Source organism: Pseudomonas sp. DWP3-1-2 (assembly GCF_049896285.1).
In the GTDB taxonomy this organism is placed as follows: Bacteria; Pseudomonadota; Gammaproteobacteria; order Pseudomonadales; family Pseudomonadaceae; genus Aquipseudomonas.
Map to the genome: position 1 here is coordinate 111,102 of NZ_JAFCTZ010000001.1, position 57,069 is coordinate 168,170.

Annotated in this window: 52 protein-coding genes (1 of these 52 cut by a window edge); 29 read left to right on the plus strand and 23 right to left on the minus strand. The window is 59.9% G+C overall.

Annotated elements, in window-relative coordinates; translation table 11 throughout:
* Positions 1-44: 44 nt before the first annotated feature.
* From ACP7B0_RS00565 to ACP7B0_RS00595, 7 genes are all read right to left on the minus strand, one after another.
* A complete protein-coding gene (locus tag ACP7B0_RS00565) occupies positions 45-1,238 on the minus strand; it encodes a fumarylacetoacetate hydrolase family protein (protein ID WP_426138955.1) in 1,194 nt (397 codons plus the stop codon).
* 17 nt (positions 1,239-1,255) lie between these two features.
* A complete protein-coding gene (locus ACP7B0_RS00570) occupies positions 1,256-3,040 on the minus strand; it encodes an IlvD/Edd family dehydratase (RefSeq protein WP_426138956.1) in 1,785 nt (594 codons plus the stop codon).
* 16 nt (positions 3,041-3,056) lie between these two features.
* Entirely contained in the window at positions 3,057-3,941 is an 885-nt protein-coding gene (locus ACP7B0_RS00575) for an NAD(P)-dependent oxidoreductase (protein ID WP_426138957.1), read from the minus strand.
* Positions 3,938-5,305 carry an MFS transporter gene (locus ACP7B0_RS00580; RefSeq protein ID WP_426138958.1) on the minus strand — a complete coding sequence of 456 codons (1,368 nt, stop codon included), beginning with the start codon at positions 5,303-5,305 and terminating at the stop codon, positions 3,938-3,940. Before ACP7B0_RS00580 ends, ACP7B0_RS00575 begins: the two co-directional genes overlap by 4 nt.
* A 62-nt stretch (positions 5,306-5,367) precedes the next feature.
* Positions 5,368-6,351 (minus strand): D-erythronate dehydrogenase, encoded by a 984-nt coding sequence (denD, locus tag ACP7B0_RS00585; RefSeq protein ID WP_426138959.1) that lies wholly within the window; start codon positions 6,349-6,351, stop codon positions 5,368-5,370.
* Between the two features lie 247 nt (positions 6,352-6,598).
* The gene (locus ACP7B0_RS00590) at positions 6,599-7,447 is read right to left on the minus strand and encodes an ureidoglycolate lyase (RefSeq protein ID WP_426138960.1); all 849 of its coding nucleotides are present in this window, start codon (positions 7,445-7,447) and stop codon (positions 6,599-6,601) included.
* Positions 7,448-7,476: 29 nt separating this feature from the next.
* Complete coding sequence (locus ACP7B0_RS00595; RefSeq protein ID WP_426138961.1) at positions 7,477-8,217, minus strand: SDR family oxidoreductase; 741 nt, start codon at positions 8,215-8,217, stop codon at positions 7,477-7,479.
* A gap of 218 nt (positions 8,218-8,435) precedes the next feature.
* On the opposite strand from ACP7B0_RS00595, the gene ACP7B0_RS00600 reads away from it, so the two are divergent.
* Positions 8,436-9,392, plus strand: coding sequence for a LysR family transcriptional regulator (locus ACP7B0_RS00600; protein WP_426138962.1), 957 nt, complete (start codon positions 8,436-8,438; stop codon positions 9,390-9,392).
* A 115-nt stretch (positions 9,393-9,507) separates the two neighbouring features.
* Positions 9,508-10,794 carry an MFS transporter gene (locus ACP7B0_RS00605; protein WP_426138963.1) on the plus strand — a complete coding sequence of 429 codons (1,287 nt, stop codon included), beginning with the start codon at positions 9,508-9,510 and terminating at the stop codon, positions 10,792-10,794.
* Positions 10,795-10,808: 14 nt separating this feature from the next.
* On the opposite strand, the gene ACP7B0_RS00610 is transcribed toward ACP7B0_RS00605, so the two are convergent.
* A complete protein-coding gene (locus ACP7B0_RS00610; RefSeq protein WP_426138964.1) occupies positions 10,809-11,210 on the minus strand; it encodes a hypothetical protein in 402 nt (133 codons plus the stop codon).
* Between the two features lie 174 nt (positions 11,211-11,384).
* Here ACP7B0_RS00610 and ACP7B0_RS00615 point away from each other — a divergent pair, with 174 nt between their 5' ends.
* A complete protein-coding gene (locus tag ACP7B0_RS00615) occupies positions 11,385-11,954 on the plus strand; it encodes a GNAT family N-acetyltransferase (protein ID WP_426138965.1) in 570 nt (189 codons plus the stop codon).
* Positions 11,955-11,985: 31 nt separating this feature from the next.
* On the opposite strand, the gene ACP7B0_RS00620 is transcribed toward ACP7B0_RS00615, so the two are convergent.
* Complete coding sequence (locus ACP7B0_RS00620) at positions 11,986-12,699, minus strand: murein L,D-transpeptidase catalytic domain family protein (protein ID WP_426138966.1); 714 nt, start codon at positions 12,697-12,699, stop codon at positions 11,986-11,988.
* A gap of 84 nt (positions 12,700-12,783) precedes the next feature.
* Here ACP7B0_RS00620 and ACP7B0_RS00625 point away from each other — a divergent pair, with 84 nt between their 5' ends.
* The 4 genes from ACP7B0_RS00625 (at position 12,784) to ACP7B0_RS00640 (ending at position 18,667) form a co-directional block, all read left to right on the plus strand.
* Positions 12,784-14,355 carry a L,D-transpeptidase family protein gene (locus ACP7B0_RS00625; RefSeq protein ID WP_426140030.1) on the plus strand — a complete coding sequence of 524 codons (1,572 nt, stop codon included), beginning with the start codon at positions 12,784-12,786 and terminating at the stop codon, positions 14,353-14,355.
* 269 nt (positions 14,356-14,624) lie between these two features.
* Complete coding sequence (locus ACP7B0_RS00630; protein WP_426138967.1) at positions 14,625-15,980, plus strand: methyl-accepting chemotaxis protein; 1,356 nt, start codon at positions 14,625-14,627, stop codon at positions 15,978-15,980.
* Between the two features lie 258 nt (positions 15,981-16,238).
* The gene (locus tag ACP7B0_RS00635) at positions 16,239-17,690 is read left to right on the plus strand and encodes an iron-containing redox enzyme family protein (RefSeq protein ID WP_426138968.1); all 1,452 of its coding nucleotides are present in this window, start codon (positions 16,239-16,241) and stop codon (positions 17,688-17,690) included.
* Positions 17,687-18,667 carry a methyltransferase gene (locus ACP7B0_RS00640; RefSeq protein WP_426138969.1) on the plus strand — a complete coding sequence of 327 codons (981 nt, stop codon included), beginning with the start codon at positions 17,687-17,689 and terminating at the stop codon, positions 18,665-18,667. The genes ACP7B0_RS00635 and ACP7B0_RS00640 overlap by 4 nt, the downstream gene beginning before the upstream one ends.
* Before the next feature lie 60 nt (positions 18,668-18,727).
* Here the strand turns inward: ACP7B0_RS00640 and ACP7B0_RS00645 are convergent, their stop codons facing one another.
* A complete protein-coding gene (locus tag ACP7B0_RS00645; RefSeq protein WP_426138970.1) occupies positions 18,728-19,420 on the minus strand; it encodes a hypothetical protein in 693 nt (230 codons plus the stop codon).
* 271 nt (positions 19,421-19,691) lie between these two features.
* Here ACP7B0_RS00645 and ACP7B0_RS00650 point away from each other — a divergent pair, with 271 nt between their 5' ends.
* Positions 19,692-20,069 (plus strand): hypothetical protein, encoded by a 378-nt coding sequence (locus tag ACP7B0_RS00650; protein WP_426138971.1) that lies wholly within the window; start codon positions 19,692-19,694, stop codon positions 20,067-20,069.
* A gap of 110 nt (positions 20,070-20,179) precedes the next feature.
* On the opposite strand, the gene ACP7B0_RS00655 is transcribed toward ACP7B0_RS00650, so the two are convergent.
* Positions 20,180-20,743 (minus strand): type 1 glutamine amidotransferase domain-containing protein, encoded by a 564-nt coding sequence (locus ACP7B0_RS00655; RefSeq protein ID WP_426138972.1) that lies wholly within the window; start codon positions 20,741-20,743, stop codon positions 20,180-20,182.
* Positions 20,744-20,850: 107 nt separating this feature from the next.
* The gene (locus ACP7B0_RS00660) at positions 20,851-21,069 is read right to left on the minus strand and encodes a hypothetical protein (RefSeq protein WP_426138973.1); all 219 of its coding nucleotides are present in this window, start codon (positions 21,067-21,069) and stop codon (positions 20,851-20,853) included.
* A 169-nt stretch (positions 21,070-21,238) separates the two neighbouring features.
* On the opposite strand from ACP7B0_RS00660, the gene glsB reads away from it, so the two are divergent.
* Together glsB and ACP7B0_RS00670 are read left to right on the plus strand one after the other, a co-directional pair.
* Positions 21,239-22,147 carry a glutaminase B gene (gene glsB / locus ACP7B0_RS00665; protein ID WP_426138974.1) on the plus strand — a complete coding sequence of 303 codons (909 nt, stop codon included), beginning with the start codon at positions 21,239-21,241 and terminating at the stop codon, positions 22,145-22,147.
* Positions 22,148-22,340: 193 nt separating this feature from the next.
* Positions 22,341-23,417, plus strand: coding sequence for a DUF1615 domain-containing protein (locus ACP7B0_RS00670; RefSeq protein ID WP_426140032.1), 1,077 nt, complete (start codon positions 22,341-22,343; stop codon positions 23,415-23,417).
* Here the strand turns inward: ACP7B0_RS00670 and ACP7B0_RS00675 are convergent.
* Both ACP7B0_RS00675 and ACP7B0_RS00680 read right to left on the minus strand, forming a co-directional pair.
* Positions 23,414-23,644: a DUF6555 family protein gene (locus ACP7B0_RS00675; RefSeq protein WP_426138975.1), complete on the minus strand. Its 231-nt coding sequence runs from the start codon at positions 23,642-23,644 to the stop codon at positions 23,414-23,416. The genes ACP7B0_RS00670 and ACP7B0_RS00675 overlap by 4 nt on opposite strands.
* Positions 23,645-23,736: 92 nt before the next feature.
* Positions 23,737-24,162, minus strand: a complete 426-nt coding sequence (locus ACP7B0_RS00680; RefSeq protein ID WP_426138976.1) for a DUF1810 domain-containing protein — start codon at positions 24,160-24,162, stop codon at positions 23,737-23,739.
* Between the two features lie 145 nt (positions 24,163-24,307).
* On the opposite strand from ACP7B0_RS00680, the gene ACP7B0_RS00685 reads away from it, so the two are divergent.
* From ACP7B0_RS00685 to ACP7B0_RS00720, 8 genes are all read left to right on the plus strand, one after another.
* On the plus strand, positions 24,308-26,119 hold the full coding sequence (locus ACP7B0_RS00685) for an ABC transporter ATP-binding protein (RefSeq protein ID WP_426138977.1): 1,812 nt from the start codon (positions 24,308-24,310) through the stop codon (positions 26,117-26,119).
* 191 nt (positions 26,120-26,310) lie between these two features.
* Positions 26,311-27,348, plus strand: coding sequence for a zinc-dependent alcohol dehydrogenase family protein (locus tag ACP7B0_RS00690; RefSeq protein WP_426138978.1), 1,038 nt, complete (start codon positions 26,311-26,313; stop codon positions 27,346-27,348).
* 84 nt (positions 27,349-27,432) lie between these two features.
* A complete protein-coding gene (locus ACP7B0_RS00695; RefSeq protein ID WP_426138979.1) occupies positions 27,433-28,509 on the plus strand; it encodes an HlyD family secretion protein in 1,077 nt (358 codons plus the stop codon).
* Complete coding sequence (rbbA, locus tag ACP7B0_RS00700; RefSeq protein ID WP_426138980.1) at positions 28,506-31,244, plus strand: ribosome-associated ATPase/putative transporter RbbA; 2,739 nt, start codon at positions 28,506-28,508, stop codon at positions 31,242-31,244. Before ACP7B0_RS00695 ends, rbbA begins: the two co-directional genes overlap by 4 nt.
* 1 nt (position 31,245) lies before the next feature.
* Complete coding sequence (locus ACP7B0_RS00705; RefSeq protein ID WP_426138981.1) at positions 31,246-32,361, plus strand: ABC transporter permease; 1,116 nt, start codon at positions 31,246-31,248, stop codon at positions 32,359-32,361.
* A 123-nt stretch (positions 32,362-32,484) separates the two neighbouring features.
* Positions 32,485-34,983: a phosphoketolase family protein gene (locus ACP7B0_RS00710; RefSeq protein ID WP_426138982.1), complete on the plus strand. Its 2,499-nt coding sequence runs from the start codon at positions 32,485-32,487 to the stop codon at positions 34,981-34,983.
* Between the two features lie 15 nt (positions 34,984-34,998).
* The gene (glgP, locus tag ACP7B0_RS00715; RefSeq protein WP_426138983.1) at positions 34,999-37,512 is read left to right on the plus strand and encodes an alpha-glucan family phosphorylase; all 2,514 of its coding nucleotides are present in this window, start codon (positions 34,999-35,001) and stop codon (positions 37,510-37,512) included.
* A 159-nt stretch (positions 37,513-37,671) separates the two neighbouring features.
* On the plus strand, positions 37,672-38,679 hold the full coding sequence (locus ACP7B0_RS00720; RefSeq protein ID WP_426138984.1) for an alpha/beta fold hydrolase: 1,008 nt from the start codon (positions 37,672-37,674) through the stop codon (positions 38,677-38,679).
* Positions 38,680-38,973: 294 nt separating this feature from the next.
* On the opposite strand, the gene ACP7B0_RS00725 is transcribed toward ACP7B0_RS00720, so the two are convergent.
* Both ACP7B0_RS00725 and ACP7B0_RS00730 read right to left on the minus strand, forming a co-directional pair.
* Complete coding sequence (locus tag ACP7B0_RS00725; protein WP_426138985.1) at positions 38,974-40,173, minus strand: acetate/propionate family kinase; 1,200 nt, start codon at positions 40,171-40,173, stop codon at positions 38,974-38,976.
* Positions 40,170-41,597, minus strand: coding sequence for a bifunctional enoyl-CoA hydratase/phosphate acetyltransferase (locus tag ACP7B0_RS00730; protein ID WP_426138986.1), 1,428 nt, complete (start codon positions 41,595-41,597; stop codon positions 40,170-40,172). Before ACP7B0_RS00730 ends, ACP7B0_RS00725 begins: the two co-directional genes overlap by 4 nt.
* Before the next feature lie 15 nt (positions 41,598-41,612).
* Between ACP7B0_RS00730 and ACP7B0_RS00735 the strand changes: the two genes are divergently transcribed.
* The gene (locus tag ACP7B0_RS00735) at positions 41,613-41,891 is read left to right on the plus strand and encodes a hypothetical protein (protein ID WP_426138987.1); all 279 of its coding nucleotides are present in this window, start codon (positions 41,613-41,615) and stop codon (positions 41,889-41,891) included.
* A gap of 120 nt (positions 41,892-42,011) precedes the next feature.
* Positions 42,012-42,851, plus strand: a complete 840-nt coding sequence (locus ACP7B0_RS00740) for a TauD/TfdA dioxygenase family protein (protein WP_426138988.1) — start codon at positions 42,012-42,014, stop codon at positions 42,849-42,851.
* Positions 42,852-42,905: 54 nt separating this feature from the next.
* On the opposite strand, the gene ACP7B0_RS00745 is transcribed toward ACP7B0_RS00740, so the two are convergent.
* Entirely contained in the window at positions 42,906-43,523 is a 618-nt protein-coding gene (locus tag ACP7B0_RS00745) for a TetR/AcrR family transcriptional regulator C-terminal domain-containing protein (protein WP_426138989.1), read from the minus strand.
* A gap of 408 nt (positions 43,524-43,931) precedes the next feature.
* On the opposite strand from ACP7B0_RS00745, the gene ACP7B0_RS00750 reads away from it, so the two are divergent.
* A complete protein-coding gene (locus ACP7B0_RS00750) occupies positions 43,932-44,600 on the plus strand; it encodes a DUF3313 domain-containing protein (protein ID WP_426138990.1) in 669 nt (222 codons plus the stop codon).
* A gap of 378 nt (positions 44,601-44,978) precedes the next feature.
* On the opposite strand, the gene ACP7B0_RS00755 is transcribed toward ACP7B0_RS00750, so the two are convergent.
* From ACP7B0_RS00755 to ACP7B0_RS00770, 4 genes are all read right to left on the minus strand, one after another.
* Positions 44,979-45,296 (minus strand): DUF2388 domain-containing protein, encoded by a 318-nt coding sequence (locus tag ACP7B0_RS00755; protein WP_426138991.1) that lies wholly within the window; start codon positions 45,294-45,296, stop codon positions 44,979-44,981.
* A 143-nt stretch (positions 45,297-45,439) separates the two neighbouring features.
* Positions 45,440-45,874, minus strand: coding sequence for a GFA family protein (locus tag ACP7B0_RS00760; RefSeq protein WP_426138992.1), 435 nt, complete (start codon positions 45,872-45,874; stop codon positions 45,440-45,442).
* A gap of 63 nt (positions 45,875-45,937) precedes the next feature.
* Positions 45,938-47,134 carry a chromate efflux transporter gene (gene chrA / locus ACP7B0_RS00765; RefSeq protein ID WP_426138993.1) on the minus strand — a complete coding sequence of 399 codons (1,197 nt, stop codon included), beginning with the start codon at positions 47,132-47,134 and terminating at the stop codon, positions 45,938-45,940.
* Positions 47,135-47,199: 65 nt separating this feature from the next.
* On the minus strand, positions 47,200-47,769 hold the full coding sequence (locus ACP7B0_RS00770) for a cytochrome b (RefSeq protein WP_426138994.1): 570 nt from the start codon (positions 47,767-47,769) through the stop codon (positions 47,200-47,202).
* Between the two features lie 180 nt (positions 47,770-47,949).
* On the opposite strand from ACP7B0_RS00770, the gene ACP7B0_RS00775 reads away from it, so the two are divergent.
* Genes ACP7B0_RS00775 through ACP7B0_RS00805 form a run of 7 tightly spaced genes read left to right on the plus strand, consistent with a single transcriptional unit; the run spans position 47,950 to position 54,267 of the window.
* On the plus strand, positions 47,950-48,627 hold the full coding sequence (locus ACP7B0_RS00775; RefSeq protein WP_426138995.1) for a thermostable hemolysin: 678 nt from the start codon (positions 47,950-47,952) through the stop codon (positions 48,625-48,627).
* On the plus strand, positions 48,617-50,098 hold the full coding sequence (locus ACP7B0_RS00780; RefSeq protein ID WP_426138996.1) for an AMP-binding protein: 1,482 nt from the start codon (positions 48,617-48,619) through the stop codon (positions 50,096-50,098). The genes ACP7B0_RS00775 and ACP7B0_RS00780 overlap by 11 nt, the downstream gene beginning before the upstream one ends.
* Positions 50,095-50,787: a TenA family transcriptional regulator gene (locus ACP7B0_RS00785; protein ID WP_426138997.1), complete on the plus strand. Its 693-nt coding sequence runs from the start codon at positions 50,095-50,097 to the stop codon at positions 50,785-50,787. Before ACP7B0_RS00780 ends, ACP7B0_RS00785 begins: the two co-directional genes overlap by 4 nt.
* On the plus strand, positions 50,774-51,583 hold the full coding sequence (locus ACP7B0_RS00790) for an SDR family oxidoreductase (RefSeq protein WP_426138998.1): 810 nt from the start codon (positions 50,774-50,776) through the stop codon (positions 51,581-51,583). Before ACP7B0_RS00785 ends, ACP7B0_RS00790 begins: the two co-directional genes overlap by 14 nt.
* A gap of 2 nt (positions 51,584-51,585) precedes the next feature.
* The gene (locus ACP7B0_RS00795; RefSeq protein WP_426140033.1) at positions 51,586-52,230 is read left to right on the plus strand and encodes a tetratricopeptide repeat protein; all 645 of its coding nucleotides are present in this window, start codon (positions 51,586-51,588) and stop codon (positions 52,228-52,230) included.
* A gap of 10 nt (positions 52,231-52,240) precedes the next feature.
* Positions 52,241-52,903: a response regulator gene (locus tag ACP7B0_RS00800; protein WP_426138999.1), complete on the plus strand. Its 663-nt coding sequence runs from the start codon at positions 52,241-52,243 to the stop codon at positions 52,901-52,903.
* On the plus strand, positions 52,900-54,267 hold the full coding sequence (locus ACP7B0_RS00805; RefSeq protein ID WP_426139000.1) for an ATP-binding protein: 1,368 nt from the start codon (positions 52,900-52,902) through the stop codon (positions 54,265-54,267). Before ACP7B0_RS00800 ends, ACP7B0_RS00805 begins: the two co-directional genes overlap by 4 nt.
* Here ACP7B0_RS00805 and ACP7B0_RS00810 read toward each other — a convergent pair whose 3' ends face one another.
* Positions 54,268-55,698: a mechanosensitive ion channel domain-containing protein gene (locus ACP7B0_RS00810; protein ID WP_426139001.1), complete on the minus strand. Its 1,431-nt coding sequence runs from the start codon at positions 55,696-55,698 to the stop codon at positions 54,268-54,270.
* 105 nt (positions 55,699-55,803) lie between these two features.
* Between ACP7B0_RS00810 and ACP7B0_RS00815 the strand changes: the two genes are divergently transcribed.
* On the plus strand, positions 55,804-56,721 hold the full coding sequence (locus tag ACP7B0_RS00815) for a LysR family transcriptional regulator (RefSeq protein WP_426139002.1): 918 nt from the start codon (positions 55,804-55,806) through the stop codon (positions 56,719-56,721).
* A 27-nt stretch (positions 56,722-56,748) separates the two neighbouring features.
* On the opposite strand, the gene ACP7B0_RS00820 is transcribed toward ACP7B0_RS00815, so the two are convergent.
* Positions 56,749-57,069 carry the 3' portion of an MFS transporter gene (locus tag ACP7B0_RS00820; protein ID WP_426139003.1) on the minus strand. Its footprint extends 885 nt past the window's final position, so the window shows 321 of its 1,206 coding nt (coding positions 886-1,206); its start codon lies beyond the right edge, outside the window; the stop codon is at positions 56,749-56,751.

A 57,069-nucleotide genomic window follows, 5' to 3' on the forward strand; every position in this document is an offset into this window, starting at 1 on the left:
CGAGGCTGTCCAGAGGGCAGCGTGCTACATCGGCGGCCAGGGCGCTATCGAGGCGTTTGCCCCAACAATCCTCGCTGCGCCAGGTTGTTCATCAGCGCCCCGACCCCGAACACCCAGGGCGGTGCCTGATGGCTCCCGGTCACGCGGTTGTGCAAGCCGCCCAGGGACGCCGATGAAATGCTCACCACATCGCCTTCCTTGTGGGTAAAACCCTGGCCGTGCAGATCACGATCATCGGTAGGCGCAAAGAGTGTGCCCAAAAACAGCACGAAGCCGTCGGGGTATTGGTGATGGGCGTTCAGGGTCTGACGCGCCAGATCTTCCGGGTCGCGGCTGATCTGGCTCATGGAGCTGCTGCCGTTGAGCACATAGCCGTCTTTGCCTTCGACCCGCAGGGCCACTTCACAGCGACGCACGTCGTCCAGGCTGAAGTGTTCGTCAAACAGCCGAATGAACGGCCCCAGCGCGCAGGAGGCATTGTTGTCCTTGGCCTTGCTCAGCAACAACGCACTGCGCCCTTCGACGTCCCGCAGATTAACGTCGTTACCCAGGGTCGCACCGTGAATACGCCCCCGGCTGTCCACGGCCAACACCACTTCTGGTTCCGGGTTGTTCCAGCTGGAATCCGCGTGCACACCAATGGCTGCGCCGCTGCCGATGGCGGCCAGGACAGGGGCCTTGGTGAAGATTTCAGCATCCGGGCCGATGCCGACTTCCAGGTATTGCGACCACATGTTTTGCTCGATCAGCATCTGTTTAAGGCGCGAGGCTTGAGGCGAACCGGGGCGCAGATCGCGCAGGTTGTTGCCGATCACGTTGTGCACCAAGGCCCGGACGTGTTCGGCACGTTGAGCATCGCCGCCAGCCTTCTCCTCAATCACCCGCTCGATCATGCTGGCGGCGAACGTGACACCGGCCGCCTTGATGACTTGCAGGTCCGCAGGGGCGAGCAGGCTGGGCTTTGACGGATCACGTTGCTCGCCGCTGTTGGCCAGCAGGGCTTGTATCGTGCCCACCGAAACGCCGGAGGTCGTGCGAATGGCTTGAAGGGGGGCTTCGCTGTCCAGTAACAGGCTCAGGGTCGGGAAGCGGGCGGTGCAGTCGATGACTTCGCCTTCGCGCAGCACCACCACGGCCGGGCCGCCGCGCTCGCCGGGCAGCCAGACGCGACCCACCAGCGTGGCGCGTTGCCAGTCGTAGGGCAGGGTGTTTCCAATCGTCAATTGCAGCGTTTGCATAAGGCTCATCCTTGGGCTTAGTGAGAATGGCGAGGCGTGCCGTTTTCCGGGATGACGCGCCAGTACAAGGTCGCCGGTTCCAGACAGCCCCCTGTGGACAATTGGCCGACCAGTTGTCGGTACAATTCCTGCCACGGGGTTTGCGATGGGGCGAGGGCGGGCAGCGGCTCCTCGCGGCGCAGGTTCAGTTCCGCTTCGTCCACCAGCAGGTTGACGCTGCGCGCATTCAGGTCGACCCGCAGACGGTCGCCGGTGCGCAGCAGCGAAAGGCCGCCGCCGACTGCGGACTCCGGTGACATGTTGAGGATTGACGGGCTGGCCGACGTGCCGCTCTGGCGGCCATCACCCAGGCACGGCAGCGAGTCGATACCCGCCTTGATCAGCGCGGAGGGCGGCGCCATGTTCACCACTTCGGCGCTGCCGGGGTAACCGACCGTGCCGCAACCGCGAATCACCAGGATGCAGCGCTCGTCGATGTCCAGCGCCGGGTCGTTGATCCGTGCCTGATAGTCTTCCGGGCCCTCGAAAACAATGGCACGCGCCTCGAAACAATTGGGTTGCAAGGGGTCGCTCAGGTAAGTACTGCGGAAGGCTTCGCCCACCACCGACATCTTCATGATGGCGCTGTCGAAAAAATTGCCGCTGAGCACGATGAATCCGGCGCGATGCTTGAGCGGGTCTTCCCATGAGCGGATGACGTCCCGGTCGCCCGTTACGGCGCTTGCGACGATTTCGCCCATGCTGCGCCCGCTGACGGACAGGCAGTCACGGTGCAGGCGACCTGCCTTGTCCAGTTCATGCATCACCGCCGGCACGCCCCCGGCGCGGTGGAAGCCTTCACCCAGGTATTCACCGGCCGGCATGCAATTGACCAACAGCGGCACGTCTTCGCCCACGCGCTGCCAGTCTTCCAGCGACAGGTCAATGCCGCTGTGGCGGGCGATGGCGATCAGGTGCGGCGGGCAGTTGGTGGACGCGCCCAGCGCCGAGGCAACCGCGATGGCGTTTTCAAACGCGGCGTGGGTCATGATGTGCGAAGGGCGCACGTCTTCACGCACCAGATCGACGATGCGCAGCCCCGTGGCATAGGCCATTTGCCCGCGTTCGCGGTAGGGCGCAGGAATGCTTGCACAGCCAGGCAGCGACATGCCGAGGGCTTCGGCCAGGGCATTCATCGACAAGGCCGTGCCCATGGTGTTGCAGTGGCCCACCGAAGGGGACGCGGCGGTGGTCAGGGTCATGAAACCCTCGTAATCGATCTCACCGGCGCTGAGCAGGTTGCGAGCATGCCAGAGCACCGTACCCGAGCCGATGCGCTGGCCTTTGTGCCAGCCATCAAGCATCGGCCCGCCGGACAAGACGATTGACGGCAGATCGGTGGTGGCCGCCGCCATCAGGCAGGCCGGGGTGGTTTTGTCACAGCCGGTGGTGAGCACCACGCCGTCAAGCGGGTAGCCATGCAGCACTTCGACCAACCCCAGATAAGCAAGGTTGCGGTCCAGTGCGGCGGTAGGACGACGCGATTGCTCGGCGATGGGGTGGACCGGGAATTCCATCGGGATGCCACCGGCATCACGGATGCCATCCTTGACGCGTTTGGCCAACTCGATGTGATGGCGATTGCAGGGCGTCAGGTCGCTACCGGTCTGGGCAATGCCGATGATGGGTCGCCCTGATTGCAGTTCGGCGCGGGTCAGGCCCTGGTTCATGTAGCGTTCCACATACAACGCGGTCAGGTCGGCATGGCTGGGGTCGTCAAACCATTGCTGACTGCGCAGGCGGCGAGGGGTTGAATCGGTCATGGCAGGCTCCGGCAAGTTATTCAGGCAGTGAGTTGTGGCGGCGTAGCTGACGGATCAGTCCGGCATGGTCGAGCTCGCCGTCACCGGCATCGACCATGGCCTGGAACAGTCCGTCCACCAGGCTCGCCACCGGCAACTTCAAGCCCAGCACTTGTGCCTGGGCAAGGGCGGTATGAGTGTCCTTGAGTTGCCATTTGGCAGGGCCGCCCGGAGTGAAATCGTTGTCGAGCATGCGTCGACCGTGTTGCCGCCAGATCGGTGAGTCGACGAAACCGCCCAGCAGCGCTTCGTGGACCTTCTCCGGGTCCGCACCGCCGCGTTCGGCCAGCAGCAATCCTTCGGCGACGGTGGCAATCGTGCTGGCGACAATCAACTGGTTGACCAGCTTGGACAGTTGTCCGGTGCCGGTCGGGCCGACATTCACCGGGCGACCCAGGGCGGCTAGCACGTCTCGACCCTGATCGAACGACTCAGCATCGCCGCCCACCATGATTGCCAGGCTGGCCTCACGAGCGCCGCGTTCGCCGCCGGATACCGGTGCGTCGAGGTAGTGCAGGCTTTGTGCTGCGCACAATCGTGCCTGTTCGACGGCCGTATCGACCGGGATCGAACTCATCACAATCACCAGCGCCCCTTTCGCCAACGCCGATGTGGCTTCGCCTTCGCCAAACAGAATCCGGTCACAGGTGGGGCCGTCGCTGAGCATGCAGATCAGCACCTCGGCACCGGCCGCTGCCTGGGCGGGCGTTTCGAACACGTTGGCGCCGTCCGCCGCCAACTCTGCGGCCTTGGCCCGGGAGCGGTTCCAGACCTGCACCGGGTAACCGGCCCGCAGCAGGTTGCGGACCATGGGTTTGCCCATGATGCCGGTGCCGACAAAAGCCACGGTTTTCAGGGTCATGCTTTGCCTCCTACAGCGTCAGCGGTTGGCGCAGTTGCCGGCGCCACCGGATTGCGCGGCATCAACACCATGCCCAGGCCACCGGCACCCACCAGCGCGGCAATGATGAGAAAGCCCGGCGTGTAGCTGCCCGTCGCGTTGAACAGGAACCCGGTCAGGTAGGGGCCGGTGAAACCGCTGAGGTTACCGATGGAGTTGATCATGCCAATCCCGGCGGCGGCTCCGACACCGGTCAGTACCTGTCCGGGCACGGCCCAGAAGACGTTGATGGCGCTGTACACGCCCATGGCCAGGAGGATGAAGCCGATGACGATGATCCACGGCTGATTGATCAACAGCGCCAGGGCGATGGACGCGGCGGCCAGCATCGCTGCGCCGCCGGCGTGCCAGTGACGTTCCTGCAAGCGATCAGAGCGGCGGCTCCACCAGATCATCGCCACGGCGGCGACGGCGTAGGGGATGGCCGTGATCAACCCGTTCTGCATCAAGCCGATCTCTAGCCCGAACGAGGCGCGGAACGAGGCCAGTACCGTTGGCAGGAAGAAGTTCATGGCGTTGGAGCCCGAGGTGATGCCGAAGTACACCAGCGCCAACATCCATACCTGACGGCTCGCCAAGGCTTTGCGGATCATCTGGCCCTTGGTCGGTTGCACGCCGACCACCAACGGCTTGTTGCGCTCTTCCTGTTCGAGGGTCTTGATCAACCATTGCCGCTGTTCGGCGGTTAGCCAGTGGGCATCGGCTGGGCGGTCCGTGAGATAGAAATAACAGACGACACCCAGGATCAACGCAGGGACGGCTTCGACGACGTACATCACGCGCCAGCCGACAAAACCCCAGGCGTCTCCCAATTGCATCAAACCTACGGACAGCGGTGCGCCGACGATCTGTGCGATGGGCACGCCAAGGTAGAAGCTGGCAATCATGCGGGCGCGGTAGCGGCTGGGAAACCACAGGGACAGCAGGTAAATCACACCGGGGAAGAACCCGGCCTCGGCGATGCCCAGCAGCACACGCAAGGTGATGAAGTGCCCGGCGGTCTGCAGAAAACCCATGGCACCGGCAATGATGCCCCAGGTCACCATGATGCGAGCGATCCAGACCCGGGCACCGTAGCGGTGCAACAGGATGTTGCTCGGTACTTCAAAGAAGAAATAGCCAAGGAAGAAGATCCCCGCACCCAGGCCATAAATGGTCTGGCTGATGCCGATGTCCTCGTTCATGCGTAACGCTGCGAACCCGACGTTGTTGCGGTCAAGGAACGCCACGACGAACAGCAGAATGAGGAACGGAATCAAGCGTCGGGTGACGCGTTTGATGGTCTGTTTTTCGATGTCCGAAACATCGGTATGGGGTGTGATCATGTCGCGCGGCCTCGGGTTGTTTTTGTTGTTATCAGGGTGAGAAGCGTGAGTGGTGCGTTACGTCAATGCCGGTTGTCGCGGGTGGTGTCCTCGATATGCGCGAGGATGATGGCGTCGAAGTCGGCGTCGGCGCTAAACCCCAGAGCGCGGGCGCGGGGGGCGTTGACCCGGCTTGGCCAGCTTTCGACGATGCGCTGAATGGTGGCGTCCGGCTCCCAGCGAATCAGTTTGACCACCTCGGGACCCGCCACCCGTTGCAACGCCGCGACCATGTCGGCCACCGTGGTGGTCACACCCGGCAGCGGGATGATGCGTTCATCCCCCAGGGTTTCAGGTGACAGGGTCATGGCGTGGAGCATGGCTTCGATGACCCGGCGTGGCGAGGTGAGGTAAACCTGCGTGTCGGGCCGTACCGGGCATACGGCGGGCTGCCCAACCAACGGCTCGCGAATGATCGAGCTGAAGAATGTCGAGGCTGCCTTGTTTGGCTTGCCGGGACGCACGGCGACCGTGGGCAGGCGCAGGACACGCCCGTCGATGAAACCCTTGCGGGCGTAGTCGGCCACCAGCAGTTCACCCACCGCTTTTTGCATGCCATACGACGATTTCGGGGTGAGTGCGGTGTTGTCGTCGACCACCTCGGGCAGCGCGCCACCAAACACCGCGAAGCCACTGGCATAGACAAACCGTGGCGTATTGCCCTGTTTGCGCAGGGTTTCCAGCAGCGTCATCAAGCCTTGTAGATTGACCTGCATGCCCAGGTCGAAATCAGCCTCGGCCGCCGAACTCACCACCGCTGCCAGATGCCAGACCAGATCAACGCCATCGGTGACGCTGGCCACCACGTCGGGGTCAGCAATGTCGCCCGTCACCTGTTCGATGCGGGGGTCGCTGGGTACGTCTTCGCCCGCAAAGGTGTCGAACAACACAATGCGTTCAATGACTCGTGGCTTCTGGCCCTCAAAGGCCAGTCTCTCCAGACCGAGCAAGCGTTCGGCCAGTTGTTTGCCGATAAAACCGGTGCCGCCGGTGATGAGGATTCGCATGTGTCATTCCTTTTTTTATTGTCGTGAACGAAAAGCGCTAGGGGAGTGTCCCGCCCGGCACGCTGCAAACCGGGGTCTGCAGGCGACGATTCGTGGGACCGGATTTATCCGGGAAAAGGCCAATACATCCACAGCATTTTCATCGCCAGAAATGCCGCTTTCCCGTATAGATCCGGTCCCACAGGGTGAGTGTTTTCTCCGCAACAGCGCGGCGTATGGACGATGGGAAATCTCCTTCAGAACAAGGTCAGTCCGCCTGAACCGTGCGTTGGCGCTGTTCGCCCAGGCCGGTAATACCCAGACGCATTTCCTGACCCGCCCGCAGGAACACCGGCTCAGGCTTCACGCCCAGGCCTACGCCCGGCGGTGTGCCGGTGGAAATAACGTCGCCCGGCTGCAACGACATGCAGCGGCTGAGGTAGGCAATCAGCGCGGGAATCTGGAACACCAGCGTGCGTGTATTGCCGTTCTGGTAGCGGTGCCCATCGACTTCCAGCCAGAGATCGAGCTGATGGGGGTCGTCGATCTCGTCGCGGGTGACCAGCCATGGGCCGATAGGGCCAAACGTATCGAAGCCCTTGCCCTTGTCCCAAGTGCCGCCGCGCTCCAGTTGCCATTCGCGCTCGGACACATCGTTGATCACGCAGTAACCGGCCACGTGATCCATGGCGTTGCTTTCGTCGATGTAACGACCGCCCTTGCCGATCACCACCCCAAGCTCCACCTCCCAGTCCGTTTTGGTCGAGCCACGGGGGATTTGAATATCGTCGTCCGGACCGCAGATGGCGCTGGTCCATTTATTGAAAATCACCGGCTCACTGGGCACGGCCATGTTGGATTCGGCCGCATGATCGGCGTAATTGAGGCCAATGCAGATGAACTTGCCCACTTGGCCAACGCAGGCGCCAATGCGCGGCGCACCGCTGACCAGCGGCAGGCTGACGGGGTCGATTCTGCTCAAGGCTGCGAGGCTTGCGGGCTCCAGCGTCTTGCCCGTCAGATCAGGGATATGGGCCGATAAATCACGAATCTGTCCCTGAGCATCCAGCAAGCCGGGCTTTTCCTGACCTTTGTCGCCGTAACGCAACAGTTTCATAGGGAACTCCTGAATAGGAAAAAGGGGACTCAGACGCTCATGCCGCCATCGATGACGTGCACGGCTCCGGTCGTGTAAGCACTGGCATCACTGCCCAGGTACAGCGCCAGGCGAGCGATTTCTTCGGCAGTGCCCAGGCGGCCCATGGGTTGTCGATCAACGAACGCTTGATAAACCTCTGCCTCCGAGCGTCCCTGGGCGCGGGCTTGCTCCGCGATACGTTGGCGCAAAGAGGGCGAGTCCACCGTACCGGGGCAAATGGCGTTACAGCGAATCCCCTGGCTGACGTAGTCCGCTGCCACTGATTTGGTCAGGCCAATGACAGCCGCTTTGCTGGCGGTATAGGCAAAACGGTTGGGCACGCCTTTCACGCTGGAGGCCACTGAGGCCATGTTGACGATACTGCCGCCACCGGCCGCGAGCATGCCGGGCAGGAAGGCGCGGATCATGCGGTACATGGCCGTGACGTTAAGGTCGAAAGAGCAGTGCCAGGCCTGTTCATCGCAGTCGAGCAGCGCACCGTTGTGTACATAGCCGGCGCAGTTGAACAGCACATCCACGGTGCCCACCTGTTGGCAGATGGCATCGATGGCGGCGGGTTGGGTCACGTCCAGTTGCAAGGCCTGGATGCCGGGAATGTCGTGCAGCGCTTCAACGTGCAGGTCGGTGGCGATCACCTGTGCGCCCGCCTGCTTGAAGGCGATCACTGACGCACGTCCAATACCCTGAGCGGCGGCTGTGATCAGCACGCGTTTGTTGGCAAGGTTCATGATGGGTATTCCTTGTTATTGTTTGTCCCGACGTCGTTTACCCTGGGCTCTGTACGAAAAGTGGCTGCCCTCGGCAATGCCCCGTTAAAGACCGGCTCGGAAGGCTCATTACAGCCAGTAGACCCGCTTCCTCGCCTCCTTTTCGTACAGAGCCTAGTGCGGCTTGCCGATAATCACCAATGAGATATTCTCAGCGTTCAATAACTGGAGGTTATCGAATGGCGGACATCGGCTTCAAACAACTGTGCAATTGGCTTCGGTTCCGTCATCTGGTCCTAATCGATACCTTGGCCCGCACGCAGAACATGCACGCCACCGCCGAGGCGATGAATATCAGCCAGCCCGCGGTCAGCAAGATGCTGCGTGAAGTGGAGAAGCAGTTGGGGTTTGACGTGTTTCAGCGTCTGCCACGCAGCATGTCGCCCACGGATCTGGGCAGTCATGTGGCCCGCTACGCGCAGATTGCCCTGAACGATGCCCAGCATTTTGTGGGGCAGGTCAATCATTTGCGTCAGGGTGGGCACGGGTTGCTGAAGATCGGCACCATCTTCGCGCCCACGTCGGTGGCGCTCCCGGCGGCGATTGTCGGCATCAAGCAACGCTGGCCGCTGCTCACGCTGGACATACTGGAAGGCACCAGCGCCAATCTGTTGAGCATGCTTGAACACAAGCAGCTGGATCTGGTGATTGCCCGGTTCACCCTGGACAGCCATCGCAAGCTGTTCGACTTTCAGCCGTTGGCCCCTGAGCCGTTGTGTCTGGTCACGGGCAGCCAACACCCATTGGCCGGTGTGCGGGAGCTGCCTCTGGCCGACCTCGGCAGTTGGCCATGGATCGTTTACCCGGCGGGTACGCCCATGCGCGCCCGCCTGGAACGGGCCTTTGCCGAGGCGGGCATGCAGACGCCGGAAAACACCGTGGAAACCAGTTCGATGCAGACCACTTTGCAACTGTTGCAAACCGCGCCCATGGTCGCGATGCTCGCCGAATCCATGGTCGGGCCCGACATTCAGGCCGGTCGACTGACACGGCTGGCGCTGCCTTTTCCGCTGGTGCTGGCGGACTACGGCATTATTACCCGGCGCAACGAAACGCCCGGCTGGTCAGCGCAAGCCTTCATCGAAGAGCTGTTGTCCGGTGTGGATGTCTTGCGTGGCGCTCGCCAGGCACCATGATAACCCTTGGTTATCGTTTGATTGAATCTCGTCATTGGGCAGCCGCCAGATGGGCTACTAGAGTGACCGACGCCCGCCTCACCGGTCGGGTGACAACCGCTCAGTAGAGGCGCGCATGAGAACAATAAAAAGCTACAAGACGCTGACCATCGTGTTCCTGTTTTTGATTGGCGTGGTCAACTACCTGGACCGCAGTGCGTTGTCCATCGCCAACACCTCCATTCAGAAAGACCTGTCCATCAGCCCCATGCAAATGGGCATTATGCTCTCGGCTTTTTCCGTTGCTTATGCGTTTTCCCAGCTCCCTCTTGGCGCCTTGATCGATCGGTTGGGCAGCAAGCTTGCCCTGGGTGGCTCGCTCATCATCTGGTCCATTGCTCAAGCCGCTTTCGGCCTGTTCAGCAACTATGGCCATCTGGTCGGATTGCGGGTCCTGCTGGGTATAGGTGAAGCGCCGGTCTTTCCTTCGGCGGCCAAAGCACTGTCGGAGTGGTTCGACACCCAGGAGCGCGGCTCGGCCACCGGCTGGGTCTGGTCCTCGACCTGCATCGGGCCGTGCATTGCACCGCCGTTGCTGACGCTGTTCATGGTGCATCTGGGGTGGCGGGGCATGTTTGTGCTCACGGGTATCATGGGGCTGGCGCTGGCTGCCTGCTGGTTCGCGTTCTACAAGAGCAAGGCGCAGTACATGGCGGAAACCGGGCGCGCCGAACCGCAACCGACCCTTGCTCAGAAAACGACCCCTCCACGCATCCGCTGGACGGCCTTGTTCAAGGACCGTAATACCTGGGGGGCATTTCTCGGGTTTATGGGCGTGATCTACATGATCTGGCTCAACCTGACATGGTTGCCCGGCTACTTCGAACGCGAGCACGGCCTGGATCTGTATCGCACGGCCTGGGTCGTGTCACTGGCCTACCTGTTCGGCGCCGTGGGCACGATTGTGTCCGGCAAGGTATGTGACTGGCTGGTTGCACGCGGGATGAAGGTACTCGCCAGCCGCAAGCTGATGGTCATCATTGGACTGCTGGGTGGGGCGCTGTTTACCCTGATCGTAGCGTTCACCACCAACGTGGTGGCGTGTGTGGTATTGCTCTGCCTGACGATGTTTTTCATCAATATCTCCAGTGCAACGGCGTGGATGATCGTCAATACCATCGTGCCGTCGGAGCGGGTGGCATCCTTCGGCTCGATCCAGAACTTCGGCGGTTATCTGGCCGGTTCCATCGCGCCGATCCTCACCGGGTTCAGCGTTCAGCAAAGCGGCTCGTTCTCCTCGGCTTTCGTGATCAGCGCGGTGGTTGCAGCCTGTTCGGCCCTGGCTTACTTCATGCTTCTCAAGGAACCCGCTGCGAAAACCCCACCGATCGAGATCGTCGATGGCGTTCACTCGGCGGTATGAGCGCCGGAGTGCAATCAGGTATCGCGCAACAAGTCGTTGGCGTTGAGCAGTTGGTAGGCAATTTCGGGGTTTTTCTCCAGCCCGCGGCGAATGGCGGCCGGGATCGACTGCCGCACCTTGCGGCAAAGACCGGGTCGTTGTTCGAGGGTGATGCCGATGCCGCGCATGGTTCTGACTTCGTTGAAGCCCGGAACGATGTGCACGCGTATGCCCAGTTGCTCGTACATCCGGCCTTGAAGCCGTTCCAGATCGGCAAGGCTCTGGAGATTTTCCAGGCGTTCGAGCAGGCGTCGTTCCTCTGTGCGATTCAGAAACAGGACGCGCACGTCGCTGCCCGGTGTTTGCAGCAGCGAATCACGTCCGCAGTCGCAGGCGCCGGGCGGGCAGTGTTGGCGGATCGGCACAGTGGTCGTCATGGCGTCAATCATAGAGGCGCGGCGTCGGGTTGCCCATGGGCTTGTTCGCCCCTTGATCCGCCTGCCTGCTCGAGACACACCGGCGTGAGACGTGGCGCCAATCACCGGTTCACTTGCCAATCACGGACCGAATCACGAAGATTGCGCCTTCACTGACTGATCAAGGCTGTTCCCATGATCCAGATCCGCCCCATGAAAGCCGATGATTTCGAGGTTTTCTGGCCCACCTTTCACGCCATTGTCAGTGCGCAGGAAACCTACGCTTATGACCCCGAACTCACTCGGGATCAGGCTTTTCACCTCTGGCTGGAGCTGCCTTTGCGCACGTTCGTTGCCGAGGAAAATGGCGAGCTGCTGGGAAGTTATTACCTCAAGGCCAACGCGGCGGGTCCCGGTAACCATGTGTGCAATTGCGGCTACATGGTCACTCAGGCAGCTCGAGGGCGAGGCGTCGCCCGCCTGATGTGCGAACACTCTCAAGGGGTCGCGGCCAACGCGGGCTTTCTGGCGATGCAGTTCAATTCAGTGGTATCGAGCAACGAGGTGGCGGTGGCGCTCTGGCAAAAACTGGGCTTCGACGTCGTGGGGCGGTTGCCTCGGGCCTATCGTCATGCCCGTCTGGGGCTGGTGGATTGTCTGGTGATGTTCAAGTGGCTGGCGGACGAACAGCCCGAACCTGCCAGGCTGATCGGACGCAAGAACATCGAGTCCGTGGTGTCACGCCCTCGTCGCAGCAAGCCATAGCCGTGAAAGAGAGCGGGGTGCGAGCCCTCGTTTAGCCGCCCTTCGTCCCAGCCAGGCTCGCTATCTGGCGCGACTGGCAATTCAGGTAAGCCGAAGACTTGAGCCAGCGTTGGTCAGGGTACCAGGCGAACATGAACTGGCCGTCCTTGAGGTTGTCAATCACCTGGCGCGCTACTTGAGGTCTTACCGCCGGGCAACCCAGGCTGCGTCCGATGCGGCCCTGACGTTCGCTCCATTGTGGATTCACGTAGTCGGCGGCGTGAATCACGATAGCGCGGTCACGCGCGAGATCATTGAACCCGGGCTCCAGGCCGTCCATGCGCAGCGAGTAACCGTGAGTGCCTTCATAGCTTTCCTGGGTGCGAAACAATCCCAGACTGGACTGATAGCTGTTCATGCGATTGGAAAACCGGGTGGCAAAGTTCTCGCCGGATTGTTGCCCATGGGCGACCAGATCGCGCAGCACGAGGGTTTTTTTCGTCAGGTCGAAAATCCACAGGCGACGAGCGGTTGAGGGCTGGGAATAGTCAATGACGGCGAGGTGTCTGGATGGCCTGTCGCCGTTTCTGACGGCACATTGCACGGCATTCAGTGCGCTTTTCAGTACGGCGGGGTTGAGTTCCGGCGCGGCTTGAGTGAGCTTGCTGTAAAGAATTTGATTGTTGGGGCCAGCGGCGAGGGCTGGACCGCAGGTTGCACTTAGGGTAATAGCTGCCAGACAGAGTCGGCGCAAATAGGTCAGCATGTGCAGGGAATCCTCGCTGTGGTGGCGACTTTCGCTTGTTGTTGTTTTTTCGTCACTCGACGACCATGGATTGGAGTGAAGCAGTTGGTCAAAAAACGTGCATATTACTTGAGCCTTTGCCTGCTCGCTGTGCCATTGGTCGCGATGGCCGATAACGCGCCACTCGATCCGCAAAGCCAGGTGCAATTGGCGCTGACCCAATTGGCGGTGCAATGCCCGGTCCTGTCTTCACGGCTGGACATCCCTGGACACACGCTGTTGCAAAATTTTTATCAGCAGCAGGACTACGAAACGGTCTGGTCTGTTCACGGGCGGCTGTCGTTATTGCAGGCGGAAATCCGGCAACTGGCCGATGACGGGCTCAACCCGAGCGACTACAGTTCGCCAGACACCTCGGCCAACGCCAACGGGGTCTGTGACGATCTCGCTATCAGCCAACACTATCTGCAAGCCTTGCAGGACCTGCGATTTGGCCGATTGCTGCAATCGCGCTTCGAACCCCTCTGGCGTTCCCAGGAACCGCTGGTTGATCGCGATGCGCAGGTTCTGACGCTTGCCAGCTCTGGCTTGCAGGACATCGCAGGGGCATTCCGTCAGGCCCGCCCGAGCCTTGACCAGTATCAGAATCTGCGCCGCGTCTATGCCCGGCAGCGACAGTTGGCATTGCTGACCTGGCGACCTATCAGTAACGGCCCGTTGTTGCGTCCGGACATGCAAGATGCACGCGTGCCCGAATTGGCGCAGCGATTGTTCAGCGAGGGTTATCTGACCAGTCCCTTGATGGAGCCGGACAACGGTTACACCCCGGAATTGGTCAACGCGGTGAAAAGCTTTCAGCTCAGCCATTCGCTGCAGGCAGATGGCGTGATTGGTCCTGGCACGGTCAAGGAACTCAATATCAGCCCGGCCATGCGTCGCGAACAGTTGCGGGTCAATCTGGAGCGTTTCCGCTGGCTGGCACAGGACCTGGAGCCGGACAGCGTGTTGGTCAACGTTGCCGCTGCCCAGTTGAGCGTCTATCAGAACGGCGTTCCCGTCTGGCAAACCCGAACCCAGGTTGGCCGCGCCGAACGGCAGACGCCTCTGCTCAAGTCCGTGATCACTCGTTTTACCCTGAACCCCACCTGGACCATTCCGCCCACCATTCTTCGCGAAGACAAGCTTCCGGAGATTCGCCGGGATCCCGGGTTCCTCCTCAAGCACAATCTGCAAGTGCTGGACCTTGAGGGTAATCCTTTGATGGCGGAAGACATCGACTGGAGCAATCCGGGCAACATTCTTTTACGTCAGGAGGCGGGTCCGAAGAATCCTCTGGGCAGGATCGTTATCCGATTTCCTAATCCTTACTCGGTTTACCTGCACGATACGCCCAGCCAGGCCCTGTTCAGTAAAGGCCCGCGCGCCTTCAGCTCCGGGTGCGTGCGGGTCGAACAGCCGTTGATGTTGCGCGACCTGTTGTTGAGCCCGGCTGATCGCGCGCGTACCGAAACACTTTTGGCGACCGGCATCACCCATGAATTCAGGTTGACCAAGCCGGTGCCCATCCTGCTCACCTACTGGACCGCGCAAGTCGATAGCCACGGGCAGGTGCTTTATGTACCGGACGTGTATGGTCTTGACCCAGCCTTGGTAACCGCATTGGCGGGTCATCCCTGAAAGATTCCCAGGCGCCAGTGTGTGTTTCGAAAGACACACCATCGGCGGCTGCGGCGGGTCGGTTAATGGTGGGTGAGCGGTTATCCACATTGAAAAACTATATACACGCGCATACGCCCGCGTATTGCGCGTGTTCCCCAGGGTAATTGAAGCCTGATCAATAAAAGTTGACGTCAATATATAACGTTTAAATGCAGCTTCAGTTCGTCCAACTTCCGCCGATAGTTACGACACAGTCCAGATGTTTCTGGTATCGCAGAGGGTGCGTCATGTTCAATAACGCTTTAAAAAACGAACTGGCGGCCAAAACGGCCGAAGTTGCGGGTTTCAAAGGTTTGATCGCTGCACTGGAACGCTCAATGGCCGTGGTCGAATTCGACCTGGACGGCCGTGTTCTGCGTGCCAATGATAATTTCCTGAAAACCATGGGGTATCGCGCCGAAGAGATAGTGAGCAAGTCTCACAAGGACTTTTGCTCGCCAGCGTTGACCCGCAGCAAGGAATACAGCGAGTTCTGGGCACAGTTACGTGCCGGACGGTTTGTATCCGGCACGTTTAATCGTATCAACCGCGCGGGACAGAGTATTTGGCTCGAGGCCAGTTACAATCCGGTCATGGACGAGCAGGGCAAGGTATACAAGGTGGTCAAATACGCCCTGGATGTCTCGGCCAAAGTGAGCCAGGATGCCGAAATCCAAGGCAAGTTGGCTGCTCTGGACCGGGCCATGGCGGTGATCGAATTCGATCTGCAAGGCAATGTCCTTGTGGCCAATGACAATTTCCTGCGCGTCATGGGCTTTGGGATAAACGAACTCAAGGGCAAACAACACCGAATATTTTGCGAGTCCAGCCTGGTCAACAGTGCCGAGTACGCGGACTTCTGGCGGCGCCTGAACGCGGGCGAGTTTTTCAGCGGGCAATTCAAGCGCCTTGGGAAGAACAACCGCGTGGTCTGGCTGGAAGCAACGTATAACCCGGTCTATGACGCGGACGGCAAACTCTACAAAGTTGTGAAGTTTGCCAGTGACATTACCGAGCGTGTCGAGAAATTCGAGGCCGATTCCCGGGGCGCGTCACGTGCGTACCATATATCCGCGGAAACCGAAAAAGTCGCCGAGCAGGGCGCCGAAGTCATTCAGCAGACTGCCCGTGAAATGCGCCAGATTGCCGACAATATCGGCGCCTCTGCCCGACTGGTCGGGCAACTGGGCGACCGCTCAGAGCAGATCACGGCGATCGTCAACACCATTCGAGGGATTGCCGACCAGACCAACCTGCTCGCTCTCAACGCCGCCATTGAGGCCGCGCGTGCCGGGGACCAAGGCCGGGGATTTGCCGTGGTCGCCGATGAAGTCAGGCAACTGGCGGGGCGCACCAGCCGCTCGACCGCCGAGATCGCTGAAATGATCGGCATGATCCTCGCCGAGACCCGTGAAGCGGTTGCCAGCATGAACGCAACTCAGGAAGGCGCGCAGCGGGGCGTAAGCCTGGCCGATCAGGCCGGTACAGTGATCCTGCAGATCCGCACGGGCACCAGTGACGCCGTCGAGGCCGTCAGCATGTTCGCGTCCACCCTTGATGAGTCTGAAGTCATACCGAAATCGGCCGTCGGCTGGATGGGTTGACCGGGCAGTAACGTCAAGGTCTGAATGGAAATCACGCTTGGGTGATTTCCATTCGAACGAATAGAGCGGTTTCCCATAAAAACGCTTTTGGTTGCTAGGGGTAGCGGATAGCAACCATCCATCCGTTGCCCGACACCGAGGGATGAATTTTCCAAACGGCCAGTACTCCTTTTTATAACGACGAGAAAAAAGCGCTTTCGCGTGAACTCGCCCGCGTGAACATTTCTTGTTTGTATCAGGAACTGCCAGGAAGTATTTATGACCTCTCTTCAACTGCCGACAGAGACTGCTTTCTCACAGCCGCACCGAGCAGCGCATAGCGACTACAGGACAACCTACGACGCACTGATGCACAGCGCTACGCCGAGAGAAGACCCCGAGGCTGCGGTGTTCTTGCGCCAACAGTTGCAGCTCGCAGACCTGCAAGCCTGTGACCTCCCGGACCAACCTGAGCACCTTGAACAGTGGATTGCGGAGGGCGTCAGCAAGGTTGCCGAACAATACTCGGTGTATCTGGAGCAACGCCGTGAGGGTGCGCCGCGCCGCTTTTTTTCCAACAAGGCCCACGCGATGTACTTTCTGCAGCAGGTTGCGCCGACCAAACGGGTCGACGGCGCCTGGCTGTACGGGCTGCTGCCCCATTGGGCCGACTATCGGTTTCACGGTCTGATCCGTACCTATCTGGAAGAACTGGGCGATGGCGATCCTGCACTGAATCACGTTTCGCTGTACCAAAAGCTGCTGGCGGACATGGAGTGCGATGTCAGTGATGGCCTTGACGATGAAGCCTGGTTGCAAGGGGCCATTCAGTTGGCATTGGGCAACCAGGCCGGGCAGTTTTTGCCGGAAGTGATCGGCTACAACCTGGGTTATGAGCAATTGCCCCTCCACTTGTTGATCACCTCGTTCGAACTCAACGAGCTGGGCATCGATCCTTATTACTTCACACTGCACATCACCATCGACAACGCCAGCACCGGTCATGCCCGCAAGGCGGCGCAAAGCGTGCTGGCCCTGATGCCCATGGGCGAGCAGCGTGATGATTTCTACCGCCGGATTGCCCGTGGCTACCGCCTCAATGAATTAGGGCCTGGCTCTACCGCTGTAATCCAGTCCTTTGATCTTGAGCAAGAGCTGATCGCCATGCTGGAGCGCAAGCGCACCTTCGGTCAGCACATGCATTCGGACTACTGCCGTCTGGATGGCAAGACAATCAACCAGTGGCTTGCAACGCCGGATCAAATGGGCGAGTTTCTTGGCGTCCTGGAAAACCGTGGCTGGATCAAACGCCATCAGGACCCCACTGAAAGTCGTTTCTGGCAATTGATCGACGGTGCGGGTGCGGCCATGTTCGGCGTTTTCAATGCGTACGAAAAACAGGTTCTGCATGACTGGATCGCGGGCGACTGGTTGGCCACAGCGGCCCGATCCACTTCCAGCAAGCGGGCACCGGATGCATTCCGTGCCAGATTTCGATCGGTTCCCCGCAACGATGGCCTTCGCACCGCTGATCAACACACGCGCCTGGAAGATCTCGACCCGGATGTGCACGGCCTGCTGGCGGATCTCAAGGACGCTTCTCTCCCGCGCAAGATGCAGGTGTTGATCGAACGTATGTCGCCCGCCAGGCACTCGACGCCCGCCGGGTTGTTCGCCACCCGGCACTTCGTCCAGACCATGGCCGAGCGTCTGACGGGAGAGCACGCATGATGTCAGGTCAGGCTTTCGCGGTGCCGGCGCTGGACACGACGGACCTGCGCTCTTCCCACGACACGCTGGTGGCACTTGGGCAGCGGCTGGCGGCTGCTGATTACCGCTTTATCACGCCGACCCCGTTGACCCATCAGCGAGTCAATGAGCGCGAAGCCAATCAGACGGCGTTATCGCTGCGGGACGTGTTCGGCTGGAGTCGTCCGTTTCCTGCGACACTGCTACCGCCCGACGAACTCGACGCGCTTGTGGCCGCCGTTATTGTTGTGTCGCATGCACGAAGCTTCATCAGCCGCGTCAGGTGGTCGAGTCTGGGGGATCTGTCGCTGGTGCATTCGGCGTTTCCGACAACGGATGAGGATTCGGTCTTCTTCGGGCCTGACACCTACCGTTTTGCCCAGTCGATACGTGACCAGTTGAACAGGACGTTTACCCCCATTAAACGCGCCGTGGATATTGGTTGTGGCAGCGGTGCCGGCGCCCTGGTCATCGCCCGTGCTCATCCTCACGCCCAGGTGTTTGCGGTGGATATCAACCCGAAGGCATTGCACTTTGCCCGGGTCAATGCCGAGGTTGCCGGATGCCAGAACGTTGAATGCCTTGAGAGCGACATACTGCAGGGCGTGCAGGGCGATCTGGACCTGATCGTCGCCAATCCGCCTTACATGAAGGACGCACGGCAACGCGCGTACCGCCACGGGGGCGATGCACTGGGCGCTGACTTGTCGGTCAGAATTGTGCGTGAGTCCTTGCCGCGTCTGGCGGTGGGAGGCGCGTTGGTGCTGTACACAGGGGTGGCGATGGTGGGGGGCGATGACCCGTTTTTTGCCGCCGTGAAAGCAGACATTGCGGGGCCTTCCTGGGCCTGGACTTACCGGGAACTCGATCCGGATGTTTTCGGCGAAGAGTTACTGGAAGACGGCTATCAGGATGTGGAACGCATTGCGGCCGTGGAGTTGGTGGTGCGGCGCGTCTGATCCTGCAGTTGTATGCCTCAAAGCCCAGTCCAGCGACTGGGCTTTTGCGTTTCGGAGCACTCAGGCGATGCTGTAGCCTTCAAACGCCTTCTGTTGTTGTAACGCGGTAATGATGTTTTTACGTGTGGCGGGTAATTCATTGCCTTCGTGGTCCACGAAGGTGTCGCTCTGCAGTTCAGCGTCGTCGCCTTCGCCCGTGAAGGTGAAACCGAGAAACTCAAAGGCTTCGCGGTCCACGTTCGGCCTGGAGCGCGGCGTGCGCATGGGCAGGCTGACGGTGGCGCCGTCCTTGCTGATGGCGAACACTTCGACGTCCTTCTTGGCCCGGGCTGTTTTGCCCTTGCTGGCACCCGGATTGCTGATGGCCTGGTGAGTCTGATTCAGCACTTTGAGCGCCAGGCTATACACCAACTCCTGAAACGCCGGGTCATCCTTGTAGCTGAACAGGATGCGACTGATGGAGAACCGCGTGCTCAAATCCGCCAGTGCCGCGCTGTCGGAGGCCTCTGCATCCTTGAGCTGCTTGAGTTCACCCATGAGCTCGTAGGCCCGGTCGTCGTCGAAATCGTCCTGAGCCTGGCGAATCGCCGCGCGCAGTTGACGAATCTGATCGCTTTCCTTGGCGCTCTGGAACGTGTCCAGGACCATTTCGCTGATGGTCTTGGCCGCTGGCACGTGCTGGGACAGGCTCATGGCGTTTTCGTAAGCCAGCTTGGCGCAGGTAATGGCGTGTTCTGTTTGGGAGTCAGGCATTGAATTTCACTATTTCGTTAAGCGGTTTGAGGCGCGAAAGGCATCGAGCTTTTCGGGGCGCATAATCTAGAGGACGAGGGCGCCGTTGTCACGAAGCAATAACCCCGGGTCAGCGGCACACGGCGAGTCCGACCTGTCATCCGGGGAGTGGGGCAACCCGTTGAAGATGTATTTACACTTTAATGCCGTCACGGGTGATCCTTTGGCTTGTTTTCTTGGGCCGTCCTGTTGATCATCGCGCTCACGGCTATTTTGCAAAGAGATAAGTGACATGAGTATTGGACTGACTGAAGAAGACATGCGTCGGGCGCTGGGCCTGGATGAGCCGGCCAAACCCGCCGAGCAACCGGAGCCGGTCATCGAATTCGACCTTGAGCCGACCGCTGCGCCGGAGCCTGAGCCGGAGTTCATCATCGCGCCGCCCCCGCCCGAGGTGAAGCCTGAGGCTCCCCGTGCGAAACCCAAGCGTGTGTCGCCGGCGCTGAGAGTGACCCTGCGCTGCACCAAGGTGTTCGAGGGCGAGGAGACGATGTTTGTGTACGACGCCAAGACATTGAGCACATTCGATGCCGAGCAGGAAGCCAGGAAAGCGGCCGCCAAGGAAAAATTCAAGTATTTCGATGTGGTATCGGTGACCCGGGTGGAGTGATAGGTCCGCACCGTAGCCCGAGTGGGCAAACTCCCTTCAGGATCACGTCCGGTTCCGTTAACCCCGTTTTTTGTGTCAGAGGGTGCACGCAGCACCCTCTGATTTGCGTATCAGCGCTTTAGCAGCGCCGCCTCGATGGCTTCGTTGAACGCGGGAATGTCGTCCGGGTTACGAGACGTGATCAGGGTCCAGCCATTGGCACCGCATTCCTTGACCTCGGCGTCCACCCAGTCAGCCGCATCGGCGTTGATCAGGTCGGTGCGCAGGCTGGGATATGAAGTCAGCGTCTTGCCGGCAATCACACCGGCGTCAATCAGCAACCATGGCCCGTGGCAGATGGCGGCCACGATTTTTCCGGCTTTGGCGAACTCACGGACCAAACGCTGTGCATCCTTGTCCTGACGCAGGGTGTCGGCGTTCACGGTGCCGCCCGGAATGATCAACGCATCAAAATCACTGGCCGAAAGGCCTGTAAGCAGGGTGTCCGACGCTACGGTCTGATCTTTTTCGGTGTCCTGCAGGAACGTCTGCGCAGTGCCGCCTTCGATGCTCGCGTGGGTGGCGGTCGCGCCATTGTCACGTAACGCCTGCAGCGGCTTGAGCAACTCGTCACGCTCGATTCCAGTATTGGCCGTGATGAACAGAACGTTCTTGCCTTGCAGTTGGGCTGTCATTGTCGATTTTCCTCTACACGTAAATGTCAGGGCCGCCCGGTGTGCGCTGCGGCCTTGAGGATGTGAGGACCTGCCAACAATGAAGTTCAGACCAATTGCAATGAACCTCAGGACTCCACTGGAACGTAGTAACCGCCCACGGCCGGTGGCAGCACCAGCGTGGCGGTTTTCCCCGGCGTCATGGGTTCTCTGGTATCGCCTGAGATCATTCCGACCACCTCGCCACTTTCCAGCAACGCCCATGCCGCAACGGGATGGATGTAAAGCTTGCCGGAGTGCCCGTCCTTGTGAATGTAGTTCCAGCCCGTGCAGGGACTGATTTGCATGATTTTTGCAGTCACAACAATGCCCTCTCGATTGAATACAGACCGAGACTAGCAGGTGTTTGGGCCAAGGGGGAAAGGGCGGCGCAGTGGATTTTGTACGGGACACTTGTGTGATGCGCCGCGCCCGCTGATCGTCTAGCATGCGGTCCCAAAAACAATGAGCGCACCCATGCAAAAGCTGTTGAACGAGATACTCGATGAAGTACGGCCGCTGATCGGCCAGGGTAAAGTCGCCAACTACATCCCCGCGCTGGGTGAGGTTGAGCCGAATCAACTGGGTATCGCGGTCTACAGCAATGAAGGCGAGCTGCACTGTGCCGGGGATGCCGCGACGCGTTTCTCGATCCAGAGTATTTCCAAGGTGTTCAGCCTGGTGCAGGCCATCGGGCATTCCGGGGAGGACATCTGGCAGCGTCTGGGCCATGAGCCATCCGGTCAGCCATTCAATTCGCTGGTGCAACTGGAATTCGAGCGGGGCAGGCCCCGCAATCCTTTCATCAATGCCGGGGCACTGGTGATCTGCGACATCAACCAGGGGCGTTTTGCCGCCCCGTCCCTGTCATTGCGCGACTTTGTCAGGCGGTTGTGCGGTAACCCGGAAGTGATCTCTGACTCGAAAGTCGCTGAGTCCGAATACCAGCACCGCTCGCGTAACGCGGCAGCGGCCTATTTGATGAAGTCATTCGATAACTTTCACAACGATGTGGAAGACGTGCTGCGCAGTTATTTTCATCATTGCGCCCTGAGCATGAGCTGCATCGACCTGGCCCGCGCTTTCGGCTTTCTCGCCAACCAGGGGTTTTGCGTCCACAGCGGCCAGCAGATCCTCACGGCGCGGCAGACCAAACAACTCAATTCGATCATGGCCACCAGCGGGCTGTACGACGAAGCGGGTAACTTCGCTTACCGCGTCGGTCTGCCGGGCAAGAGCGGCGTGGGCGGCGGCATCGTCGCGGTCGTGCCGGGACGATTCTCGGTGTGCGTCTGGTCGCCGGAACTCAACCCGGCAGGCAATTCCCTGGCGGGAATGGCGGCGTTGGAAAAACTCAGTGAACGGATCGAGTGGTCGGTGTTTTGACGGCGCAGTGCAGTCGAACACGATATTCCCGAGCATTCCCGGCTTGGCGCTGGTCTACTGGGTTCACTTCAGTCAGTGATTTGCCTGAATGCCTTCTTAATACAACGCCAGGGAACGCATGTACCTGAATCGATCAATCCGGTTTTTTTTCGAATCGCCAGGGTTTGGCCTCAATGCGCTCAGGCCGCTGCTGATGGTGGCTGCGGCGCTGTTGCTCGGCGCTTGCGGCACCCAGCGCAGCCAGGAAGGACCGGAGCTGACGCCAGGGCAGATTCGCGCGCAGATTTTGCGATTGATGCCGGCCAAGGTGCCTGACCGCGAAGGGTGGGCGGCGGACATCCAGACGGCCTTTAGTGCGCAGGACATCGCCCCGACCACACAGAATTTGTGCTCGGTGCTGGCCGTGACTGAGCAGGAGTCGACATTTCAGGTTGATCCGCCAGTGCCGGGGCTGGGGAAAATCGCTCGCACCGAAATCGACCGCCGCGCGGCGCGCCTTCATATTCCCGCCGTGCTGATTCGGACCGCCTTGCAGATTCGTTCGCCTGACGGCAAGTCCTATGCCTCGCGTCTGGATTCGGCCCGTACCGAAAAGCAGCTAAGCGCTATTTTTGATGACTTCATCGGCATGGTGCCCTTGGGGCAAACCCTGTTCGGCAACTTCAACCCGGTCCACACCGGAGGGCCGATGCAGGTCAGTATCGAGTTTGCGCAAAAGCAGGCGCAGAATTATCCGTATCCGGTGGCCGGCACTATTCGTCAGGAAGTGTTCAGCCGTCGGGGTGGCATGTATTTTGGCATCGCCCATCTGCTGGGTTATCCCGCGAACTATCCGGCGCCGCTGTATCGTTTTGCCGACTTCAATGCCGGGTGGTACGCCAGCCGTAATGCGGCCTTTCAAAACGCAGTCAGTCAGGTCACGGGCATTCAACTGGCGCTGGACGGAGACTTGGTCCGCTATGACTCGACCTCGCCCAGCGCCACCGAGTTGGCGGTACGTGCGTTGAGCAAGCGTCTGGACATGAACAATTCAGCGATCTTCAGTCAGCTCAAGCGAGGCGATACCCTGGCGTTTGAAGACACAAAGCTCTATGAGCGGGTGTTTGCACTGGCAGACGCCACGACGGGCAAGCGCCTGCCCAGGGCAATCCTGCCGGGTATCAAACTGCAAAGCCCCAAGATCACTCGCAACCTCACTACCGCCTGGTTTGCCCAGCGCGTGGACGATCGGCGGGAGCGTTGCATGCAGCGTGTTGCGGCGGGCGGCTAGGGTAATTCTTCCCATTTGACGGAGTGGAGTTGGCCGCGCTCGGCGTGTTGCTGTAACGCTTCCAGCTCCGTACGCAGTTCGGACAGATTATGTTGCACACCGATTCGCGCGTGCAGGCAGGCGTAAAACCAGGCATCGGAATCGGACATCGTTGTGTCGGGTTGAACGAAGAGCTTGTGTTCTCCCTTGAAGATGTATCGAATTTCAAAATGTCGGCCGCTCGCCATCGCTATGCTATCTCTGTTCTGATAGCGCTATGACATTGGTGGCACACAGCCAGTTCCCCGGATTGCAGGTTTTTGACAGAAAGGGTTTGGAATCAGTGCCTTAGCCTGTCCAGCGTTGACGGGTCCGGGACGCCATCGAAGAACGTATCCAGCACCGTTTTGAACGTGCTGTGCTCGGGGCCTGCCACGGTGAACAAGGTCATGCTCGAGTGCAATTTCAGGTCGTCCGGTGAGCCCAGGATCTGGCGTACGGTCCATCGCCCATGAGACTCGATGAGTTGCGCGCACTGCTCAAGGCGTGGCCCCAATAACGGATGTCGCAGGTAAGCCTGCGCTTCCTCAAGACAGGTAATGGCGTAGAACCTGGCCGTCTCGCTGTGACCCAGCCCGCTGATCTGCGGAAAGACGAACCACATCCAGTGAGTTCTCTTGCGGCCTTCGCGAAGCTGGTCCAGTACCTGATCAAAAACAGGTTCTTGAGCGTCGACGAAGCGTTGCAGGTTGTAGGGATCGTTCATGGCTGACCTCCTGAACGACCGGCGAATGATCGAGTGGCATTCCCGGACCGCCTTATGATGTAAGAGTCTAGTCTCTGAACCTCTGCGCTGCGCCGGGTTCGATACAGCTTGATCCCACTGTCTTTGCCCGAGAGCCCATCTGCGCATGCCTGTTGTCCAGCGTTTCACCGCTTTTTTCGATCAGGCCCGCCGTGCGGCGGGGCTGGTCTGGAACACTTCCCGAGGCTTGTCCCTAGGGCTGGTGGCCGCCACCCTGATCGCGGGCGTGCTCCCTGCACTGGCCGCCTTTTTGGGTCAGCGCATCGTCGATGCGGTGGTTGCGGCCATGCAACTGCATGCCGACACAGGCAGCGCGCCGCTCTGGCCGGTGTTACGTTACGTGCTGATGGAGGCGGGCGTGCTGGCGCTGCTGGCGGGCACCCAAAGGGCGTTGTCGGTGCAGCAATCGTTGCTGCGGGTGCAGTTGGGGCAGAAGGTCAACACCTTGATTCTGGAAAAGGCACAAACCCTGTCGTTGATCCAGTTCGAGGACTCGGAACTCTACGACAAGCTGGTGCGGGTGCGCCGGGAAGCCTCGACCCGGCCGCTGGCGCTGGTGATCAAATCCCTGGGACTGACCCAGAACCTGATCTCCCTGATCAGCTTTGCCGTGTTGCTGGTGCATTTTTCGCCTTGGGCGTTGGTGATTCTGGTGCTGGGGGCGCTGCCGGTATTTTTCGCCGAAGCGCACTTTTCCGGCGACGCCTTCCGTTTGTTTACGCGCCGCGCCCCCGAAAGCCGCCAGCAGAATTACATCGAGACATTGCTCTCCCACGAGACCTATATCAAAGAGGTCAAGCTGTTCGGCTTCGGCCCCTTGCTGTTGCAGCGCTATCGCGACACGTTTGCCCGTTTGTACGCCGAAGACCGCCGTCTGACGTTGCGCAGGGACGGTTGGGGGTTCCTGTTGGGGCTCCTGGGCACCGCTGCCTTTTACCTTGCGTATGCCTGGGTCGTGGTGGATGCGGTGCACGGGCTGATCACCCTGGGTCAGATGACCATGTATCTGGTGCTGTTCAAGCAGGGGCAAAGCGCTGTGAGCAGCAGCCTGAGTGCCATTAGCGGGTTGTACGAAGACGGGCTTTATCTGGCCGACCTGTACGAATACCTCGCACTCCCGGTCAATCTGGACGCAGGCGGCGTCACCGAAGGCCCATTGCCCGGCGATGGATTGCGTTTCGAGGGCGTGAGCTTCACCTATCCGGGTTCGAGCCACGCCACGCTGGAAAACATCGACTTGCACCTCGCACCCGGCCGCAGCGTGGCGCTTGTGGGCGAAAACGGCTCGGGCAAAACCACACTGATCAAGCTGTTGACCCGCCTGTATCGGCCCAATCAAGGGCGCATCCTTCTTGATGGCAGCGATCTCAATGATTGGCATGAAGACGCGCTGCGGCGGCGTATCGGGGTGATTTTCCAGGATTACATCCGCTATCAGTTCACCGTCGGCGAGAACCTGGGCGTGGGTGACATTGATGCTTTCGGCGAAGAACAGCGCTGGCATGACGCGGCGAGCCAAGGCATGGCGGCGGGGTTTATCGAGCAGTTGGACAAGGGCTACGCCACGCAACTGGGCCGTTGGTTTGCCGGTGGCCAGGAACTGTCCGGGGGGCAATGGCAGAAGATCGCCCTGTCGCGAGCCTACATGCGCCGTAACGCCGACATCCTGATCCTCGATGAACCCACGGCAGCCCTTGATGCCGGGGCGGAAGCAGCCGTGTTCGAGCACTTTCGCGCGTACGCCAAAGGCCGCATGACGCTGTTGATTTCCCATCGCTTTTCCAGCGTGCGAAACGCTGATCACATCGTCGTGCTGGACAAGGGCCGGGTGCTGGAGCGGGGCAACCATGCCAGCCTGATGGCGGCTGGCGGACGCTATGCCACGCTGTTTGATGTTCAGGCGCGGGGGTATCGGTAGACGGCACCCGTGCGTTTGATCCAGATCAAGCGTTGAGTGGAACGACCCTGATATACATCAAGACGCTTTGATAGCTGGCTACCGGATTACCGGTTCGGTCGGTCCCGGTCATTTCAGGTTTGCCTGGCGGTCTGTGTGACCGTCAGTGAGCGAATCCGCAGATGTCCATCTTGATAGAAGGAGAGATCTTCGTGAAAGCGCTCGTATACCAAGGCCCCGGTGAGAAATCCTGGATCGATAAAACCGCTCCTGTCATTGAAAAACCTACCGACGCGGTCGTGCGAATCCTGCACACCACGATCTGCGGTACTGATTTGCATATCCTCAAGGGCGACGTACCTGCTGTGACTCAAGGGCGAACCCTGGGGCATGAAGGTGTCGGCGTGATCGAGGAAGTCGGCTCCGCCGTGCGAAATTTCAAGAAGGGCGATCACGTGTTGATCTCCTGTGTCACCTCCTGCGGCAGTTGCCCCAACTGCAAGCGCCAACTGTATTCCCATTGCGCTGATGGCGGCTGGATTCTCGGCCACTTGATCGACGGCACTCAGGCTGAACAGGTGCGTATCCCTCACGCCGATAACAGCCTGTACCCCATCCCCGCAGGTGCCGATGAGCAGGCGCTGGTGATGTTGAGTGACATCCTGCCCACCGGTTTCGAAATCGGCGTGCTGTCGGGCAAGGTCAAGCCCGGAGATTCAGTGGTCATTGTCGGTGCCGGTCCGATCGGCATGGCGACGCTGCTGACGGCGCAGTTTTACTCGCCCGGCAAGGTGATCATGGTGGATGTGGATGCCAATCGGCTCGCAGTGGCCATGCAGTTTGGCGCCACCCATACATTGAACCCCAGCCAGGACGATGTGGTTGCCCGGATCTTCGAGCTGACTGACGGCATCGGCGCGGACGTCGCCATCGAAGCCGTGGGTATCCCCGCATCGTTTGATACCTGTCAGCAAATCATTGCCCCCGGCGGCCACATTGCCAACGTTGGCGTGCATGGCAAGAGCGTCGAGCTGCATCTGGAAAAACTGTGGATCCAGAACATCAACATCTCCACCGGTCTGGTCAATACCAACACCACACCGATGCTGATGAAGACTGTCGAGGCGGGCAAGATCGAGCCGGGCAAACTCATTACCCATCGCTTCAAGCTTGGCGACATCATTGATGCGTACGAGGTGTTCGGCAATGCCGCCAAAGAGAAGGCGATGAAGGTCATTTTGTCTTCCTAGTGCAGGTTTCGACCTGGCTCTGCAAGAGGGAGGGCCCGCCGCGTCAGGCACATCCGATGTCAATCGAACACTAAGGAAAAGTGGATGCACGTCCAATTCAATAAGCAGTGGGCTAAGTATGTTTTGGGCAGCGTCATTGTTGTCGGTTTGGGAATCTGGATGTGGATGGCATTGCGTCCTGACGGGTTGGGGGAGGGCTTTGCCAGCGGCAACGGCCGGATCGAGGCGACCGAAATCGATGTGGCTACCAAACTGGCCGGACGCATCCTGACCATTGATGTGGACGAAGGTGACTTCGTGCAGCCTGGACAGGTCATCGCCACCATGGACGTGCAGGTGCTCAATGCCGAGCTCAAACAGGCCGAGGCTCAGGTACGGCAGGCTGACAACGCGGTATTGACTGCCGAGGCCGTGGTTGAGCAGCGGGAAAACGAAAAAAATGCGGCCGAGGCGCAAGTCAATCAGCGCGTCGCTGAGCTGACTGCGGCCCAGAAGCGTTACGGTCGTACCGATCAGTTGATCAAGTACAACGCCGTGCCTCGCCAGCAACTGGACGATGACCTGGCCGAACAGCAAAGCAAACAGGCCGCCGTAGCCTCGGCTCGTGCGCAGGTCTGGTCAGCCAAGGCGGCGATCATTGCGGCCAGGTCCCAGGTCATCGAAGCGCAATCCTCGGTAGAAGCGCTTCAGGCCGCCGTGGTTCGTTTGCAGGCCGACATTACCGACAGCCAACTCAAGACCGATCGTGTCGCCCGTGTTCAATATCGGGTGGCTCAACCCGGAGAGGTGCTGGCGGCCGGTGGCAAGGTGCTGAATCTGGTGGACCTCAATGATGTCTACCTCACGTTTTTCCTGCCTACGGCCCAGGCCGGGCGTGTTGCCCTGGGGTCGGATGTGCGGGTGGTTCTGGATGCAGCGCCGCAGTATGTCATCCCGGCCAAAGTCAGTTATGTCGCCAGCGTCGCGCAGTTCACGCCCAAATCCGTGGAAACCACCAGCGAGCGGGAAAAACTGATGTTTCGGGTCAAGGCCCGGATTGATCGCAAACTGCTGGAAAAACACCTCAATCAGGTCAAGACCGGATTGCCTGGCATGGCATGGCTCAAGCTGGATGCTGATGCGCAATGGCCCGACAACCTTCAGATCAACGTGCCTCAATGACGGCGCCGGCGCTTAACGTCGTTGAACTCGTCGGGATCGGTTTGCGCTATGGCAAGCAAGTCGCGCTGGATGACGTCACGCTGCAAATACCCGCTGACCGTATGATCGGGGTGATCGGCCCCGATGGTGTCGGTAAATCCAGCATGCTGGCCTTGATTTCCGGCGCTCGCAAGTTGCAGCAAGGTACGTTGCAGGTGTTGGGCGGCGACATGGCGAGCGCAAGTCACCGCCGGCAGGTTTGCCCGCGTATTGCCTATATGCCCCAAGGCTTGGGAAAAAATCTTTACCCGACCCTGACCGTGTTCGAAAACCTGGATTTTTTCGGACGACTGTTTGGTCAGGGGGAAGCAGAGCGTAAGCGCCGCATCGATGATCTGGTGCGCAGCACCGGGCTCGATGGCTTTACCGATCGGCCGGCGGGCAAGCTGTCTGGCGGCATGAAGCAGAAGCTTGGCCTGTGCTGCGCGCTGATTCACGACCCCGACCTGCTGATTCTGGATGAGCCCACCACCGGTGTCGACCCGTTGGCGCGCAACCAGTTCTGGGAGCTGATCGCGCGGATTCGCAGCAACCGACCGGGCATGAGTGTGCTGGTTTCCACCGCCTACATGGACGAAGCCCAGCGTTTTGACTGGCTGATCGCCATGGACGGGGGCAAGGTGCTGGACACCGGAGCGCCCGCTGAACTGTTGGCGCGCACCCACAGCGAAAACCTGGAACAGGCGTTCGTCGCCATGCTCCCGGAAGAGAAGCGACGGGGCCATCAGGCACTGGTTATTCCGCCACGCCAAACCGACGGTGCACAGGCAACAGTCGCCATTGAGGCTCACGGTCTGACCTGTCGCTTCGGGGACTTTGTCGCCGTCGATCATGTGGATTTTCGCATTGAGCGGGGCGAGATTTTCGGCTTCCTCGGCTCCAATGGCTGTGGAAAATCCACCACCATGAAAATGCTGACCGGCCTGCAGCCGGCCACGGAAGGCAAGGCGCTGCTGTTCGGGCAAGACGTTGACCCTAAAGACATCGAAACCCGTCGCCGGGTCGGCTATATGTCCCAAGGCTTTTCCCTTTACGGCGAACTGAGCGTCCTGCAGAACCTGGAACTGCACGCCCGGTTATTTCATTTGCCCAAAGAGCGCCAAGAGGGGCGCATCAAGGAAATGCTCGAGCGTTTCGACCTGGCTTCAGTCACCGACAGCCTGCCCAATGACCTGCCATTGGGCGTGCGCCAGCGTCTTTCTCTGGCGGTCGCCGTGATTCACAACCCCGAAGTGTTAATCCTCGACGAACCCACTTCCGGCGTGGACCCGGTGGCCCGGGATAACTTCTGGGCGCTGCTGATTCAGTTATCCCGGGAGGAGGGTGTGACGATCTTCATCTCCACCCACTTCATGAACGAAGCCCTGCGCTGCGACCGGATTTCGATGATGCATGCCGGCCGCGTGCTGGACAGCGGTACGCCTCAGGAATTGATGGCCAAACGCGGATTGCCAACGCTGGAAGAAACGTTTATCGCCTACCTGGAGGACGTTGCCGACACTCGGGCAGCCCCCGACACGCCGCAGGCTCTGCATCCAGAGGCGGACACGCCAAAAACCGCGCTGCGCGCAGGCTTCAGTTGGCAGCGCTTGCTCAGCTACAGCCGCCGTGAAGCCATGGAGCTGCGCCGTGACCCTTTTCGCGCGACCCTGGCCCTGCTGGGCACCGGGTTGCTGATGCTGATCATGGGCTATGGCATCAACCTGGACGTGGACAACCTGAGTTACGCGGTGCTTGACCGCGACCAGACCGGGTCGAGTCAGGAGTACGCGCTCAATCTTTCCGGCTCGCGCTACTTCATCGAAAAACGGGCGATTCATGACTACGACGAGCTGGATCAGCGTTTGCGCAGTGGTGATATCAGCCTTGCGGTAGAAATCCCCCCCGGTTTCGGTCGTGACCTGAAACGCGGCAGCCAGCCACAAGTGGGTTTTTGGGTGGACGGCGCCATGCCGACCCGTGCGGAAACCATCAAGGGCTACGTGACCGGCATTCATACCAGCTATTTACAACAACGATCGCTGGCAACCACCGGCACGGCACAAAGCAGCCCCGTGGATATTGCCTTGCGCTATCGCTACAACCCGGATGTGCAAAGCTTGCCCGCGATGGTGCCGGCCACGATTCCGATGTTGCTGATGTTGATCCCGGCCATGCTCACGGCGTTGGGCGTGGTGCGGGAAAAAGAGCTGGGCTCGATCACCAATCTCTATGTCACGCCGGTCACGCGCCTGGAGTTTTTGCTGGGCAAACAACTGACCTACGTGGTCCTGGGGATGATCAATTTCTTCATCATGGTGGTGTTGGCGCTGCTGGTCTTTGATATCCCGGTAAAAGGCAGCCTGATCACGCTCACTGTCGGGGCGTTGCTGTACATCATCTGCTCCACGGGGATGGGCCTGCTCATGTCGTCGATCCTGTCGAGTCAGATCGCAGCGATCTTCGGCACGGCAATCATTACCCTGTTGCCGGCGATTCAGTTTTCCGGGTTGCTGGACCCGGTTTCCTCCCTGGAGGGTGTTGGTGCACTGGTGGGGAATGTCTACCCGACCAGCCACTTCCTGACCATCAGCCGTGGGGTGTTTTCAAAGGGGTTGGGCCTGGCGGATTTGTACCTCTATTTCATTCCCCTGCTGATTGCCATCCCGCTGCTGACCTTCCTCAGCGCCGCTGGCCTCAAGAAGCAGGAGGTCTGAAATGGCGAGTTTGTCCAATATCCTGCAACTGGGCATCAAGGAACTGCGCAGCCTGTATCACGACCCTGCGTTGCTGTTATTGATTGTCTTCTCTTTCACCCTGGGGATTTATTCGGCGGCAACCAAGGTGCCTGAATCGCCCCACCGCGCCACTATCGGTGTCATCGACGAAGATCAATCCCAGGCCTCGAACCAGATAATCAATGCCTTCCAGATGCCGTACTTTCTCAAGCCGGTGCCGATTGATTTCACCCAGATTGACCGGGGCATGGATGCCGGGGTCTACACCTTTACTCTGGATATTCCGGCACGTTTCCAGCAAGACCTGCTCGCGGGTCGCCAGCCGACGATCCAGGTCAATGTCGATGCTACCCAGATCAGCCAGGCGTTTACCGGGGCCGGTCACATCCAGCAAATCATCAACACGGAAGTGGCCGAATTTCTCAAACACTATCGCAGCGCCACGGTTGAGGAAGTCACGGCAGTGGTGCACATGGCCTTCAACCCCAACCTGATTTCTACCTGGTTCGGTGCAATCAACGAGGTGATCAACCAGATCACCATGCTGTCGATCATCCTCACCGGCGCTGCGCTGATTCGAGAGCGAGAGCACGGGACCATCGAGCACTTGCTGGTGATGCCCATCACGCCGCTGGAAATCATGATCGCCAAGGTCTGGTCCATGGCGTTCGTGGTGTTGGTGGCGGCCGGGCTGTCGATGTTTTTTGTCGTGGAAAAATGGTTGCAGATCCCGTTGCATGGCTCGTTTTTGCTGTTTCTGGGCGGCGCGGCCTTGCATTTGTTTGCGACCACCTCACTGGGGATTTTCTACGGCACGTTGGCGCGCTCCATGCCGCAGTTGGGGTTGCTGATTATCCTGACACTGATCCCGCTGCAGATCCTTTCCGGCGGCGTGACGCCCCGGGAAAGCATGCCTGTGGCCGTACAAGACATCATGTTGGTGGCACCCACCACGCATTTCATTGAATTGAGCCAGGCGATCCTGTTTCGCGGCGCATCGGTGTCGATCATCTGGCCGCAACTGCTGGCGTTAGTGGTGATCGGCAGTGTGTTCTTTTTCGTTGCACTGTCGCGGTTACGCAAGTCCTTGAATTAGGGTTCTGGCGGTGTTGCCGGTAGCGGTTGTTCGTCGCCATGACCGAAGCACCCCGACATAGACGTCTACGCTGCACCTTTGCCATAGCATTCGAAGCCTTTACAACGTCCCTCTGGAGCCGTCATGTATACCTTCAATCCACTGCTCTCCAGCGCCGACCAAGTGTCCGCGCCAACACCCACAGACGCTGTCCCCGACGCGGGTGGTCCGCTGAGCGATGAATTGCTTGAGCGGATGCACCGTTACTGGAACGCCGCCAACTACCTGTGCGTCGGTCAGATTTATCTCAAGGCCAACGCTCTGCTGCGTGAGCCACTGATGCCTGAACACATCAAGCCTCGTCTGCTGGGGCACTGGGGGACTTCCGCCGGGCAGAACTTCATCTACGTCCATCTGAACCGGCTCATCAGCGACCAGCATGTGGAAGTTCTCTACATATCGGGTCCGGGACATGGCGGACCGACCCTCAATGCGTGCGCCTGGCTGGAAGGCACGTACAGCGACGTACACGCGGACATCACGCCGGACGCCAATGGCATGTTGCGGTTTTTCCGCAGTTTCTCCACGCCAGGCGGCGTGCCCAGCCATTGCGGGCCGCACACCCCCAATTCCCTGCATGAAGGCGGTGAGCTGGGTTATTCGCTGGTCCACGCCTTTGGCGCGGCCTTTGATAACCCGGATCTGCTGGTGGCGTGCGTTATCGGCGACGGCGAAGCTGAGACGTGCCCACTGGAAGGCAGTTGGAAAAGCATCCGCTTCCTCAACCCGCTGCGCGATGGCGCGGTGTTGCCGATCCTGCACCTCAACGGTTACAAGATCTCCGGCCCGACGGTGGAAGCACGCACCGACGATGTCGACCTGATTGCGTTGTATCGCGGACGTGGCTACGAGCCGATCATTGTGGCCGGCGACGATCTGCCGGGCATGCATCAACGTTTCGCGGCGGCCCTGGACAGTTGCTACACCGATATTCGCGATATCCAGCAGCGCGCCCGACAGTATGGCAACGTGGCCCGTGCCCGCTGGCCAATGATTATCCTGCGCAGCCCCAAAGGTTGGACCGGCCCGAAAGTGGTGGATGACCTGCCCGTAGAGGGAACATTCCGCGCGCATCAGGTGCCATTGGCCAACGTGATCCAGAACCCTGCGCATCTGACGCAACTGGAAGCCTGGATGCGCAGCTATTCGCCGCAGACGTTATTTGACGAGCAGGGCGCGCTGGTCGCCGAACTCAAGGCGCTCAACCCGCCAGATGCGTTGCGCATCGGCGCGGTGCCTCACGTCAATGGCGGACGCGTGCTGACGGCGCTGGATTTGCCGGACTTCGCCAACTACGCCCTGGAAGTGCCGGGGCCAGGGCAGGTAATTGCCGAAGCGCCGCGCAAGCTGGGGGAATACCTGCGTGACGTGATTCGCGCCAACCCGGACAACTTCCGGGTGTTCGGCCCTGATGAAACCAACTCCAATCGCCTCAATGCCGTTTTCGAAGCCACCAACCGGGCCGCTGCCGGGCCGATCCTGAGCATTGATGAGCACCTGGCCCCTGACGGCCGGGTCATGGAAGTCCTCAGTGAGCATTTGTGCGAGGGCTGGCTGGAAGGCTACCTGCTGACCGGGCGCCACGGCATGTGGTCGACCTATGAAGCGTTCGCTCAGGTGGTGGATTCCATGGTGACCCAGCATGCCAAATGGTTGCAGCAAAGCCTGGAATTCCCGTGGCGGCGGCCGCTGGCGTCGCTCAACGTGTTGCTGACCAGTCACGCCTGGCGCAACGACCACAACGGGTTCAGTCACCAATCCACAGGCTTTGTCGATAACGTGCTGCAACGGCGTTCGGATGTGGTGCGCGTCTACTATCCACCGGATTCCAACTGCCTGGTCAACGTGTTCGATCACTGCCTGCGCAGTCGCAATTACGTCAACGTGGTGACCTGCGGCAAGCAACCGGACTTTCAGTGGCTGGACTATCAGGCGGCGCTCAAACATTGCTCCCAGGGCGCTTCTATCTGGAAATTCGCCAGCAACGACGAAGGCGAGCCGGACGTAGTGCTGGGTTGCGCCGGGGATGTGCCGACCACCGAAGCCGTCGCGGCGGCCTGGCTGTTGCAGAAGCATGTGCCGGGCATTCGGGTGCGCCTGGTCAACGTGGTTGATCTGGGTACGCTCAGCAGTCCGCAGCAACGTCCCCACGGCATGGATCACGTTTCATTCGAGGCGCTGTTCACTCGGGACGTGCCGGTGATCTTCGCCTTCCACGGTTCTACCTGGGTCATCCATTCCATGGTCCATGGCCGGGCCAACGAAGCGCGTTTTCACGTGCGCGGTTTCTCCGATCAAGGCACCACCACCACGCCGTTCGACATGGTGGTCCTCAACAACATGAGCCGCTATCAGTTGGCACTGGATGCGGTGAGCCATGTCCCTCGCCTGCGGCTGCAAAGCCAGGACGCGATCAGCTATCTGGAAGGGCAACTGCGTGCGCATCACGCCTATATCCGCGAACATTTCGAAGACCTGCCGGAAATCCGCAACTGGCGCTGGACCGACGATTTCAGTCAGCCGGACAGCCCGCCGCCATTGGCCAAGGGGCACACCCGAGGTCAAACCTTCACCGACGCTTGAACCGGGGGATACTCAATGCCGCACAGCGCCTGGCACGACCCAAGCTTCAACACGCTCCGGCAGTTGGCGTTTGACCAGTCAATTCGCTGGTCAAGTTTTAACGATGACATCTGGCGCGCCCTGGACAACGAGCTATGGGAACTGACCCATAACCCTTGCCTGGTGCTCAATGCAGTGTCCGCGCAGCGCATCGCCGTGCTGATGGCGGACAATCACTTCCATGGGCGGGTGGCGCATATTGCCCTGTCCCATGCAGAAATACTGGCCCGGCCATCCTGGTTCGACGACCACCCGCAGGCCAGTCAACTGGGCTGCGTGGCCTATTTTTCCATGGAGTACATGCTCAGCGAGGCGCTGCCCATTTATTCCGGTGGGCTGGGCAATGTCGCGGGGGATCAGCTCAAGGCCGCCAGTGATCTAGGGGTGCCGGTTGTGGCGGTCGGCATGCTCTGGCAGCACGGTTACTTTCGTCAGGAAATCAGTGCAGACGGGACCCAACAGCCGTTGTACCCGGTCAATGACACCCGGCAACTGCCCGTGGACCCGCTTTTACGCCCCGACGGCAGTTTGTTACGCCTGGCCGTTCAGTTGCCCGGCCTGACGTTATGGGTGCGTGGCTGGCGGGCCACCGTGGGCGGCAATCGATTGCTGCTGCTGGACACCAATGATCCGGCCAATCCGCCGCCGGTGAGGTTGATCACCAGCCAGTTGTATGGCGGCGATCTGGAGATGCGTCTGCGGCAGGAGACCGTTCTCGGGATTGGCGGCTGGCGGTTGCTGGAGGCGGCCGGTTACGCACCGGATGTCCTGCATTTGAATGACGGGCATGCAGCGTTCGCGGTGCTGGAGCGAGTGCGCAGCTACATGCAGGCCCACCGCGTCGGTTTTAACGTCGCCCTCATGGCCACCCGCGCCGGCAACCTGTTCACCACCCATACGCCGGTCAAGGCAGGATTCGACTGCTTTCCCGCGTCACTTATCGACAAATACCTGGGGCGTTATATTCAGCAGGAGCTGGATCAACCGGTGTCGACGATCATTGCTTTGGGGCGTCAGAACCCGGACGACGAGCAGGAACCGTTCAACATGGCCTACCTGGCGACGCGCTGTTGCGGGGCGATCAATGGGGTCAGTCAATTGCACGGGGCGACCAGCCGGCACATCTTTCAGAACCTGTTTCCCCGTTGGCCCACGTCCTCTGTACCCATCGGCCACGTCACCAATGGCGTGCACCAGCCCACCTGGATTTCCCGGGAGTCGGAGGAATACTGGCGGGCCCTGCACGGGGATCTGCTGCCTTGGCGCGGTTTCAGTGAGGCCCGTGTCGCATCGTTCTTCAAACAGGTGGACGACGCGCAACTCTGGGATTTTCGCAGCCGGGTGCGTGCCTGGTTGATCCAGTTTGTGCGCACTCACCTGGCCCGCAGCGCGGCCGTGCACAGTGCTTCTCTGGACGTGATCGAGTCCATGGGCAGTCGGTTCGATCCGCACGTGTTGACCCTGGGTTTTGCCCGTCGCTTCGCCAGCTACAAACGGCCTAATCTGTTGCTGCAAGACCCGGAGCGATTGCTGCGTATCCTTAACCATCCCACTCGGCCGGTGCAGTTGCTGATTGCCGGCAAGGCGCATCCGGCCGATCAGTACGGCCAGCAGTTGATCGCAGACTGGCAGGCCTTCATAGCCCGGCCGGACGTGCAGGGGCGTGTGGCATTCCTTGAAGACTATGACATGCGACTGGCGCGCAATATGGTCCAGGGCGTGGACGTGTGGGTCAACACGCCGCGCCGTCCGTGGGAGGCGAGCGGCACCAGTGGCATGAAAATTCTGGCCAACGGCGGGCTGAATCTCTCGCAACTGGATGGATGGTGGGCCGAAGCCTGCACAGCAGAAGTGGGCTGGGGTATCGGCGATGGTCATGAGCACGACGAAGCCCATGACGTGGTGGATGCCACCCAGCTTTATGAGTTGCTGGAACGCGAGGTTGTCCCGGCTTTCTATGAACGCGATGAGCAAGGTTTACCCAGGGAATGGATCAAGCGCATGCGGGCCAGCATGGGCAGCCTCGTTACCCAGTATTCCTCCGATCGGGCGGTGCGCGAGTACACCGAGCATTACTACTTGCCGGCAGCGATTGCCTATCGGGCACGTGCCGCCCAGGACAACCGGTTGGCTATTCAACTGGCTGATGGGTGTGAGCAAATGCGCCGACACTGGTCAGGCATTCGTTTTCTGGAACAGCAGATGTTGCCTCAGCCCGGTCGTTACCGGGTGACATTGCAGGTAGATCTGGCGGGGATCTCGCCGGTATTTCTGCGGGTGCAGTTGTATGCCGAAGGCGTTGATGGCATGCCTGCCAAAACCTGGGACCTGCGAGTCGATCCCACCCCGCAGCGCGATGGCTTGTTCACTTACAGCGGGGAAGTCCCTGATGACCGCCCGGAGCAGGCTTACACCGCGAGGGTCATCGCCGATGCGTCGTCTGGTCTGCATGTGCCTCTGGAAATGGGGCTGATTACCTGGCAGCACTGACGAATGGGCACACCTGGCGAATCCCTGGCGGCACACGGTGTCTATTGCCCTGCCGCCGGGTGCGCGGGCGCTTTGCACACCCTCAGCGCTTCGAGTGCGGAGGCTTTACGTTGTCTTGTAGAGCCGCGGCCCGGATCTATCTGTTCAGGAGAATCGTGTATGCGCGCTGCAACTGTCGCTGGCTTCATGCTGGCCTTCGCCTTGCCTTGCGGGGCAATGGCTGACACACCGGTTTATGGCAAACAGCTGGAAGGGTTCAACTACCCCTATGCGCTGAAGAAATTCGAGTTTGAGTCCCAGGGGCAACACCTGGAAATGGGTTACATGGACGTTGCGGCCAAGGGCAACGCCAATGGTCACACCGTGGTGCTGATGCACGGCAAGAACTTCTGTGGCGCTACCTGGGAAGACAGCATCAAGGCTCTGAGCGAAGCGGGCTATCGTGTGATTGCGCCGGATCAGATCGGCTTCTGCACTTCAAGCAAGCCGGCTTATTACCAGTACAGCTTCCAGCAATTGGCGACCAACACCCACGGTTTGCTGGCAAAGCTGGGTATCGACAAGGCGGCGGTGATTGGCCATTCCACTGGCGGGATGCTGGCCACACGTTACGCGCTGATGTACCCGCAGCAAACCGAGCAACTGGTCATGGTCAATCCCATTGGCCTGGAAGACTGGAAAGCGCTGGGCGTGCCGTACCGCAGCATTGATCAGTGGTATCAGCGTGAACTGAACGTCACCGCCGAGGGCATCCGCAAGTACGAGCAGAACACCTACTACGCCGGGCGCTGGAAGCCTGAATTCGACAAGTGGGTGGACATGCTCGCGGGCCTCAACAAAGGTCCGGGGCATGAAGCGGTGGCGTGGAACTCGGCTCTGATCTACGACATGATTTTTACCCAGCCGGTGTTCTATGAGTTTCCGAAACTTCAGGTGCCGACCGTGCTGATGATCGGCGACGCCGACACCACGGCCATTGGCAGTGATATCGCTTCACCTGAGGTCAAGGCGAAAATCGGCAACTATAAAGTGCTCGGCAAGCAGGTCGCCCAGATGATTCCCGGCGCAAAGCTGGTGCAGTTCCCGGGCATGGGTCACGCGCCGCAAATGGAAGAGCCCGAGCAGTTCAACAAGGCGTTGATTGCGGAGCTGAACGGCAAGCCTTGATTGAAGATTGCAGAGCCTGTTGGAGCGGGCGGGCGGTGTTCCAACGGGATTTGCGTTTCAGACCACGCTCGCCTGCCTAAGCTTGTAGGAGCGAGGCTTGCCCGCGAAGGCGTGAGGTCAGATGACAGAGATGCCCGTCGATATACCCGTTCGCGGGCAAGCCCGGCTCCAACGGGATTTGCGTTCAATACCCTGACATCTGTGCCACGACAGCGCCTTATGTTCAACCGGCGCTAATTTCCGCCCCACCGAATCATCTGTTGGCGCGGGCTTTCGGTGGCGGTCCCGAACTCGTTATCCCGGCTCGGTTAACCGGTACGCCTCAAGCGCTGTCACCCATTCCTCATTGGTGGGTTCCACCACCACTTTCACCTTGCTGGCTGGCGTCGAGATCACCTCGGCGTTGGCCTGATTGGCGGCCTCGTCGAGCTCGACACCGAGAAACTGCAGCCCCGCACACATACGCGAGCGAATCGTGGCGTTGTGCTCGCCGATTCCCGCTGTGAACACCAGCATGTCCAGACCGCCCAATGTCGCCACCAGAGCGCCGGCTTCGTGGATGAAACGCCTGAGGTAAAGTGCCAGAGCCATGGCGGCGCGAGGCTCATCGGCTTCGACGGCCAGCAGGGCGCGAGGGTCGCTGGAAATGCCGGAAATCCCCAGCAAGCCTGACTCGTGATAGAGAATGTGGCTGACTTTCTCCAGGCTCAATTTCCAGATTTCCATCAGGAAGATCACCGCGCCGGGGTCCATCGCGCCGCTGCGGGTGCCCATCATCAACCCGTCCAGCGCCGAAAAGCCCATGGTGGTGGCAACGCTTTTCAGATCCCGCATGGCGCACAGGCTGGCACCGCTGCCCAGATGGGCGACCAGCGTTCGGCCACGCGCCTGTTCGCCGTATCGCTCGGCCAGGGCAATGGATTGGTAGCTGTAGGAAAGCCCGTGAAAGCCGTAGCGGCGCAAACCGTTTTCCCAGGCCGACCAAGGCAGTGGCAGGATTTTTTCCACGTCCGGCAAGGTCTGGTGGAAGGCGGTATCGAAACACACCACTTGCGGCAGGTCCGGGCGGGCTTGCAGCAAGGTCTCGATGGCTTCCAGCGCAAATGGCTGATGCAACGGCGCCAGGGGAATGTAGCTTTTCAGGTCAGCCAGCACGTGGGCGTCGATCAACACCGGGTTGGCGTATTTGATCCCGCCATGCACCACTCGGTGAGCAACGGCCCGGATCGTTCGGCCGCCCAACTGTGCTGTCACTCGCTGGCGAATATGGCCCAACGCATCGTGATAAGGGTGATCGTGACTGAGCGTCAGAGGTTGCTCGGCACCGCCGTTCTCGCTGATCACCGGGTTCTTCCCGGTGATGCCTTCCACTTTACCGGCCCACTGGGCGGTCTTCGCGAGCGGATTGGACCCAGTGTCGAACAGCGCAAACTTGATGCTTGAGGAGCCGGCATTAAGGACCAGGATCAAAGGGCTGTCTGGTGTGTCGTTCATGGCGGCGTTACCCGATAGTGATGTGCGACCAGCACGGCAATGGCACAGGAGGCAATGCGCGCTTCTCTTGAGTCAGCGCGGCTGGTGAGAACAATCGGCACTTTGGCACCCAGCACGATCCCGGCGCTGGCGGCACCGCCTAGGTATTCCAGTTGCTTGGCGAGCATGTTGCCGCTTTCCAGATCCGGCACCACCAGAATGTCCGCCTTGCCGGACACCGGCGATTGAATGCCCTTGATCCTCGCTGCTGCCAGGGAAATGGCGTTGTCGAAGGCCAGCGGGCCATCGAGCACGGCGCCGGTGATCTGCCCGCGATCCGCCATTTTGCACAACGCAGCGGCATCGAGGGTGGCCGGCATGTTGGCGTTTACGGTCTCCACAGCGGCCAGGATGGCCACGTGAGGGTTACTGACCCCCAGGATGTGCGCCAGATCGATGGCATTGCGCACGATGTCGACCTTGTCGGCCAATAGCGGGGCGATGTTGATTGCCGCGTCGGTGATGATGAATGGCCGGGGATAGAAGGGCGTCTGCATCACGAAGCAGTGGGTGATGCGTCGTTTGGTACGCAACTGCGCCGCGGACGGCACAACCGCAGACATCAATTCGTCGGTGTGCAGGCTGCCTTTCATCAACGCTTCAACTTGACCCTCCCGGGCCATTTCGGCACCCCGTAAGGCGGCCGCATGGCTATGGGGCACGTCCTCGATGGTGAACCCGGCAAGGTCGTGGTTACCCTTGGCCGCCAAGGCGTGCAGCTTGTCTCGTGGGCCAATCAGGATGGGCTTGATCAGTCCGGCATCCCGGGCATCAAGCGCTGCTTCGAAACTCACCTCATCGCACGGATGCACCACCGCCATGCGGATCGGTTCCAGAGGCTGGCAGGCTTGAAGTAAACGGTTCAGACCGTCGGCGCTGTGGCGCAGCTCAATACCCGGCAGGCTGACCCGATGCACATCGATATGTTCGCTGGCGGCGTGAACCAGGGATTCGCCTTCCAGCACCACGCAGCCTTCCTGATTGATGCCGCTGCACGCCAGCGTCAGCAACTGTCGAGCTTCATCCCGGGCCGTGACGGTGACCGACACCGTCAGCGTATCGCCAATGCGCACGGGGGCGAGGAATTTGAGGGTTTGCCCCAGCGTCACCGAACCCGGCCCCGGTAATTGGGTGCCAATCAACGCCGAAATCAGCGCACCGCCCCACATCCCATGGGCGAAAACCGTATTGAACTGAGTGGTCGCGGCAAAATCCGGATCGACATACAACGGGTTCACATCACCGGACACCAAAGCGAACAGCTGGATATCCTGAGCCGTCAGCGTGCGCTGCAAAGACGCCGTTTCACCCGGCAGGATGTCGTCGAAGGCGCGGTTATGGATTCGTTCCAGATCGTTGGTCGGGATGGGCATGGAACGGGTCATGGGCGTTGATCCTGAATGCGTATTGGCAAGATGGGTGATGACTCATTCACGCTTTCAAGCGAGCGTAGCGTGCAGCAACCAGGCCAGCACCAGCTTGCATGCGAAGGCATCGCGGCAGCCTACTCTTATCTCATGACCAACATGTTGTGGCAGGTCAATGGATGGCTCAGCCATGGGCTTGGTCGTGCGGGTTATCCGCGGTTGCAAGCTCTGTTGGAGCGAGGCTTGCCCGCGAAGGCTTTGTTTCAGGTTCGAAAAAATAGGCGGATGCACGGCCTCTTCACGGACAAGTGAGGTGGCGTAGAGCGTACTGAAATCGACCGACGTACAGTCCGGCGCCTTCGAATCACTGGCACCTTGTGCTGGCTCCTGCATAAGCGTACAGTTGTGTACACTTATGCAGGAGTTCATTTAATGAAAACCGCTTCGAAGGCTCGCCTTTCCCACGAGCCAATCAAATCCAGTATCGGGACTCGTATCTTCAACGGTAAGGAAGATCTTCTGGCCGGTGGTCTGGCGAGCGAAATACGCGATCTGCTGGAGCAGCGGGGTGTATTGGTCTTTCCTGAAATTCAATTCACGGATGCTGAGCAAATAGCATTCACTCAAACGCTGGGTATCTTTGCGCCGGAAGCCAGCGATGGTCAGGGCGTTACCAAGATCACACTTGACGTGAAGGAAAATCCGGCTGGCGCGGAGTTTCTGAAAGGGTCGCTCTATTGGCATATAGACGGCACCTGTAACGAGTCGCCTATCCTCGCGTCACTTCTGTCTTGCAAGGTTCCAGCGACCTGGGGCGGTAACACTGGCTTTTGTAATACGTATGCGGCTTATGAGGGCTTGTCGGATGCGGATAAACAACATTACGAGAAGATGCGTGTTGTCCATGCACCTTGGGCGTCGCTGTTTTATTACGATCCCGAACCCGACCTCTCCAGGCTGAAGGCAATGCAAGCCATTGGCGAGAAAGAATTGCCGTTGGTATGGAATCACCGTTCTGGCCGCAAATCGCTGATTGTCGGTTGTACGTCCCAGCACGTCATTGGCGTCACTCCCGCGCAAAGCGCACAGATCATCGTGGGGCTCCGGGAATGGGCGACTCAAGAGCAATTCAGCTACAGCCATGAGTGGCACGCAGGCGACCTGGTCATCTGGGATAACACAGGTACGATGCACCGCGCTGAAGCTTACGACCCGGCCTGTAGGCGGATGATGCATCGGACAAAACTCGAGGGTGAGGAACCGTTTGAGTAACCGTGCGACGGTGAAACAGGAAAGCGAAGGTTGGCTGAAGCGGGCTCCAGGCGCTTAGCGTGGAGTCGCTCCCCGGAGGAACATGTCGACAGCAGTCGCTACCATCTCGTCGATCTGGAGCAGCGTCATGGGTTGTGGATCCCGCTGGAACAGACGCTCCTCTGGTTCGGCTGTAATAAGCGAAAGAAACTGCTTAGCCAGGATCTTGGGATTGCCCTTTCTCAATTCCCCGCTTTCCACGGCGGCAGACATGAGCGTGGCAAGTGCGTCAATACCCTGGCTCGGTCCTGACTCGTAAAAAAGCGTTCCTATATCCGAGCGACCCGATTCCGACAGAACCATTCGGTAAACTTTTATGGCGGTAGAGTCGTTCAACACGATCTTGAGCATTTTTCGCCCGAATTGCAGGAGCGACTCCTCCAGGCTAACGCCGGTTCTGGACGTTACAAGAAGGTCAGAAACAGCATTGTATAAATGCGAGGTGGCATACATTTGTACCACGGCGATGAAGAGAGCTTCTTTGGATGAAAAGTAGCCATACAACGTGGCTTTGGAGCCACCCAATCGAGTCGAGACCTCTTTCATGGATGCCCCTTCGTACCCCATCTCAAGAAAGACGGCGGCAGCAGTTTCCACCATGGCGGCACGGCGAGTTTCAGTACGAACCTTCATTTTTTCTCCAAAAGAATACGCCTGTGTACACTTTAGTGTTGACGAGAGCGAGAGAAGCGCTTAAAAGTATACACCTTGGTACGGTTTTGATCGACCCGAGGGTTCATCATCACAAATCGTGCTTGGACGTCGTCTGCCTGGTCGCAGGTCCTGCTCCGTGGGTGTCTTGCCCTGTCTCGTGGGTGACGTGACGCGTCAGGCTACTGCGCTTGACCGAAAATTGTACGAGTAGCCGTCAGGATAGGTCACTTATTCCGGCTTGCCATGCGCACCTGAACGTGTATTCACACATGACTCTGAAAACGAGGGTGAAGTATCGGTGCCCCGAGTTCGGGCACAGATGATCTATTGCTCTTACTTGATACTTGATCGCGATCTTATCGCTGTAGCTTGACCGGAGAAATGGATATGTGCAGACCTGAAGAACCCAAAGCAGGCGTGTTCCTATTATTAGTACTGGCCATCGGCGGGTGCGCAAGTCAAGAGCCTTTTCCCTATTCCGGAATTGAATCATCCCATGACATGCGGCTGAACAAAGACGATACCTCTGAACGGGTTCCATTTAAATATACAAGTAAAGTGGACTGGAGTCGTTTTAATAAGGTCATGCTTGAACCTGTGGTGATTTACGCCGGGGCGGATGCTCAATTCTCGGACTTGACTCCCAAGGACAAAACAACGCTGGCCAACTTCATGACGGTTGAGTTTTCAGAAGCGCTAGGCCGCCGCTTTCGATTCACGGCAGCGCCTGGGCCGGACACCCTTCGAATCCGTCTCACCTTGACCGGAGCAGAGACGACAACGCCTGTGTTGGCAACCTTCTCCAGATTCGACATCGGTATGGGCTCGTACAACCTCGTTCAAGCTACCCGTGATCGCAAGGGTACATTCACAGGCTCGGTAAGCTACGCGGTTGAAATCTACAACGCTTCAACGTCACGCCTGCTGGAATCCTACGTGACCCGGCAGTACCCCAAGACCTACGATATAAGCTCCACCTTTGGTGCCCTGTCAGCGGCTCAGGCGGGCATTTCAATCGGAGCCGACAGTTTGGTTGATTCTTTTACTTCCCAATAGAATTTTTTGAGCGCTGCTCAGCGATCCGCTCTTGTTCTAGTGGGCGGCAAGGTATTTCGGGAAGGATAGTCGCACAGAACATACAGCCTGAAGGTGCGGCTATAATTTTGGCGAATACGACGTGCAACAGGTTAGTTGGGACGGTTGCCGGTCAGCAGAAGTCCGTCGGGATCTCTTGTTTCGGACGTTTTCGCCGGGACATTATGTGGGCCGTTGGAAAGTGCGAGACGCTGATGAAAAGCGTACTGCTGCCTGCATGTTTTTCATGAGTGTTTGTAATGCCGTTGTATGTCCTCTATATATACCTGGAACATCCTGTCCCAGGGGTTGAATGAACGGTCAAGCCTTGGTCATCACGGCTTATTCATATCCGGATTTTCAGTTTTCAGCTACCGCATTCTTGGCGAGTATTGCCTTGGCCAAATCCATGTCCGAAGCCTTCAGATCCGGATTTTCTGAGCGAGCGTTCTGAATAGCTGCCTCCAGAAAAGGGCCACGAATATTGCCGCTGCTCGCAACGAAGCTGCTGGCGTCGTCCTGGGCTGCAACGACCAGCTTATGGTCCTTGGACGTCAGGTAGCTCGAGCCGGTGGTGGCGCCAGAGGTGAGCACGTTACGCCAGAAATCATCGGCCATTGCCGGGCCGATCGGCAATGAGAGCGTTACAAATGTAGCTAAAGCGAATTTAAGACGCATATTGGATAAACCTCAGGGGTGGGATCTGGCCGACATAATACTGTACATGGCGGTACACTTATACAGGATTCGCTAGGTCGGTACGATAAATTCCCGAGTACTGAGATCCCCTCAACAGTTGAGATCGAGCGCCGCTGAATGGCTCAAGCGTCGGCCTCAGTGCAAAAACCACCGTCCATCACCGGGCGATCATCAGGATGATTAACGCCGTCACTGGTGGGGACCTGACCGATGTCAAAAGGATTGACGCCTTCCAGGCAGCCCACGTTGTAGCCGTATTCGTCTGGATTGGAGCGACGTTGATGATGGGTGTAGATCCCGCAATTACCGCAGAAGTAGTGTTTGGCGGTGCGGGTGTTGAACTGGTACAGCTTCAACTGGCTTTGACCCTGGATGATCTTGATGCCGTCCAGCGCAACGGTGGCGACGATGGCGCCGCGACGACGGCACATCGAGCAATCGCATCGACGGGGGTCGACGATGCCGTCAGGCAGGGCAAGCTCCAGCACCACCGCGCCGCAGTGGCAGGACGCGCGATGTGAGGGCAGGATCTGGGTCGGACCCACTTGTTTGATCATGATTCTTTACTCCCCGTTTGCGAGTCAAAAAGAGTAGCTGCTGACACACAACTTTGCCCAACGCTACAGCACGAGCCAGCCGATAAAGGCGCTGGCGACCACCACCAGCCAGGGTGATAGCTTCCAGTACATCAAGGCGGTGAAGGCTAGCAACGCCAAGGCCACATCCTTTAGCCCGAAAATGGCGCTGGTCCATACAGGCTGGTACAGGGCGGCCAGCAGCAGGCCCGCCACACAGGCATTGATCCCGCTCAACGCGGCCTGCATCCGCCGGTTACCTTGCACTGCACTCCAGAATGGCAGCGCGCCAAACACCAGCAAGAAAGCAGGCGCAAAGATCGCGAGCAGACAGATCAGGCCACCGATAAAGCCAGACGGATGGCCCTGCAAGGATGCGCCGAGAAACGCGGCGAAGGTGAACAGAGGCCCCGGCATGGCCTGGGCAGCGCCGTATCCGGCCACAAACACCTGATTGTCGACCCAGCCGGTCGGCACCACCTCGGCCTGCAGCAGCGGCAAGACCACATGCCCGCCCCCGAACACCAGTGAGCCTGCCCGGTAGAACGCGTCCACCAGGGCCAGCGTTGTCCAGGGCAACAGGTGCGTCAGTATCGGCAAACCCACCAGCAGGGTGAAAAACAGCATGAGCCAGAGGACCCCGGTACGGCGGGTGATAGGCACGTTCAAGGGTGCATGGTTGATGGCTTGCACGGGTGTGAGGAGCCGTGCGCCGATGACACCGGCAATGGCGATCAAGCCTATTTGTGTCCACATGCCGGGCAGCAGCAGGGCGCCAGCAGTGGTCAGGAGCATCAATGTGATACGGGGAGCATCCGGGCACAGCGTGCGTGCCATGCTCCACACCGCTTGGGCAACCACCGCCACGGCGACCACTTTAAGACCTTGCAGTGCGCCAGCTGAAACCGATTCGCCAAGGCTGGACAAGCCCCTGGCAAACAGGATCAGCACCAAGGCCGAGGGCAGGGTGAATCCGGCCCAGGCGGCCAGTGCGCCGGCGTAACCGCCACGGGACAATCCCAGGGCGATGCCCACCTGACTGCTTGCCGGTCCCGGCAGAAACTGACAGAGGGCCATCAGATCCGCGTAACTGCGTTCGGACAGCCACTTTCTGCCGTCCACGAACTCGGCACGAAAATAGGCCAGGTGGGCGATGGGGCCGCCAAAGGACGTCAGCCCCATGCGCAGGAAGATCAGGAAGATGTGCAGGGGGCTATGATCGTGCTGTTGCGACTTGGACATGAGGCTGATCCGGCTGGGGTCCTGAGCACTCAGTTGTCAGGACCTGAGCCATGGAGAGCCGAAGCTTAGGCGTGATCCTGCTTTTTTTCGACGCGTCGGGCCGGCAGCATGCGTTTCAGGGTGTTGTCCCCGACCCAATAGTGATGGAACAACCCGGCAGCCGCGTGCAGCCCGATCAGCCAGTAGCCCGTGGTACCCACCAGTTCGTGCCAGTCCTCCAATTGTTCGGCCCGGGCAGGGTCGACGCCGATCGGGGCAGGTAGTGTGAAGCCGAAGTACGGTATGGGCTTGCCTTCGGCGCTCAGGATCAGCCAGCCTAAAATCGGGGTGGCGATCATCAGGCCATAGAGGGCCAGATGCATCAGATGGGAGATGCCGGCTTGCCAGCTTGGCGGGGGCGGTGTAATCGCCGGGGCCGGGTTGATACGCCCGAGCAAACGCACCCAGACCAGCGTGAAGATAGCCAGACCGAACAGCGTGTGCAGCCCCAGAAACAGACTCTTGGATGTACTGCCCCTGGGCAACAGGCCCTTGATTTCGATGCAGGCATAGACACCCACAAATAGGGCCAGCATCAGCCAGTGCATGGCCATCGAGAGTTTTGCGTAGCGTTGTGGCGCGGCGGTTGTAGTCATCAAAGGCCTCGTAATGGCAATTGCTGCCGTCGTTAGCAGGTCGGACGACTCTGCCTGCCTTGGCTTAAGGCAGTCTGAAGAGGCGCTGTCGCTGGCGAAAACCTCACACCGCACGCCTTCAGACTCCGTTAAGAATCGCCGTCGATACTCCACCCCACTTACTCAAGGGGAGAGCGCCCGATGTCAGGTTTTGACTGGAACATACCTATGCCACTGCGGTTCGGCACTGCCGGGACACCCGGTCTTGACCTGACGCGTTCGCTGGCTGGCGATGCCTCGCGTCACGAATTCGAGGCATTCATTCAAGAGCGTTTTCAACTGGCGCATGGCGCTCGTATCAACCACTTCATGCCTGAGCTGTTTGGCCTCAACGATGGCAACAACAGCTTATGTGCCGTGGCGGGGGTGCGCCGTGCAGCCACCGGTTCGCTCTTTCTTGAGCATTATCTGAATGAACCGGTGGAGCAAATGATCCTGGCCCGTGCCGGGCGGCCGGTGGAGCGCGCCGGGATCGTTGAAGTCGGCAACCTGGCAGCCAGCAGTCTGGGCAGCGCCCGTCTGAGCATTATTACCGTCACCTGGTTGTTGGCCATGGGCGGCTTCGAATGGGTGGCGTTCACCGGCAACGCCAGTCTGGTCAACAGCTTCAACCGGCTGGGGCTGCGCCCGATCACGCTGTGTGTGGCGGACCCGCTGCGCCTGGGGGAAGAGCGTCACGCCTGGGGCACTTATTACCAGACACAACCCAGCGTGCATGTCGGCGATATCCGGGCGGGTTTCAACCACCTGAGCGAGACGGGGCTCTTTGAGCGATTCGGTTTGCCTCTTACGCTGGAGCAAACCTGCAATGTCGCCTGAACTGAACGCTTTCAAGGCCCTCCTGCGTGAATACGCCGCCGAACAACCGGACACGGTAGCGCTGTGGGGGGACGACCTGTGTGTGGACTATGGGCACTTGTACGCTGAAATCGAGTTGCGCCAACACCTGCTGCGTGATGCCCAGGCCAGGACCGTTGGCCTGGCCATGGACAACGGTCCACAAGCGATGCTTTGGGACCTGGCCGTGCTGTTTGAAGGGTTGACCTGCGTCACGCTGCCGCCGTTCTTCAGCCCGAGCCAGCGTCTGCATTGCCTTAAGCAAAGCCGGGTCGCCTGCGTGATTGCCGATGAGGCCTTTGCTGATGAATTGACCAACGCCGGGTACCAGCGCTCAGGGGCGTTCTGGACCGATAGCCAGCCGCACACCGACATCATGCCCCAGGGCACGGCCAAGCTCACGTTCACCTCCGGCACCACCGGCAACCCCAAAGGCGTGTGCCTGAGTGCCGAAAGTGTGCTGACGGTCGCCCGCCAATTGCATGAAGCAAGTCTGGCCAATGCGCCGACCCACCATCTGGCGATTCTGCCGTTGGCGATCCTGCTGGAAAACATAGGGTGCTATGCCGCGCTGTATGCCGGCGCGACCCTGAGCCTGCCCGGCCAGGCAACGCTCGGTGTTCGGGGCGCCAGCGGCGTCGATGTGCCGCGCATGCTCGGCTGTTTGCAGCAGCGCCGTCCTCAAAGCCTGATTCTGGTCCCCCAGTTGCTGCTCATGCTGGTCAGCGCGTGCGAGATGGGCGCCTTCGATGCATCGATGCTGCGCTTTGCTGCGGTGGGCGGGGCAAGGGTCAGCCGCGATTTGTTGGTGCGCGCCCAGCGAGTGGGCCTGCCAGTGTTCGAAGGTTACGGTCTTTCGGAATGCGCCTCGGTCGTGGCGCTGAATCGACCCGGCGCGCAGCGGTTGGGCAGTGGTGGTAAACCCTTGCCCCATGTCCAGGTGCGCCTGGCGGATGATGGCGAAGTGTTGATCGGCGGCTCACCGATGCTCGGCTATCTGGGCGACCCGACCCCCGCGCCGCACTGGTGGCCCAGCGGTGATCTGGGTGAGTTCGACGCCGAAGGATATCTCTACCTGAAGGGCCGCAAGAAGCACCAATTCGTGACCAGTTTTGGCCGCAACGTCAATCCGGAATGGGTCGAGGCCGAGCTGACGCAAAACAATCGTATCGCCCAGGCGTTCGTTCATGGCGAAGCCTTGCCGCGCAATCACGCCCTGCTGTGGCCCGCCAGTGTCGACTGCACCGACGCCCAGCTCGCCGAAGCGGTTGATCGCGCCAATCAGGCGCTTCCCGATTACGCCAGGGTCCACGACTGGACCCGGCTCGCACAACCCTTCACCACCGACAACGGCATGGCTACCGCCAATGGCCGCCCACGTCGGGAAGCCATTCTCCGGCATTACCAGCATTTGTTCTCTTTATCGACTCCAAGCGAGGAATTCCCAGCATGAGTTTTTTCAACGCACTTCAGGAAGCGACCCGTCAGGAACGCGACACACTGTTTCATCTGCCCATCATTCGCAAAGCCCTCACGGGGGATGTCAGCCTGGAAAGCTATCGGGCGTTTCTCGTTCAGGCGTATTACCACGTGCGTCACACGGTGCCGTTGATGATGGCCTGCGGCGCGCGCCTGCCCCAGCGTCTGGAATGGTTGCGCGGTGCGGTGTGCGAATACATTGACGAAGAGTACGGCCACGAAAAATGGATTCTCAATGACATCGCGGCCTGCGGCGGCGACGCAAAGGCGATCGTAGCCGGCGAGCCACAACTGCCCATCGAGCTGATGGTTGCTTACCTTTACGACTTGATTGCCCGTGACAATCCGGTGGGTTTGTTCGGCATGGTCAATGTGCTGGAAGGCACCAGCATCGCCCTGGCCACCCATGCCGCTGGCAGCATCCGCGCTCACCTGCAGTTGCCGGAAACGGCTTTCAGCTATCTCAGCTCCCACGGCAGCCTGGATATCGAGCACATGCAGACGTACCGTCGGCTGATGGACACCCTGGACGATCCGGCTGACCAGGCAGCGGTTATCCGGGCCTCAAAAGTTGTTTATCGCCTGTACACGGACATGTTCCGCGGGCTGCCGGGCAGCGATGCAACTGTGCGCGTCGAGGATGCCGTCCATGCGTCTCTCTGAAGCCAGGGTCGTATTGACCGGCGCCAGCGGCGGGATCGGACTCGCGATTGCCGAGGCCCTGTGCGCCCAGGGCTCTGAGGTGCTGGCCATCTCCCGTCACAAGGCACCCTTGCTGCCGTTGCTGGCGCAATACCCGCATCTGCTGCGTTGGGTGGAGGCGGATCTGACCATGGAGGAGGGCCGTCAACACGTGGTGACAGCGGCCCGCACCCTGTCAGGTTTCAACCTGCTGATCAATGCGGCAGGGACCAATCACTTTGCCATGCTTGAGCAACTGGACGAAAGCGCGATCAGCTCGATGCTGGCCGTCAATGTGCACGCACCGATCCGCCTGACCCAGTTGCTGCTGCCGCTACTCAACAAGGCTGCCAGCGCCACGGTGGTCAATGTGGGATCGACTTACGGGTCCATCGGCTACGCCGGTTATGCCACTTACTGCGCCAGCAAGTTCGCCCTGCGCGGGTTTACCGAGGCATTGCGCCGGGAGTTGGCGGACACCCGCATCAGTGTGCTGTACGTCGCCCCCCGCGCCACCGCGACCTCAATGAACAGCGGCGCTGCGCAGGCCCTGAACGATGCGCTCAACGCCAACGTCGATGATCCTCGACAGGTGGCTCAAGCGGTGGTGCATGCCATCGCAGGGGACCGTCGCGAACTTTACCTGGGCTGGCCCGAGCGGTTTTTCATCGGGCTCAACAGCCTCCTGCCCAGCCTCGTTGATCGCGGGCTGCGCAAACATCTGCCGTTGATTCGACGCCTCAGTCATGTTCCTGCCAATGAGAGAACCAAACCATGAAGATGAAGACACTCATCGTCGGGCTGACCTGTGGGCTGTTGAGCCTGCCGCTGTGGGCACTGGATGCTCCCGACGAGCAGCGTCTGGCTGCCATCCAGCAAGAGTGGGCCCACGTGCAATACGAGGTTCCCGAGGCCCAGCGTTCCGATGCCTTCGAAAAACTGTCCGCCCAGGCATCGTCCTTTGTCCAGGCCCGCCCGCAGGTCGCCGAAGCCTGGATCTGGTCGGGTATCGTGACCAGCAGTTGGGCCGGTGCCCAAGGTGGCCTGGGCGCGTTGAGCAAGGTCAAACAGGCCAAGGCTGATCTGGAAAAAGCCCTGTCACTGGACCCGAAGGCGCTGCAAGGGTCGGCCTACGTCAGCCTGGCGGCCCTGTATGATCGGGTGCCGGGTTGGCCCATCGGGTTTGGCGATACGGAGAAAGCCGGGCAATTGCTGGAACAGGGCCTGAAGCTCAACCCGAACGGTATCGACCCGCTGTATTTTTGGGGTGACCATTTGTACCGGCAGGGCCACTATGCTCAGGCCAAAGACGCGCTGACTAAAGCACTGAAGGCCGCGCCGCGTCCTGGACGGGAAAAGGCCGACGCAGGCCGCCGTCAGGAAATCGGCCAGTTGCTGGCCGATGTCGAGAAGAAACTTAAATAAGGGAGCCTCCATGCGTTTGCTGCTCATTGAAGACGATGTCGCGCTGGGTGAAGGGATTCACCAGGCCTTGAGCCGCGAAGGCTATACCGTTGACTGGCTCAAGGATGGTGCCAGCGCGGTGCATTCATTGCTCAGCGAAAGCTTTGATCTGGCAATCCTCGACCTGGGCCTGCCCAAGCTCGACGGGCTGCAAGTCCTGCGGCGTCTGCGGCAAAGCGGTTCGAGCCTGCCGGTGCTGATCCTGACTGCACGGGACGCCACCGAGGACCGCATCGCCGGACTGGATGCCGGTGCCGACGACTACCTGATCAAACCCTTCGACCTGTCTGAACTCAAGGCGCGTCTGCGTGCGCTATTGAGGCGCAGCGCGGGCAGGGCGCGGGCATTGATCGAGCATGCGGGTATCACCCTCGACCCCAGTACCCAGCAGGTGACCTATCACGATCAGTCGGTATTTCTGACCCCCAAGGAATATCAGCTGTTGCATGAACTGCTGTCACCGCCAGGCCGGGTGATGACCCGCGACCGTCTGATTCAGCTGTTGTATGGCTGGAACGAAGAGGCCGAGAGCAACACCCTGGAAGTGCACATCCATCATCTGCGCAAAAAGTTTTCCAGCGATCTGATCCGTACCATTCGCGGTGTGGGGTACCTGGTGGAGGAGCAGCATTGAATTCGATACGGCGGCGGACCCTGACGCTGATCATTGGCTTGTTACTGGCTGGTTTACTGGTGTTGAGTGTGTTCAACGTCCATGACAGCAATCATGAGATTGCCGAAGTCTACGACGCGCAATTGGCCCAGAACGCCCGTCTGTTGCTAGGGGTGATGCGCATGCCGCTGGCCCATCCCGAGCAAAGTCAGCTTTATCAGGCGTTCAATACCGCGCTGGGGCAGGCCGAGCCCAGGGTGGATGGCCATCCTTACGAGAGCAAGATTGCTTTTCAGGTATGGGACCGCAACGGCCGCTTGCTGGTGCACACCGCCAGCGCGCCGACATTCAAGCAGGTGCCGCAGACGGTGGGTTTTAGTGACGTCACCGACCTGACCAACCGCGGCTGGCGTGCATTTGTGCTGGACGACACCCAGAACGGCTTGCGCATCTGGGTGGGCGAGCGTGACGATGTGCGCACGGATCTGGTCAACCGGATCGTGCGCCACACCCTGGGCCCGAATCTGATCGGCAGCCTGTTGCTGGTCGGCGTGATCTGGCTGGCGATTGGCTGGGGCCTCAAGCCGCTGGCTGATCTGGCCAAGACCCTGCGCGCCCGCAGCCCCGGCTCGCTGGAGCCGCTGCGCATGGCACCGCTGCCCAGTGAACTGGAGCCGATGCAGGCGGCGTTGAACCGACTGCTCGGCCAGATACAGGACCTGTTGAATCGTGAGCGCCGTTTTATCGCAGACGCCGCTCACGAGATGCGCACCCCGCTCGCGGTACTTCGGGTCCACGCACAAAACGTGCTGGAGGCCCGTAACGAGGAGCAACGGCGAGAATCCCTGGGCTATCTGATCATTGGGGTGGATCGCACCACGCGGCTGGTCAATCAGCTGTTGACCATTGCCCGGCTGGAACCCCAGGCCAGTGCTGCCCCTTTGCCGACGATTGATCTGGTGGAAACGGTGCGCGAGAGCCTGGTGCAACTGACCCACTGGGTCCTGAGTCGGGGGCAGGAGTTGTCCTTCGAGCCCAGTGAAGCGTCCCATTTCGTGACGACCGATCCTGGGTTGATCGACATCGCGCTGCATAACCTGGTAACCAATGCCGTCAACTTTTCACCCGAGGGTGGTCAGGTCCGGGTCGGGCTGACGATCGATGCCCAGACGTTTTCCCTGAGCGTTGAGGATCAGGGCCCCGGCATCGACGAAGCGGAGCGTGAGCGGTTATTCGAACGTTTCTACAGTCGAGGCAACGATCAGGGAGTGGGCCTGGGCCTGACCATTGTGCAAGCCATTGCCCAGCGCCTTGGCGGACAGATCCAGCTGGAGAATCTTCCGACAGGGGGCCTGCGCGCCGTATTTCAGGCCCGCGCCAACTGATCAGCGCATTTGCAGCCAGCCAAGAAAGCTGCCTTTTTTGATGACCGCCGGCTTTTCGGTCAGAACCGACTGGCTGCTGGTTTGCCGAATCGCCTGGAGTTTTTTCAGTGCGCTCTTGATCTGCCCTTCCTGCTCCATGGCTTCCCGGGCCACGGCCTTGTCGATACGGTAGACCACGCATGAGGTCAGTGCCGTGAAGCGGGCCTCGGACGGGGTATCGTCGAGCACGCTTTGCTCGCCCATCACTTCGCCTGGTCCCATGCGACCGGCTTCGATGTAATCCGCGCCGTCGGAAACCGCTGCCGAGACCACGCCGGTGGCGATGACCAGCAGGCTGTCAGTGACGTCATCCTCATCAACAATCACTTGCCCGGCGGCGTATTCCCGTAATGACATGTGCTGGGCCAGATGATTTTTCTCTTCAGCGTTCAGTGCCCGCAACACCTTGACCTCATCAAGCAGCGTGCGCGCCCTGGACACGGGTTCGTCCGTGACATCCGATTGCCAGGCAATGCCCGCCGCTTCCAGATGACGATAGGCCAGGTCGAACAGCAGGTTGCGCACCTCGGCTTTTTTATCCAGGTCCTTGATGTAGCCGGTGAGGGTGTATTCGATGGTGGTGGGGCTGGCCTCCTTGACCACGGCGCGGGCCTTGGGCAGGGGAAGCAGGGCGCTGCTGCCTTGCAGGGCACGGTCCAGCGCATCCAGCACACGGCGGGGGCGTATGTGCGGTGACACCATGATGTTGATGGACACGCCGAACATGTCCCTTGGGCGGCTGAGGTTGACGATCTTGGCCTTGGCTGCCACCGAGTTGGGGATCACGGCGGTGCTGCCGGTGCCGGTCAGCAAGTGAGTGGCGCGCCAGTCAATGTCCACCACTTTGCCTTCCACGCCGTCGATGCTGATCGAATCGTCCACCTGATAGGGTTTGGTGGTGTTGAGGATGATGCCGGAAAACACGTCGCTCAAGGTGCTTTGCAGGGCCAGGCCGACGATGATCGCCATGGCACCGGAGGTGGCCAGCAGACCTTTGACGGGCAACTGCAGCACGTAACCGGCGGCGGCGACGATGCCGATCAGGAAAATCACCGCGCCGATCACTTCCTGCAGCAGACGCCCGCTGTGACCGATGCGCTGCGTCAGCAACAGGCCCAGCACTTCAGTCAAAGTCCGCGCTGCAAAAATCCACCAGATGATTTCCAGGGCGGTGGCGGCCAGGTGCCGGGCGCTGTCGTCTTCCCATGGCGCGGTATCCAGCGGGCTCAAACCGGCACTGATGATCACTGCGCTGTACACCAGGAAAAACCCCAGGCGGGCCGCCACTTTGGGCAAACGCTGCCGGTACGGTATCGCGTGCCAGCTCGTCAGGTCGGCAAGGATCAGAAACACGCTGCATGCCAGCGGGTAGGTGTGAATGAACGCGAGCATGGGCCAATTCCTGAGGGGCGGGAGGAGCGTGGTGGTCAGATTAATACCGTGCAGGCGTGTGATAAAGCGGGTAGAAAGCGTTTGACTGTCAACCGGTGAGCGACAATGAATCCTTTCGAAGACATGCGCATTTTTACCCAGGTCATGGAAGCCGGCAGTTTCACGGCGGCAGCGGAGCAAATGGGATTGTCCAAACAGTTCGTCAGTCGCCGCGTGATGCAGCTGGAAGAACGGCTGGGTGTACGTTTGCTCAACCGCTCAACCCGGCGGCTGGATGTCACGCCTCTGGGGCAGACGTACTACGAATCGGCGCTGCGCCTGGTGGCTGAAGTGGAGCAGGCCGAGCAAAGTATTGCCGGGCAGCACAACCAGCCCAGAGGCACCCTGCGCCTGACCGCGCCGTTGTCGTTTGCGATTGAGCATCTGGGCCGGTTACTCCCGGCGTTTCTCCAGCGTTACCCGGATGTTTCGGTGGAAGTGGACCTCAGTGACCGCGCCGTGGATTTGCTGGGGGAAGGGTATGACCTGGCCCTGCGTATTGGCGTGTTGGAGGACTCGACCCTGATTGGTCGGCATATCGCCCTGATCGAACGCGTTTACTGCTGCAGCCCGGACTACCTTGAGCGGCGTGGCGAGCCCACCGAGCCCGAAGCGTTGAAGGGGCACGATTGCCTGCCTTATGGCCATAGTCGGCAAGTGCAGTGGACGTTCGAACGTCAGGGTAAACCTGTCGCCGTGAGCCTTTGCGGGCGGATGCGAGCCAACAATGGCGAGCTGCTACGCGACGCGGCGATTGCCGGACTGGGCATCACCTACCTGCCGCTGTTCATTGTCGAACCGGCGTTGCAGGACGGGCGGCTGGTGCGGGTTCTGGACCGTTTCCGCACACCGCCGCTGGCCTTGTCGGCGGTGTACCCGCAGCATCGACAGGGCGCCCGTCCGGTGCAGGCGCTGATTGAGTTCCTCAAGGAAACGTTGGCGCAGGATGCCTCTTTGTTGTCAGAGCGTGCAGGCCAGTCATGAATGACCTGCGGTTGACCGGGCAGGCGTTTATTGCGGCCCCTTGAGGCCTCGCCCGGCCAGCAGAAAAATGCCCAGCGCGATCAGCGGCAAGCCAGCGCCCAGCAGCACCACCCCGTGCCAACCGGCCTGTTCATACAGGCTGCTGGCCAGTGCGGAACCCGCGGCGCCGCCGATAAAAATGCTGGTCATGTACAGCGCGTTCAGGCGGCCACGGCTGGCGGGGTCCAGTGCGTAAACGGCACGTTGGCCCAGCACCATGTTCAACTGCACGGCAAAATCCAGCAGGACCCCGGTGATTGCCAGCCCGATGACGGTATAGCCCGGCAGCGTCAGACCCACCAGGAAAGC

Coding starts and splice junctions, on each gene's coding strand:
- ACP7B0_RS00660 (WP_426138973.1), bottom strand. CDS start 21,069: ATGCAAATCAGTCCCTGCACGGGCTGGAACTACATTCACAAGGACGGG.
- ACP7B0_RS00775 (WP_426138995.1), top strand. CDS start 47,950: ATGTCAGGTTTTGACTGGAACATACCTATGCCACTGCGGTTCGGCACT.
- ACP7B0_RS00650 (WP_426138971.1), top strand. CDS start 19,692: ATGAGTATTGGACTGACTGAAGAAGACATGCGTCGGGCGCTGGGCCTG.
- ACP7B0_RS00710 (WP_426138982.1), top strand. CDS start 32,485: ATGTATACCTTCAATCCACTGCTCTCCAGCGCCGACCAAGTGTCCGCG.
- ACP7B0_RS00580 (WP_426138958.1), bottom strand. CDS start 5,305: ATGATCACACCCCATACCGATGTTTCGGACATCGAAAAACAGACCATC.
- chrA (WP_426138993.1), bottom strand. CDS start 47,134: ATGTCCAAGTCGCAACAGCACGATCATAGCCCCCTGCACATCTTCCTG.
- ACP7B0_RS00745 (WP_426138989.1), bottom strand. CDS start 43,523: ATGAAGGTTCGTACTGAAACTCGCCGTGCCGCCATGGTGGAAACTGCT.
- ACP7B0_RS00590 (WP_426138960.1), bottom strand. CDS start 7,447: ATGAAACTGTTGCGTTACGGCGACAAAGGTCAGGAAAAGCCCGGCTTG.
- ACP7B0_RS00620 (WP_426138966.1), bottom strand. CDS start 12,699: ATGCTGACCTATTTGCGCCGACTCTGTCTGGCAGCTATTACCCTAAGT.
- ACP7B0_RS00705 (WP_426138981.1), top strand. CDS start 31,246: ATGGCGAGTTTGTCCAATATCCTGCAACTGGGCATCAAGGAACTGCGC.
- ACP7B0_RS00630 (WP_426138967.1), top strand. CDS start 14,625: ATGTTCAATAACGCTTTAAAAAACGAACTGGCGGCCAAAACGGCCGAA.
- ACP7B0_RS00565 (WP_426138955.1), bottom strand. CDS start 1,238: ATGCAAACGCTGCAATTGACGATTGGAAACACCCTGCCCTACGACTGG.
- ACP7B0_RS00770 (WP_426138994.1), bottom strand. CDS start 47,769: ATGACTACAACCGCCGCGCCACAACGCTACGCAAAACTCTCGATGGCC.
- ACP7B0_RS00600 (WP_426138962.1), top strand. CDS start 8,436: ATGGCGGACATCGGCTTCAAACAACTGTGCAATTGGCTTCGGTTCCGT.
- ACP7B0_RS00570 (WP_426138956.1), bottom strand. CDS start 3,040: ATGACCGATTCAACCCCTCGCCGCCTGCGCAGTCAGCAATGGTTTGAC.
- ACP7B0_RS00670 (WP_426140032.1), top strand. CDS start 22,341: ATGGTGGCTGCGGCGCTGTTGCTCGGCGCTTGCGGCACCCAGCGCAGC.
- ACP7B0_RS00635 (WP_426138968.1), top strand. CDS start 16,239: ATGACCTCTCTTCAACTGCCGACAGAGACTGCTTTCTCACAGCCGCAC.
- ACP7B0_RS00675 (WP_426138975.1), bottom strand. CDS start 23,644: ATGGCGAGCGGCCGACATTTTGAAATTCGATACATCTTCAAGGGAGAA.
- rbbA (WP_426138980.1), top strand. CDS start 28,506: ATGACGGCGCCGGCGCTTAACGTCGTTGAACTCGTCGGGATCGGTTTG.
- ACP7B0_RS00645 (WP_426138970.1), bottom strand. CDS start 19,420: ATGCCTGACTCCCAAACAGAACACGCCATTACCTGCGCCAAGCTGGCT.
- ACP7B0_RS00795 (WP_426140033.1), top strand. CDS start 51,586: ATGAAGACACTCATCGTCGGGCTGACCTGTGGGCTGTTGAGCCTGCCG.
- ACP7B0_RS00740 (WP_426138988.1), top strand. CDS start 42,012: ATGAAAACCGCTTCGAAGGCTCGCCTTTCCCACGAGCCAATCAAATCC.
- ACP7B0_RS00785 (WP_426138997.1), top strand. CDS start 50,095: ATGAGTTTTTTCAACGCACTTCAGGAAGCGACCCGTCAGGAACGCGAC.
- ACP7B0_RS00680 (WP_426138976.1), bottom strand. CDS start 24,162: ATGAACGATCCCTACAACCTGCAACGCTTCGTCGACGCTCAAGAACCT.
- ACP7B0_RS00575 (WP_426138957.1), bottom strand. CDS start 3,941: ATGACCCTGAAAACCGTGGCTTTTGTCGGCACCGGCATCATGGGCAAA.
- ACP7B0_RS00815 (WP_426139002.1), top strand. CDS start 55,804: ATGAATCCTTTCGAAGACATGCGCATTTTTACCCAGGTCATGGAAGCC.
- ACP7B0_RS00790 (WP_426138998.1), top strand. CDS start 50,774: ATGCGTCTCTCTGAAGCCAGGGTCGTATTGACCGGCGCCAGCGGCGGG.
- glgP (WP_426138983.1), top strand. CDS start 34,999: ATGCCGCACAGCGCCTGGCACGACCCAAGCTTCAACACGCTCCGGCAG.
- ACP7B0_RS00780 (WP_426138996.1), top strand. CDS start 48,617: ATGTCGCCTGAACTGAACGCTTTCAAGGCCCTCCTGCGTGAATACGCC.
- ACP7B0_RS00685 (WP_426138977.1), top strand. CDS start 24,308: ATGCCTGTTGTCCAGCGTTTCACCGCTTTTTTCGATCAGGCCCGCCGT.
- ACP7B0_RS00750 (WP_426138990.1), top strand. CDS start 43,932: ATGTGCAGACCTGAAGAACCCAAAGCAGGCGTGTTCCTATTATTAGTA.
- ACP7B0_RS00640 (WP_426138969.1), top strand. CDS start 17,687: ATGATGTCAGGTCAGGCTTTCGCGGTGCCGGCGCTGGACACGACGGAC.
- ACP7B0_RS00720 (WP_426138984.1), top strand. CDS start 37,672: ATGCGCGCTGCAACTGTCGCTGGCTTCATGCTGGCCTTCGCCTTGCCT.
- glsB (WP_426138974.1), top strand. CDS start 21,239: ATGCAAAAGCTGTTGAACGAGATACTCGATGAAGTACGGCCGCTGATC.
- ACP7B0_RS00730 (WP_426138986.1), bottom strand. CDS start 41,597: ATGACCCGTTCCATGCCCATCCCGACCAACGATCTGGAACGAATCCAT.
- ACP7B0_RS00605 (WP_426138963.1), top strand. CDS start 9,508: ATGAGAACAATAAAAAGCTACAAGACGCTGACCATCGTGTTCCTGTTT.
- ACP7B0_RS00755 (WP_426138991.1), bottom strand. CDS start 45,296: ATGCGTCTTAAATTCGCTTTAGCTACATTTGTAACGCTCTCATTGCCG.
- ACP7B0_RS00610 (WP_426138964.1), bottom strand. CDS start 11,210: ATGACGACCACTGTGCCGATCCGCCAACACTGCCCGCCCGGCGCCTGC.
- denD (WP_426138959.1), bottom strand. CDS start 6,351: ATGCGAATCCTCATCACCGGCGGCACCGGTTTTATCGGCAAACAACTG.
- ACP7B0_RS00615 (WP_426138965.1), top strand. CDS start 11,385: ATGATCCAGATCCGCCCCATGAAAGCCGATGATTTCGAGGTTTTCTGG.
- ACP7B0_RS00800 (WP_426138999.1), top strand. CDS start 52,241: ATGCGTTTGCTGCTCATTGAAGACGATGTCGCGCTGGGTGAAGGGATT.
- ACP7B0_RS00725 (WP_426138985.1), bottom strand. CDS start 40,173: ATGAACGACACACCAGACAGCCCTTTGATCCTGGTCCTTAATGCCGGC.
- ACP7B0_RS00595 (WP_426138961.1), bottom strand. CDS start 8,217: ATGAACCTTGCCAACAAACGCGTGCTGATCACAGCCGCCGCTCAGGGT.
- ACP7B0_RS00810 (WP_426139001.1), bottom strand. CDS start 55,698: ATGCTCGCGTTCATTCACACCTACCCGCTGGCATGCAGCGTGTTTCTG.
- ACP7B0_RS00655 (WP_426138972.1), bottom strand. CDS start 20,743: ATGACAGCCCAACTGCAAGGCAAGAACGTTCTGTTCATCACGGCCAAT.
- ACP7B0_RS00735 (WP_426138987.1), top strand. CDS start 41,613: ATGCGTATTGGCAAGATGGGTGATGACTCATTCACGCTTTCAAGCGAG.
- ACP7B0_RS00695 (WP_426138979.1), top strand. CDS start 27,433: ATGCACGTCCAATTCAATAAGCAGTGGGCTAAGTATGTTTTGGGCAGC.
- ACP7B0_RS00760 (WP_426138992.1), bottom strand. CDS start 45,874: ATGATCAAACAAGTGGGTCCGACCCAGATCCTGCCCTCACATCGCGCG.